Origin of the sequence: Hymenobacter psychrotolerans DSM 18569 (assembly GCF_900142395.1) — a bacterium.
Lineage (GTDB): Bacteria > Bacteroidota > Bacteroidia > Cytophagales > Hymenobacteraceae > Hymenobacter > Hymenobacter psychrotolerans.
In genome coordinates this window covers 1-57671 of sequence record NZ_FRAS01000019.1, presented here as the reverse complement: position 1 = coordinate 57671, position 57671 = coordinate 1, and the positions used below count along the sequence as shown (strand labels likewise).

General features: G+C 60.7%; 47 protein-coding genes (1 of these 47 running past the window's edge). 26 read left to right on the top strand and 21 right to left on the bottom strand.

The features are described 5' to 3' along the window. Positions 1-432, bottom strand: partial view of a sugar transferase gene (locus tag BUE15_RS16020; protein WP_073287367.1) — the 5' portion only. The gene continues 219 nt to the left of window position 1, outside the view; 432 of the gene's 651 nt are visible here — the first part of the coding sequence; its start codon is at positions 430-432; the stop codon falls past the left edge of the window. Positions 433-591: 159 nt separating this feature from the next. Here BUE15_RS16020 and ispE point away from each other — a divergent pair, with 159 nt between their 5' ends. Beyond that, a complete protein-coding gene (ispE, locus tag BUE15_RS16015; protein WP_073287364.1) occupies positions 592-1410 on the top strand; it encodes a 4-(cytidine 5'-diphospho)-2-C-methyl-D-erythritol kinase in 819 nt (272 codons plus the stop codon). Here ispE and BUE15_RS16010 read toward each other — a convergent pair whose 3' ends face one another. The 3 genes from BUE15_RS16010 to tgt all read right to left on the bottom strand — a co-directional run bounded on the left by BUE15_RS16010 (position 1411) and on the right by tgt (position 4830). Beyond that, positions 1411-2385 carry a DMT family transporter gene (locus BUE15_RS16010; RefSeq protein ID WP_073287362.1) on the bottom strand — a complete coding sequence of 325 codons (975 nt, stop codon included), beginning with the start codon at positions 2383-2385 and terminating at the stop codon, positions 1411-1413. It lies immediately after the preceding gene. Between the two features lie 87 nt (positions 2386-2472). Then, complete coding sequence (locus BUE15_RS16005) at positions 2473-3552, bottom strand: LptF/LptG family permease (RefSeq protein WP_073287359.1); 1080 nt, start codon at positions 3550-3552, stop codon at positions 2473-2475. A gap of 147 nt (positions 3553-3699) precedes the next feature. Further along, a complete protein-coding gene (gene tgt / locus BUE15_RS16000; RefSeq protein ID WP_073287356.1) occupies positions 3700-4830 on the bottom strand; it encodes a tRNA guanosine(34) transglycosylase Tgt in 1131 nt (376 codons plus the stop codon). A gap of 162 nt (positions 4831-4992) precedes the next feature. Here tgt and BUE15_RS15995 point away from each other — a divergent pair, with 162 nt between their 5' ends. The 4 genes from BUE15_RS15995 (at position 4993) to BUE15_RS15980 (ending at position 8417) form a co-directional block, all read left to right on the top strand. Then, the gene (locus BUE15_RS15995; RefSeq protein ID WP_084549118.1) at positions 4993-6117 is read left to right on the top strand and encodes a glycosyltransferase; all 1125 of its coding nucleotides are present in this window, start codon (positions 4993-4995) and stop codon (positions 6115-6117) included. Then, the gene (locus tag BUE15_RS15990; protein ID WP_073287353.1) at positions 6108-6725 is read left to right on the top strand and encodes an RNA polymerase sigma factor; all 618 of its coding nucleotides are present in this window, start codon (positions 6108-6110) and stop codon (positions 6723-6725) included. Before BUE15_RS15995 ends, BUE15_RS15990 begins: the two co-directional genes overlap by 10 nt. 193 nt (positions 6726-6918) lie before the next feature. Beyond that, positions 6919-7551 (top strand): 16S rRNA (guanine(527)-N(7))-methyltransferase RsmG, encoded by a 633-nt coding sequence (gene rsmG / locus BUE15_RS15985; protein WP_073287349.1) that lies wholly within the window; start codon positions 6919-6921, stop codon positions 7549-7551. A 218-nt stretch (positions 7552-7769) separates the two neighbouring features. Continuing rightward, positions 7770-8417, top strand: coding sequence for an SMI1/KNR4 family protein (locus BUE15_RS15980; protein WP_073287346.1), 648 nt, complete (start codon positions 7770-7772; stop codon positions 8415-8417). Between the two features lie 116 nt (positions 8418-8533). Here BUE15_RS15980 and BUE15_RS15975 read toward each other — a convergent pair whose 3' ends face one another. Continuing rightward, positions 8534-9517, bottom strand: coding sequence for a YheT family hydrolase (locus BUE15_RS15975; RefSeq protein ID WP_073287343.1), 984 nt, complete (start codon positions 9515-9517; stop codon positions 8534-8536). A 267-nt stretch (positions 9518-9784) separates the two neighbouring features. On the opposite strand from BUE15_RS15975, the gene rpsT reads away from it, so the two are divergent. After that, entirely contained in the window at positions 9785-10042 is a 258-nt protein-coding gene (rpsT, locus tag BUE15_RS15970; RefSeq protein ID WP_073287339.1) for a 30S ribosomal protein S20, read from the top strand. Positions 10043-10180: 138 nt separating this feature from the next. Beyond that, positions 10181-11692, top strand: coding sequence for a T9SS type A sorting domain-containing protein (locus BUE15_RS15965; RefSeq protein ID WP_073287337.1), 1512 nt, complete (start codon positions 10181-10183; stop codon positions 11690-11692). Between the two features lie 76 nt (positions 11693-11768). Here the strand turns inward: BUE15_RS15965 and pyk are convergent, their stop codons facing one another. Then, complete coding sequence (gene pyk, locus BUE15_RS15960; RefSeq protein WP_073287334.1) at positions 11769-13208, bottom strand: pyruvate kinase; 1440 nt, start codon at positions 13206-13208, stop codon at positions 11769-11771. A 149-nt stretch (positions 13209-13357) separates the two neighbouring features. Further along, the gene (locus tag BUE15_RS15955; RefSeq protein ID WP_073287331.1) at positions 13358-13786 is read right to left on the bottom strand and encodes an IPExxxVDY family protein; all 429 of its coding nucleotides are present in this window, start codon (positions 13784-13786) and stop codon (positions 13358-13360) included. A gap of 162 nt (positions 13787-13948) precedes the next feature. On the opposite strand from BUE15_RS15955, the gene BUE15_RS15950 reads away from it, so the two are divergent. The 6 genes from BUE15_RS15950 (at position 13949) to lgt (ending at position 20663) form a co-directional block, all read left to right on the top strand. Next, positions 13949-14185 carry an acyl carrier protein gene (locus BUE15_RS15950; RefSeq protein ID WP_019948606.1) on the top strand — a complete coding sequence of 79 codons (237 nt, stop codon included), beginning with the start codon at positions 13949-13951 and terminating at the stop codon, positions 14183-14185. Between the two features lie 92 nt (positions 14186-14277). Further along, positions 14278-15528, top strand: coding sequence for a beta-ketoacyl-ACP synthase II (gene fabF, locus BUE15_RS15945; RefSeq protein ID WP_073287329.1), 1251 nt, complete (start codon positions 14278-14280; stop codon positions 15526-15528). Between the two features lie 5 nt (positions 15529-15533). Continuing rightward, entirely contained in the window at positions 15534-16274 is a 741-nt protein-coding gene (gene rnc / locus BUE15_RS15940; protein ID WP_073287326.1) for a ribonuclease III, read from the top strand. Between the two features lie 120 nt (positions 16275-16394). Then, entirely contained in the window at positions 16395-17546 is a 1152-nt protein-coding gene (locus tag BUE15_RS15935) for a metallophosphoesterase (protein WP_170865288.1), read from the top strand. 123 nt (positions 17547-17669) lie between these two features. Then, positions 17670-19604, top strand: a complete 1935-nt coding sequence (nadE, locus tag BUE15_RS15930; protein WP_073287321.1) for an NAD(+) synthase — start codon at positions 17670-17672, stop codon at positions 19602-19604. Between the two features lie 60 nt (positions 19605-19664). Further along, positions 19665-20663, top strand: a complete 999-nt coding sequence (gene lgt / locus BUE15_RS15925) for a prolipoprotein diacylglyceryl transferase (protein WP_073287318.1) — start codon at positions 19665-19667, stop codon at positions 20661-20663. 79 nt (positions 20664-20742) lie between these two features. Here lgt and BUE15_RS15920 read toward each other — a convergent pair whose 3' ends face one another. Then, a complete protein-coding gene (locus BUE15_RS15920; RefSeq protein ID WP_139252346.1) occupies positions 20743-21645 on the bottom strand; it encodes an SdiA-regulated/phytase-like domain-containing protein in 903 nt (300 codons plus the stop codon). 102 nt (positions 21646-21747) lie between these two features. After that, entirely contained in the window at positions 21748-21969 is a 222-nt protein-coding gene (gene yidD, locus BUE15_RS15915) for a membrane protein insertion efficiency factor YidD (protein ID WP_073287312.1), read from the bottom strand. A 153-nt stretch (positions 21970-22122) separates the two neighbouring features. Between yidD and BUE15_RS15910 the strand changes: the two genes are divergently transcribed. The 3 genes from BUE15_RS15910 to BUE15_RS15900 all read left to right on the top strand — a co-directional run bounded on the left by BUE15_RS15910 (position 22123) and on the right by BUE15_RS15900 (position 27740). Further along, the gene (locus tag BUE15_RS15910) at positions 22123-24429 is read left to right on the top strand and encodes a S46 family peptidase (RefSeq protein WP_073287309.1); all 2307 of its coding nucleotides are present in this window, start codon (positions 22123-22125) and stop codon (positions 24427-24429) included. Between the two features lie 282 nt (positions 24430-24711). After that, positions 24712-25566, top strand: coding sequence for a PorV/PorQ family protein (locus tag BUE15_RS15905; RefSeq protein WP_170865287.1), 855 nt, complete (start codon positions 24712-24714; stop codon positions 25564-25566). After that, positions 25563-27740, top strand: a complete 2178-nt coding sequence (locus BUE15_RS15900) for a helix-hairpin-helix domain-containing protein (protein ID WP_084549116.1) — start codon at positions 25563-25565, stop codon at positions 27738-27740. Before BUE15_RS15905 ends, BUE15_RS15900 begins: the two co-directional genes overlap by 4 nt. A gap of 150 nt (positions 27741-27890) precedes the next feature. Here BUE15_RS15900 and BUE15_RS15895 read toward each other — a convergent pair whose 3' ends face one another. From BUE15_RS15895 to BUE15_RS15875, 5 genes are all read right to left on the bottom strand, one after another. Further along, positions 27891-31460 carry a reprolysin-like metallopeptidase gene (locus tag BUE15_RS15895; RefSeq protein ID WP_084549115.1) on the bottom strand — a complete coding sequence of 1190 codons (3570 nt, stop codon included), beginning with the start codon at positions 31458-31460 and terminating at the stop codon, positions 27891-27893. Positions 31461-31750: 290 nt separating this feature from the next. Beyond that, positions 31751-33709: a DUF3857 domain-containing protein gene (locus tag BUE15_RS15890; protein ID WP_084549114.1), complete on the bottom strand. Its 1959-nt coding sequence runs from the start codon at positions 33707-33709 to the stop codon at positions 31751-31753. A gap of 4 nt (positions 33710-33713) precedes the next feature. After that, positions 33714-35771, bottom strand: coding sequence for a transglutaminase family protein (locus tag BUE15_RS15885; RefSeq protein WP_073287301.1), 2058 nt, complete (start codon positions 35769-35771; stop codon positions 33714-33716). Between the two features lie 176 nt (positions 35772-35947). Continuing rightward, the gene (locus BUE15_RS15880) at positions 35948-37972 is read right to left on the bottom strand and encodes a DUF3857 domain-containing protein (RefSeq protein WP_084549113.1); all 2025 of its coding nucleotides are present in this window, start codon (positions 37970-37972) and stop codon (positions 35948-35950) included. A 146-nt stretch (positions 37973-38118) separates the two neighbouring features. Then, on the bottom strand, positions 38119-39312 hold the full coding sequence (locus BUE15_RS15875) for an MFS transporter (RefSeq protein ID WP_084549112.1): 1194 nt from the start codon (positions 39310-39312) through the stop codon (positions 38119-38121). Positions 39313-39513: 201 nt separating this feature from the next. Here BUE15_RS15875 and BUE15_RS15870 point away from each other — a divergent pair, with 201 nt between their 5' ends. The 7 genes from BUE15_RS15870 to BUE15_RS15840 all read left to right on the top strand — a co-directional run bounded on the left by BUE15_RS15870 (position 39514) and on the right by BUE15_RS15840 (position 46289). Beyond that, entirely contained in the window at positions 39514-41193 is a 1680-nt protein-coding gene (locus BUE15_RS15870) for a catalase (protein ID WP_073287295.1), read from the top strand. A 167-nt stretch (positions 41194-41360) separates the two neighbouring features. Then, positions 41361-41621 (top strand): hypothetical protein, encoded by a 261-nt coding sequence (locus BUE15_RS15865; RefSeq protein ID WP_073287292.1) that lies wholly within the window; start codon positions 41361-41363, stop codon positions 41619-41621. Positions 41622-41936: 315 nt separating this feature from the next. Next, entirely contained in the window at positions 41937-43820 is a 1884-nt protein-coding gene (locus BUE15_RS15860) for an ABC transporter ATP-binding protein (RefSeq protein ID WP_084549111.1), read from the top strand. A gap of 48 nt (positions 43821-43868) precedes the next feature. Next, a complete protein-coding gene (locus BUE15_RS15855) occupies positions 43869-44333 on the top strand; it encodes a GNAT family N-acetyltransferase (RefSeq protein ID WP_073287289.1) in 465 nt (154 codons plus the stop codon). 60 nt (positions 44334-44393) lie between these two features. Beyond that, positions 44394-44960 (top strand): hypothetical protein, encoded by a 567-nt coding sequence (locus BUE15_RS15850; RefSeq protein WP_139252345.1) that lies wholly within the window; start codon positions 44394-44396, stop codon positions 44958-44960. Between the two features lie 41 nt (positions 44961-45001). Next, on the top strand, positions 45002-45583 hold the full coding sequence (locus BUE15_RS15845) for a hypothetical protein (RefSeq protein WP_139252344.1): 582 nt from the start codon (positions 45002-45004) through the stop codon (positions 45581-45583). Positions 45584-45692: 109 nt separating this feature from the next. Further along, a complete protein-coding gene (locus tag BUE15_RS15840) occupies positions 45693-46289 on the top strand; it encodes a DUF4136 domain-containing protein (RefSeq protein WP_170865286.1) in 597 nt (198 codons plus the stop codon). A gap of 102 nt (positions 46290-46391) precedes the next feature. On the opposite strand, the gene BUE15_RS15835 is transcribed toward BUE15_RS15840, so the two are convergent. The 4 genes from BUE15_RS15835 to BUE15_RS15820 form a co-directional block, all read right to left on the bottom strand. Then, the gene (locus BUE15_RS15835; RefSeq protein ID WP_244535962.1) at positions 46392-47408 is read right to left on the bottom strand and encodes an XdhC family protein; all 1017 of its coding nucleotides are present in this window, start codon (positions 47406-47408) and stop codon (positions 46392-46394) included. Positions 47409-47505: 97 nt separating this feature from the next. After that, on the bottom strand, positions 47506-48000 hold the full coding sequence (locus tag BUE15_RS15830) for a hypothetical protein (RefSeq protein WP_073287275.1): 495 nt from the start codon (positions 47998-48000) through the stop codon (positions 47506-47508). Then, complete coding sequence (locus tag BUE15_RS15825; protein WP_073287272.1) at positions 47949-50273, bottom strand: xanthine dehydrogenase molybdopterin binding subunit; 2325 nt, start codon at positions 50271-50273, stop codon at positions 47949-47951. Before BUE15_RS15825 ends, BUE15_RS15830 begins: the two co-directional genes overlap by 52 nt. A 73-nt stretch (positions 50274-50346) precedes the next feature. Next, positions 50347-51843, bottom strand: coding sequence for an FAD binding domain-containing protein (locus BUE15_RS15820; RefSeq protein WP_073287269.1), 1497 nt, complete (start codon positions 51841-51843; stop codon positions 50347-50349). Between the two features lie 156 nt (positions 51844-51999). On the opposite strand from BUE15_RS15820, the gene BUE15_RS15815 reads away from it, so the two are divergent. Beyond that, positions 52000-52755, top strand: a complete 756-nt coding sequence (locus BUE15_RS15815; RefSeq protein ID WP_073287266.1) for a DUF475 domain-containing protein — start codon at positions 52000-52002, stop codon at positions 52753-52755. Between the two features lie 40 nt (positions 52756-52795). Here BUE15_RS15815 and BUE15_RS15810 read toward each other — a convergent pair whose 3' ends face one another. Beyond that, entirely contained in the window at positions 52796-53713 is a 918-nt protein-coding gene (locus tag BUE15_RS15810; RefSeq protein WP_073287263.1) for a hypothetical protein, read from the bottom strand. A gap of 186 nt (positions 53714-53899) precedes the next feature. Between BUE15_RS15810 and BUE15_RS15805 the strand changes: the two genes are divergently transcribed. Continuing rightward, the gene (locus BUE15_RS15805; protein WP_073287261.1) at positions 53900-54958 is read left to right on the top strand and encodes an MJ1255/VC2487 family glycosyltransferase; all 1059 of its coding nucleotides are present in this window, start codon (positions 53900-53902) and stop codon (positions 54956-54958) included. A 63-nt stretch (positions 54959-55021) separates the two neighbouring features. On the opposite strand, the gene BUE15_RS15800 is transcribed toward BUE15_RS15805, so the two are convergent. Continuing rightward, positions 55022-56443: an FAD-binding oxidoreductase gene (locus tag BUE15_RS15800; RefSeq protein ID WP_073287258.1), complete on the bottom strand. Its 1422-nt coding sequence runs from the start codon at positions 56441-56443 to the stop codon at positions 55022-55024. A gap of 99 nt (positions 56444-56542) precedes the next feature. Between BUE15_RS15800 and BUE15_RS15795 the strand changes: the two genes are divergently transcribed. Next, positions 56543-57157: a C40 family peptidase gene (locus BUE15_RS15795; RefSeq protein ID WP_139252350.1), complete on the top strand. Its 615-nt coding sequence runs from the start codon at positions 56543-56545 to the stop codon at positions 57155-57157. A 259-nt stretch (positions 57158-57416) separates the two neighbouring features. Here the strand turns inward: BUE15_RS15795 and BUE15_RS15790 are convergent. Continuing rightward, a partial coding sequence (locus BUE15_RS15790) for a transposase (protein ID WP_139252343.1) occupies positions 57417-57671 on the bottom strand: 255 nt, incomplete at its 5' end.

Below are 57671 nucleotides of genomic sequence, written 5' to 3'. Positions count from 1 at the left end.
GATGCCGGGCCGCACCGCGTGGCGGCGGGCCTGCTCCGGCGAGTACAGCGGCAGGTATTCGGGCAGCAGCGGCCGGGGGCCAACCAGGCTGATGTCGCCGCGCAGCACGTTCCAGAGCTGCGGCAGCTCATCGAGGGAAGTGGCCCGCAGCCAGCGGCCCAGGCGCGGCAAACGCTGCGCATCGGGCAGCAGCTGGCCGTGCTGGTCGCGGGCAGAAGTCATGGTCTGGAGCTTATAGAGCGGAAAAAGGCGCTCGTGCAGGCCCGGCCGCAACTGCCGGAACAGCCAGGGCCCACCGTTCTGCACAGCCAGCGCCAGCGCCGCCGGGAGCAGCAGCGGCAGCGCCAGTAGCAGCAATGGAGCAGCCAGCAGCACATCCAGGGTGCGCTTGCCCCAGCGACGGTACCAGCCGGCAGATTCAGCAACGGACATAGGGGCAGTTAAGCAAACAGGGCGGGTGAAGGCCAAAAATAGAAGGAAATGCGGCCGTGGCGCGAGTTTCACTTCTTCGCTTTAGCTTGCGCCTTCCGGTGGCCCGGCCCACACAGATAGAAAGCAAGACCAGCGGCCGGCCCAAAAAGCTTCTATTGCATGCTCGTTTTCCCGAACGCCAAACTCAACCTCGGCCTCTACGTCACGGCGGTGCGCCCCGACGGTTTTCGCAACCTCGAATCGGTGTTTGTGCCGCTGCCGTGGGCTGATGCGCTGGAAGTGCTGCCGGCCGCCGGCCCCGAAACTACGCTCAGCCTCACCGGCATTCCGGTGCCCGGCGACCCGGCCACCAACCTGTGCCGCCGCGCCTACGAGCTATTGCGCGCCGATTTTGAGCTGCCGCCCGTGCAGATGCACCTGCACAAAGTAGTGCCCATCGGGGCGGGGCTGGGTGGTGGCTCCGCCGATGCGGCGTTTGCGCTGAAGGCGCTGAACGACCTGTTTGCCCTGCATCTGCCGGCGGAAACCCTGGAAGGCTACGCCCGCCGGCTGGGTTCCGACTGCGCCTTTTTCATCCAGAACAAGCCGGTTTTTGCATACGAAAAAGGCGACGTATTCGAAAATATCAGCCTTGATCTGACCGGTACCGCCTGCAAAGTGGTGTACCCGGGGCTGCACATCAGCACGGCGGAGGCCTACAGCCGCGTGACGCCCCGTGCGCCGCGCCACGAGTTACGGCAGGCGCTGGCCCAACCCCTCGAAACCTGGCGCGACACCGTCAGCAACGATTTTGAAGATGCCCTGACACCTTTCTACCCCATGCTAGGCGAAATCAAGCAGGCATTGTACGCCGCCGGGGCCACCTACGCCAGCCTTTCCGGCTCCGGCTCGGCCGTGTACGGCCTGTTCCCGGGCCAGGAGCAACCGCCGCAACTAGAGTTGCCGAAGGAATACTTGGTTTGGGACGGACGCCTGTAGCTATACTATAGCCTCGGCGGCTTCTGCTTTGTGTTGGCGGCGCTTGTTCCACTGGTCGAGCACCGGATGGATGAGTACGCTGAGCAGAATGACCAGCGTACCGATGTAGAAGCCCGTGGAAAGCCGTTCCTGCCCGAAACCCGGCACCCGGAGCGTGTACATGCCCACGGCCAGCAAGATGCCATACACCGGCTCCAGATTGATGGTCAGGTTCACGACAAAGGCCGAAATCCGCTTCATCAACTCGACGGAGGAAGAGAAGGCGTACACCGTGCAGGCGCCGGCCAGTAGAAACATCCACAGCCAGTCGTAGCCGCTCAGGGCCAGCTGCAGGCCGCGGCCTTCCGTGAAATAGTGGCTGTAGACGGGCATAAACAGCACAATACTCAGGCAGGCGCCGGCCATTTCATAGAGCGTCAGGCGCATGGGCGTGTGGCGCTTCACCAGCGTGGAGTTCAGCACGCTGAACAGCGCCGACAGGCCCGCCGAAATAACCGCCACGCCCAGCCCCAGCAGCTGCCCGTGTTCCGGAACCGCGCAGTCCGCAGCCGGCGTGGGGTGGCTGTACACGGCCTGCGTCACAATGTACAGGCCGACCATCGTGAGCAGGCCCAGCCCCACCTCGTAGAACCGCACCCGCCGCCACAGGAGCAGCGGCTCCAGCAACGACGTCCAGAGGGCCAGCGTGGCCATACCGGCCAGACACACACTCACCGACGAGAGGCGCGCGGCCAGAAAAAACGTAATCCAGTGAGCTGCCACCAGCGCGCCCACGCCCAATAGACGCAGCGCCTCGCCGGCCGGCATCCGCCACGGCTGCCGGCGCACGGCCAGCAGGCCCAACAGTCCGGCGGCTGCCAGCAGCGTCCGCCAAAACACCAGCTCCACCGGCGGCACCGAAATCAGCTTGCCCAGTATGGCCGTGAAGCCCCAGAGCAGGACAATAAAATGCAGGCGCAGGTAGTCTTTTAGCATTGAGTGAATGGGTAAATGAGAGAATGAGTGAATAACCAGGTGAGGAAGCTTCCGCCATTCACTCATTCACTCATTCACTCAATGAAGCTACCGGGGGACGATACGGTAGAGCACCAGCCCGATGCCGGTGAAAACGATGCTGGGAATCCAGGCGGCCAGCAGCGGCGAAAGGGAGCCGACCTGCGCGAAGTTGCGGCTCAGAATCACGAAGATGATGAACACAAAAGCCAGCACGAAGCCCAGCGCAATCTGCCCGCCCACGCCCGCCCGGCTTTTGCGCGCACTCATAATCACGCCGATGATGGTGAGGATGAAAATGGCGTACGGATAGGCGTACCGCTCGTATTTCTCGCTCAGGTAAATCTGCGTGTCCGAGGCGCCCCGATCTATTTTCTGCTGAATGAAGGCGTTGAGCTCGGGCAGCGTCAGGGTTTCGCTGAGGCGGTAGGTGCTGGCAAAATCCTTGGGATACAAGTTGAGCGTAGTGTCGCGGGCGGGCAGTGCCAGCAGCGTTTCCTGCTGCCCCCGGAAGGTGCGCACCAGCTGCGGCGTCAGGCGCCAGGCCCGCTTCGTAGAGTCCCAGGTGATGGCCTCGGCCGTCATGCGGCGCTTGAGCAGCGTGCCCTCAATGGTTTCGAGCGCAAACTTGTAGCCTACGTTGTTCACGTTGTCGTAGCTTTCCATAAAGGCGTAGCTCGTCGGCCCCACCTTGATGTGCACGTTGCGGCCACTGAAGCGGTAGGGGTTTTTGATGTAGCGGCGCTCAAATTCCACCCGCGTTTTGTTGGCGTTCGGAATAATCCAGCCCGTCAGGGCCACCGTAACCACGGCCAGTACCAAGCTGCCCATCATGTAAGGCACCAGCAGCCGCTTAAAGCTCACGCCGGAAGCCAGAATGGCCACAATTTCGGTGCGCGCCGCCAGCTGGGCCGTCACGAATACCACCGCTATAAACACCGTGATAGGGGAGAGCAGGTTGGCGTAGTACGGAAACAGGTTCACGTAATACTCCGTGATAATCTTCCACGCGCCCAGGTTGTGCTGGATAAAGTCGTCGTTCTTCTCCGTGAAGTCAATCACGCAAATCACCATCACCAGCACCACCACCGTGAAGAAGAAGGCCGTGAGGAATTTCTTGAGAATGTATTTGTCGAGAATCCGAAGCATAGCGGATGAACAAACTATCTGAACGGTATGCGGCGCCTGCCGAAGCATCGGGCGCGCCGACGTAGGGGTACAATGTAAGTCGCCATACCAGCAAGGTGCTTCGATTTCGCGGGCACCAGACCAGGCAGGACGAGTTGGGTTTACTCCTTACAGCCGCGTCATCACCTGCTTCACCATCTTCTCCTTCCACTCGCGGAACGTGCCGGCCAGAATCTGCTGGCGGGCCTGCTTCACGAGCCACAGGTAGAAGGTCAGGTTGTGGATGGAGGCAATCTGCGGGCCCAGCATTTCCTTGCTCTGAAACAGGTGCCGCACGTAGCTGCGCGAGTAAAACGTGCTGACGTAGCCACCCAGTTCGGCATCAATCGGCTCGAAGTCGGTTTCCCACTTCTTGTTGGTCACGTTCATGATGCCCTGCGTGGTGAACAGCATGCCGTTGCGGGCGTTGCGGGTCGGCATCACGCAGTCGAACATATCCACGCCCAACGCAATATTTTCCAGGATATTGGCCGGCGTGCCCACGCCCATCAGGTAGCGCGGCTTGTCCTGAGGCAGAATGTCGCAGACCAGCTCGGTCATTTCGTACATCATGTCGGCCGGCTCGCCCACGCTCAGGCCGCCAATGGCGTTGCCCTCCCGGCCTTGCTCGGCAATAAACTCCGCCGACTTGATGCGCAGATCCCTGAACGTGGAGCCCTGTACAATCGGGAACAGCGTCTGCTGGTAGCCATAGTGGCCCTCGGTACTGTCGAAGCGCTGAATGCAGCGTTTGAGCCAGCGGTGCGTCATGTCGAGGGAGCGGGCGGCGTAGTCGTACTCGCAGGGCCAAGGCGTGCACTCATCAAAGGCCATGATGATGTCGGCCCCGATGGTGCGCTGAATGTCCATCACGCCTTCCGGCGAAAACAGGTGCTGCGAGCCATCAATGTGGGAGCGAAACTTCACGCCCTCCTCCTTGATTTTGCGCGTGCCGCTGAGCGAGTACACCTGGTAGCCGCCCGAGTCGGTGAGAATAGGCCGGTCCCAGCCGTTGAACCTGTGCAGGCCGCCGGCTTTTTGCAGCACGTCCAGGCCGGGGCGCAGGTAGAGGTGGTAGGTGTTGCCGAGGATAATCTGGGCCTGCACGTCGTCTTTCAGGTCGCGCTGCTGCACGGCCTTCACGGTGCCGGCCGTCCCGACGGGCATGAAAATGGGGGTTTCTATGGCGCCGTGGGCCGTGTGCACCACGCCGGCGCGGGCTTTGGTGTGCGGGTCGTTGGCTACGAGGTCGAAGGTCATGCGAAGGAGTGAGTTGTCGGGGCGGGCAGCAGGCAGGTAGTTGGTCGTCCGGAATGCAACACGCTGCAAACAGGTGGGCTGCCGCCGCTAACTAAGCCCGCTGCAAAGGTACTCCACCCGCCCCGAATGCCTACTTTTGCGGGCTAATTCACTGTTCGCGTTTTGTTGTTCGATTTTTCCCCGGCCATCTGGCTGCTGCTGGCCTGCGTGCTGGTGCAGCTGTACTACGCCGCCTACTACTTCCTACCCTTCGCCAACCGTCCGCCCGAGCCGGAGCCCGATGAGGCCGCCGCGCAGCCGGTATCGGTGCTGGTGTGTGCCCACAATGAGCTCGAAAACCTGCGCCGCCTGCTGCCGCTGCTGCTCCAGCAGGAGTACCCGGCCGGCTTCGAAATCGTGCTCATCGACGACCGTTCCAGCGACGACACGTTTCTGTATGTGCAGCAGCTGGTGCAGTATTACCCCAACGTGCGCCTCGTGACCATAGACCGCACGCCCGCCGGCCTGGCGCCCAAAAAATACGCCCTCACGCTGGGCATCAAAACGGCGCGCTATCCGCAGCTGCTCTTCACCGACGCCGACTGCATTCCGGCTACCAATCACTGGCTCAGCCGGATGCAGCACGGTTTTCGGCAGCCTGCTGATATGGTGCTGGGCTACTCGGCGTATGCCCCGGAAGAAGGGTTTCTAAATAAATTAATCCGGTTTGAAACCCTGCTCACCGGCGGACAGTATCTGTCTTTCGCGTGGCGGGGCAAGCCCTACATGGGCGTGGGCCGCAACCTGGCCTACACCCGGCAGGTCTTCACTTCCACCAAGGGCTTTGCCTCCCATATCCGCAGCCTCTCCGGCGACGACGACCTGCTGGTGCAGGACGCCGTGGCCCGGGGCGCGCGGGTGGCGGTGGTGGCCGAGCCAGGCGCTCATACCCTCTCCGAACCGTCCCAAACCTGGACGGCCTGGTGGCGGCAAAAGCGGCGGCATTTGTCGGCGGGCCGGCGCTACCGGCTTTCCGACAGGTTGCGGCTGGGAAACTTTATAGGGAGCAATCTGCTTTTCTATGGGGTCAGCGCTGCGGCGCTGTTTTCCCGGCCCGATTGGATACCTTTGGCCGGGCTGTGGGTGGTGCGTACTGCAATGGTCTGCTTCACCTATCAGCGCCTCAGCCGGCGCCTCGACGACCCGTTGCCGGTGGCGTTGCTGCCCGTGCTGGACGTTGTCTACTTTTTTTATTATTTCGCTCTGGGAATGTCGCTGTTCCTCTACCGCACCCTCCGATGGAAGTAAACAATCAGGAAAAACAGTTCTCCGCTAAAGCCAAGCACGATTTCAAGCTGATTCGGGCGGCCGTGGAGAATAGTGATGAGAAGGCCTACGCCGAGCTGATGCAGATCTATAAGAAGCCGGTGTACCACGTAGTGCTGAAGATGGTGCGCAACCCCGATGATGCCGAGGACCTCACCATCGAAGCCTTCGCCAAAGCCTTCCGCAACCTGCACAAGTTCAACCCCGAGTTTGCCTTCAGCACCTGGCTGTTCCGCATTGCTACCAACAACTGCATCGACTTTATTCGGAAGAATAAAATCAAGACGATGTCGATTGACTCGGCCATCAAAATCGACAACGGCGACGAAATTACCATCGACTTCCGCGACCAGAACCTGAACCCGCAGGAGACGACCATCAAGAACCAGAAAATCGAAATCATGCAGCACGTGGTGTCGCGGCTGCCCGACAAGTACCAGCGCCTCGTAACGTTGCGCTACTTCGATGAGTTGAGCTACGAGGAAATAGCGCAGGAGCTGAAAGCCCCGCTCGGCACCGTGAAAGCCCAGCTGCACCGCGCCCGCGAGCTGCTCTATGACATGGTGAAGAACAAAAAAGAAATTATATAAGTGAAAAGCCCCGGCGCAGGTCGGGGCTTTTTTTATGCTTACTTTTTCTTGCCTGTCATCCCGAGCGGAGCGAAGGATCTTGTCATGTTAGCAAGAGTCGTTGTTACAACGGATGTTCACAATGTGGTAAGGTCCTTCGCTCCGCTCAGGATGACAGATGAGGAATGACGGACGTGTTTACCTTTGCCGCACCATGCACATCATCAACCACTACTTCCCGCACCTCACCGACCACCAGCGCAAGCTGTTCAGCCAGCTCGATACCGAGTTTCGCGGCTGGAACGAGCGGCTCAACCTAGTGGCCCGCACTGATGTGGACAACCTCGCGGAGCGCCACTTTCTGCACTCGCTGGGCATTGCCAAGGTGATTGAGTTTCCGGCCGGCAGCTCGGTGCTGGATGTAGGCACGGGTGGTGGTCTGCCGGGCCTGCCGCTGGCTATTCTGTTCCCGGAAGTGAAGTTTCACCTCGTCGACAGCATTGGCAAAAAGATACACGCGGTACAGGAAATGGCCCGCGACCTGAACCTCACCAACGTCACGGCTGAGCAGATCCGGGCCGAGCAGCTGCGCACCAAGTACGACTACGTGGTGAGCCGCGCCGTGGCCCGCCTCGCCACCTTCCACACCTGGATTGCGCACCGCTACAAGCCCAACGGCGACGCCACCAGCGGCCTCTACTACCTCAAAGGCGGCGACCTGACCGAGGAAATCGAAGAATCCGGCCTCAAAGCCACAGTGTACAACCTGAGCGACTTTTATACTGAAGAATTCTTCGAGACGAAGAAGGTGGTGTTTGTGCCTACTAACTCGGTGAGGCCAGAATAGGAGGGGCTCGTGAAGGCACTCAACCCGTAGCTGGAGCAGGAAGCACGACGCTAGGTGGCTTAGTAGCACATACAGCAAGCCGGGCAGCAGTATAGCCGCAGTAGTGGAATAGGTAGGCCTTTTACAAGTTATAACCGTCGTTATCAACACATAAAAGGCCTGCTGCGCTTCTGCATCATACTACCTTAGGCCCACGCTCACCAGTAGCCTTATACACGATGAATTATAATACTGCTTTCAGCGAGTTTATGACTTTGTTTAAAGCTCAGAGCGAAAAGCATTTTGCTGAACTAGAACTAGATAGGGAAGCATATGGGCTGCAACATCAAAAAGGAACAAAATGGCGGCCCGGTTTGACAAAGCAAGAGCTGCTTGACTTTCAGCGGGAAGTAGGATTCGAGTTCCCTGAAGAGTTGATTGCTTTTTATCGAGTGATGAATGGTACTGATTTGCCAGGCGTAAATATTTATGGAGAGGAAGGCTTGCCCTATTCCTATGCCCCCATCTACTTCTCTTACCCGGAGCACCTTACTCAAATAAAGCAGGCTATAGAGGAGAGATTAGTTATTAAAGGGTTAACCATAAGCAAGATAAAGGAGGAAGGAATTCCCTTTGTCTTTCCAATTAATGATTTCTACTTTATGATAGTTGACAACCATACTAATCCGGTATACTTCCTTACACCAGTTTATTATAAGAACAAAGATATCAACCAAGCTTATGTCTACGGCTCGCTGTGGGCAGATACATTACAAAGCTGGTTGATTAAGGATATTTTCCACCAAACAGACCATATCAGTGATTTGGAAGAGTTTCCGGCCAAAAAGAGAATACCTAACTATTGGACAACTGAAGATGATGGGTAGTATCAAGCAGAAGTGCTATACCAGCAACAAAAATTAGGCAAGGACGAAAATCGCCACTTTTCCAAGGCCGCGCTTATAACTCACATTGCGTTAAGCAAGAATTCTTACTACCACTACTACCCTGGCACTTCCGCCGTCAGAAACTCCACGGCGCGGCGTTCCGAGTAATACTCACCATCGGGCGTGCCTTCGCCAAAACCGACGTGGCCGCCGTCGGAAGGCGTTTCCAGGAACACGAACTCGCTGTGCGCTGCAGCGTCGCGGGGGAAGCAGGTGGGCGGCAGAAACGGGTCGTTCTGAGCGTTGACGAGCAGCGTCGGGATGCGGATGCCGCTCAGGTAGCGCCCGGAGCTGGCGTGTTCGTAGTACTCCTCCGCCGATTTGAAGCCGTGCATAGGCGCCGTAAACCGGTCGTCGAACTGTGGGAAATCCTGGAGCAGGTCGAGGTCGGTGAGGTCTACCTGGTCGGGGAGAAGGGCGGCTTTCTGGCGCATCTTTTCGCGTAGCGTTTTCAGGAAACGCTTCAGATAGACTCGGTTTTCGAACCGGGCAATGTGGTAGGAGCTGGCCTTTAGGTCAGTTGGGACGGAGAAAACGGCGGCGCGTTCCACTTCGCGCGGCACCCGCTCCGGCTGCTCGCCTAAGTACTTCAGCGTTACGTTGCCGCCGGCCGAAAAGCCGGTCAGGAATACGCGACGGTAGCGCAGCTTGCTCAGGGCGTGGCGCACCACAAAATCCAGGTCGTTGGTGTCGCCGAGGTGGTAGGAGCGGAGCAGGCGGTTCATTTCGCCGCTGCAGCTGCGGTAGTTCCAGGCCAGCGCGTCAAAGCCGGCCCGGTTTAGGGCGCGCACCATGCCCCGTACGTACGGCCTCCCCGCGTCGCCTTCCAGCCCATGCGACACAATACAGAGCGTATCCGCTATCTGGTCGGTCAGCCGCGACCAGTCGAGGTCCAGAAAGTCACCGTCGTTGGTTTCTACCCGTTCGCGCTGATAGCGCACGTCGGGCACTTCCCGCCACAGGCTGGGTACAATGGTCTGTAAGTGGCCATTGAACAGGTAAAAGGGTGGCTGATAGCGGGATTCGGTAACGAGAGGCATGGGGCAGGGTGGCAGCGCCGCGTAAAAGATGAGGCTGGAATTGCCGGGTGGTGCAGGTGTAGAATTTAGGGTTTTAGGCTCATTTTTCAACCCATTTTGATTAAAAAAGTTCGGCATGCCTACTTTCAACAGCGGCAGAAACCGGAGTGGCTTGCACAAACCACCCAGTGAAATTCGGGCCCGACAGTTTGCACTTTCCATTCAAAGCCTTACCTTTGCCCACCCAATCCGAATTGAAACCGAGCAGAACGTTCATTTCTCCTACTCATGGCAAATCACAAGTCAGCCCTCAAGCGCATCCGTTCCAACGAAGCTAAGCGCGTGCTGAACCGTTACCAGGCTAAATCTACCCGCACAGCTATCAAGAAGCTGCGTGGCACCACCGACGCTACGGCCGCTCAGGAGCTGCTGAAGAAAGTATCGTCGATGCTGGACCGTCTGGCCAAAAAGAACATCATCCACAAGAACAAAGCCGCCAACAACAAGTCGAAGCTGGCTAAGTTCGTGAAGTCGCTGGCCGCCTAAGCAGCACCAGTAACTTTCTGCTCTTTTTATAGAGAAGGCCCCGTGCGCAAGTGCGGGGCCTTCTCGCGTTTTATTTGTATCGAATATTCTCTATCTTTTCGGCTTATCCTTTTTTCTGTACCTGTAAGCTCATTCTCCGTGAAAAAACTCTACCTCTTACTGATTCTGTGTGCCTGCCTGTGCGGTTTGCAGGCCACGGCCCAGAACTGGCGCCCCTTCCGGCCGAACGGCGACGTGCACGCCTTCCGGGGCGCCTCCGCCGACACCATTCTAACGCTGCGCCTCGACTCCGCAGGCGTGAGCGGCGCCGACTCGGTGTATTACTTCAACCGTATCATGCGGCGCGCCACCAGCTTTTCGTGGCAGAAGTCACCTAACAACCAGTTCGGGCAGCAAATGCGCTACAACGTGGCGCAACGAACTTATGTACTGCTTTGGAACGGAGGAACCTCGGGGCCGTTTGTGCTGGACAGATGGATAGTTCTGAAGCCATTCGCTCCGGTAGGTACGACCTGGACAAGCTTGGATATTGACATTGGTATGACTACCACTCTCGTATCGCGCGGCACCGCTCTCATTGATGGCGTGCCGGATTCTATTGTAACGTTCAGGGTGGGGAACCCCAGCGGGCTTAATGTGGTGCTGAGCAAGAACTATGGCCTCGTGTCGGCTCCCAGAAATCTGCTGGTGTACTCTCCCCGCGCTTCGATGCTCACGTTGGCCCGCCGCCCCGCGCCGGCCGGCCTAAGCTACTACAACCCGCTCATGCTGCTGGATCTGCAGCCCGGCGATGAGTTGGGTTACGAGCAGGAGCCTATCATGATGAGTTCTTTTCCCTGCTACCAAGGGTGGCTGCTGCGCAAAGTGCTGGCCCGACAAGTAACGAACGACAGCATCATCTACACATTCCGGCAGCAGAGCAAGATGGCGTACAGCAATGCGCCTGGCTGCCCGGGGTTGGGCACCACTGTTTCGCCGGTTACTACGGTGCGGCTAGCAGCCTCCCGGCGTACGGGGCGTTGGGCTGGCAACTTGCAGGCTGCCTACCAGGTGCTGCCCATTAATACGGACCTGCTGGCGTATGAGTACAGGCCGCAACAGCCCGGCACAAATTCCATGATGATGGGGCATCCGGTGGTGCCCACCCGGGCGGGCGGCAGCTGCGGCGGTCCGGCACTGTTGCAGCAGGAAATGCTATACGGAAACCCTGCCAGTGGCCAATACACGTATGTGCCCGGTATTGATGCCGCTGGCTGGAAACAACTGGTAGCCGAAGGAGTAGGGCCGGTAGCGCAGTATGAACACACCCTCACCTATTCCCGCCGCACCATCAACGGCGTGGTCCAAACCTGTGGTGTCCGCACTGATTTTGCTACGCTGCTGCCGGTCAAAGCTGCCCGCGCGGCGGCCACGTTCCAGCTGTATCCGAACCCGGCCGCCGAAACCGCTACGCTCACACTGCCGGCTCCGGCGCGGGCAAGCACCGCCATCCGGGTGCTCGACAACCTGGGGCGTGCGGTCCTGCGCCAGCAGCTTGCCATCGGGCAAAGCACCGCTACACTTGCGCTTCAGCGCTTGCCCGGCGGCCTGTATATAGTGGAAGTGCAGGCTGCCGGAGAAGCGCCGCAGCAACTGCGTCTGCAGCACTAGGCAACCGCACTATACTCATAGAAAAGGCCCGTCTGATCCATCAGACGGGCCTTTTCTATAGCTGCAAGATGAGCCGTTAGGCTACGCTCACCTTCACCATATTGGTTTTGCCCTTCTCGTTGATGGGCATGGAAGCCGTGTTGATGAACACGTCCCCTTTGTTGAGGTGGCCGGTGGTAGTCAGCACGTATTTGATGTCAGAGACGGAGCTGTCGGTGCTCACCATCCGGTCGTAGTAGAAGCCGCGCACGCCCCAGATCAGGCTTAGCGTCGTGAGCAAAGAGCGGTTGTCGGTGAAGATGAAGATGTTGGCTTTGGGACGATACTTCGCAATCTGGAAGGCGGTGTAGCCGCGGTGCGTCATGCCGGTAATGGCCTTGGCGCCCGTATTTTTGGCCAGGTGGCAGGCCGCCGACAGCACGCTGTCGACCATGAACGACGGCGAAGTCGGGTCGATGGGGAACCAGTGGTGGTAGAGTGATTCGCGGCGCGTTTCCACACTCATAATCGTGCCTACCATCGAGCGGATTACCTCGGCCGGATAAGCGCCCACGGCAGTTTCCGCCGACAGCATCACGGCATCGGCGCCATCCAGCACGGCATTGGCCACGTCGCTGGTTTCGGCGCGGGTGGGGCGAGGGGCCGTAATCATGCTTTCCATCATCTGCGTGGCCACAATCACGGGCTTGCCGGCCTTGTTGCACTTCTCAATGATGAGCTTCTGCGCCATCGGTACTTCCTCCATCTTCACTTCCACGCCCAGGTCGCCGCGGGCCACCATCACGGCGTCCGTAATGGCAATGATTTCGTCGAGGTTTTTGAGGCCTTCCGGCGTTTCGATCTTGGCAATGACACGGGCCGTTTTGCCGCTCTCCGCAATCAGGGTTTTAATGAAGCGGATGTCCTCGGCGCGGCGCGCAAACGACAGCGCCACCCAGTCCACATCGTTTTCGAGGCCAAATTTCAGGTCTTCAATGTCCTTTTCGGTCATGCTCGGCGCCGATACTTCCGAGTCGGGCAGGTTGATGCCTTTGCGGGGCTTCACGAGGCCGCCGTAAATCACCTCTACATCTACCTCCTGCTCCCGGTCGGTGGCCAGCACGCGCAGCTCAATCTTGCCATCGTCGATGAGAATCATGTCGCCGGCCTTCACGTCGCGGGCCAGACCCAGATAAATCGTGCTCAGGCGCGTAGCCGTGCTGATTTCCTTCTCGCCGCACACCAGCTTGATCTTGTCGCCGGCCTTTATTTCCACGCCACCGCCCTCTACTTCGCCGAGGCGGATTTTGGGGCCCTGCAGGTCCTGCAACAACCCCACGTTCATGCGCATATCCTTGTTGAGGCGGCGCACCGTGTTGATAACGGCAAGGTGGTCTTCGTGGGAGCCGTGCGAGAAGTTGAGGCGGAATACATCTACACCTTCGCGCATGAGCATGCCCAGCTTTTCGTAGGTGTTGGACGCGGGGCCAACGGTGGCAACAATTTTTGTTTTATTGAAATGGGGCCGGGTTTCCATGCAGTAAAATGACAGGTGACAAGTGAAAAGCAGCCCGCAAAACGGGCCTCGAAGGCAGCGCGAAGCTCCCGTTTCGCGCATCGGGCGGGCCATATTCGGGGCCGCTTTATTCGATGTACGAAACGGGAGCTTCGCGCTTCATCCGGAATTCAAAAGAGCAAATTTTCTTTAAACTTCAACGAATCCGGGTCAAATTGGCAGGCGTACTGCACCACCGGCAGCGCCGTAAGCCGGGCCAGTAGCGCCTCGCCGGCCAACTCGCCGTTGCCGTTGGTTACCTGAATCAGGTAATCGTATTCCTTGATGTCGGGCGCCAGAAACGGCTTTTTGAGCACCGAGGGGTCGATGGAGCGGTTCCGCAGCAGGCGCAGCGTGAAGTGTTCCGTGGCGTGCAGGTAGTTGCTGATAACGAGCCGGCCCTGGCTGAGCAGGTCATAAATCAGGTCCTGCTGCTTCACGAGGCGCAGGTGCAGCGCTTGGTTGAGCTGCCACGCCAGCATATGCTCCCGGCTCGACGAAACCACCCCGAACAGGTCGAAGTCGCACTCGTATTCTACGTCCAGCGTGAAGGTTTTCATAAACAGGCCCAGAAGCAGTGGCCCGCAAAAGTACACACGTCCCAACCCGAAACGAACCACCCCCGCCAGAATCTTGTACCGGCAAGAATCGGAGGACGATGTTTGAAAATGTTAGGGAAGATGGTGTTATTTGTGGCGAGTTTTCTCTAAACCCCCACGGAAATGTCTGAAATTGCAGAAAAAGTAAAAGCCATCATCATCGACAAACTAGGCGTAGAAGCATCGGAAGTTACTCCGGAGGCTTCGTTCACCAACGACCTGGGTGCCGACTCGCTCGACACGGTGGAGCTGATCATGGAGTTTGAAAAAGAATTCAACGTATCTATCCCAGACGATCAGGCCGAAAACATCGGCACCGTGGGTCAGGCTATCAGCTACCTCGAGGAGCACGCTAAATAGTATAGCCGCACCTTTCTACGGTTTTTGCGCATTCCGGCCGGCCTGCCGCCGGCCGTTTTGCTTTTCTGCCTTTTTGTAATCTCTGCCCGCCTATGGCTTTTCGAAGAGTTGTCGTTACCGGCCTGGGCGCCATCACGCCGCTAGGCAGCACCGTCCCGGCTTACTGGGAAGGCCTGCACCAGGGTGTAAGCGGCGCCGCGCCCATCACCCGCTTCGACGCCAGCAAGTTCAAGACCCGCTTCGCCTGCGAAGTGAAAAACTACAACCCGGACGATTATTTCGACCGCAAGGAAGGTCGGAAAATGGACCTGTTCACGCAGTTCGCCGTCATTGCCAGCGACGAGGCCATCAAGGACGCCGGCCTGCTGGAAGGCGTCAACAAGGATCGGGTAGGGGTCATCTGGGGTTCGGGTATCGGGGGGCTGAAAACCTTCCAGGAGGAGTGCTTCAACTTCGCCAAAGGCGATGGTACTCCGCGCTACAACCCGTTCTTCATTCCGAAGATGATTGCCGACAGCTCGTCGGGGAACATCTCCATTAAGAATGGCTTCCGGGGGCCCAACTTCGTGACTACTTCCGCCTGCGCTTCTTCGTCAGACGCTATTGTGGCTGCCTACAACTATATCCGCCTCGGCATGGCCGACGTGGTGGTGACGGGTGGCTCCGAAGCGGCTATTACGGAAGCCGGGGTAGGAGGCTTTAATGCGCTGAAGGCCATGAGCGAGCGGAACGATGATGCGTTGTCGGCTTCTCGCCCTTACGACAAGGACCGTGACGGTTTCGTGTTGGGGGAAGGCGCCGGCGCGTTGATTCTGGAAGCGTATGAGCATGCTCAGGCTCGTGGTGCCAAGATCTACGCCGAAATTATCGGCGGCGGCTTGTCGTCGGATGCGTACCACATCACGGCGCCGGACCCCACCGGTGAAGGCGTGGTACTGGTAATGCAGAACGCCCTGCGCGATGCTGGTATTCAGCCGGAAGAGGTAGACTACATCAACACGCACGGCACCAGCACGCCGCTCGGCGATGGAGCTGAGGTGAAAGCCATCCAGAAAGTGTTTGGCGAGCACGCCTACAAGCTCAACATCAGCTCTACCAAGAGCATGACTGGCCACCTGCTGGGCGGTGCGGGCGGTATTGAGGCCGTAGCCAGCATTCTGGCTATTCAGCACGGCATTGTGCCTCCCACCATCAACCATTTCACCGACGACCCCGAACTGGACCCCAAGCTGAACTTTACGTTCAATGAGGCCCAGAAGCGGGAGGTACGTGTGGCGATGAGCAACACGTTCGGGTTTGGCGGCCACAACACCTCGGTGGTGTTCCGCAAGTTTCAGGAATAACTGCAATGAGCCGCTTGCCCTTATTCGGGTTTTTTCGGCGGATGCTGGGCCAGGATAAGGCCTTCCGCCAGGCTATTGCTACGGTAACCGGCCGCACGCCTCAAAACGTGCGGCTTTACCATTTAGCCTTCACCCACTCTTCGGTGGTGAAGCAGCAGGCCACGGAGGCCGGGCGCAACCAAAGCAACGAGCGACTGGAATTTCTGGGCGATGCCGTGCTGGGCACGGTCGTAGCCGAATATCTATTTCGCAAGTTTCCGTACGAGCAGGAAGGCTTCCTGACCGAGATGCGCAGCCGCATCGTGAACCGGGAAAGCCTGAACGGCCTGGCGCTGAAACTTGGCCTCGACAAGCTGGTGCAGCTGGACCCCGGCCAGGGCCGCGCCGCCCGCTCGCGCTCCGTCAACGGCAACGCGCTGGAAGCGCTGGTGGGCGCCGTATACCTCGACCAAGGCTACAAAGCGGCCCGCAAATTCGTGCTCAGCCGCCTCGTAAAGCCGTTCGTGGATGTGAAATCTCTCACCGAAACCACGGCCAACTTCAAAAGTAAGCTCATTGAGTGGGCGCAGCGCAACGGCAAAGCCATCCGCTACGACCTCAACGGCGAAGCCCGCCCCGGCGGCGTGATGGAGTTTTCGGCCACCGTTTTGCTGGATGGGGAAGCCGTGGCTACGGGCATGGGCCTCTCTAAGAAGCAAGCCGAGCAATTGGCCGCCGAACGGGCGCTGGCCGCGCTCGGCGTGTAGCAGGCCGCGCGCCGGCTGGGGTTGGGAAAGTTGTTTTCGACTCGATCAATGGTTAGTACATAGTGTTGTTATAAAGAATAAACGATACCGTCAGTGGTCAAAAAGCTACTCTTAGGGATTGTGCTGCTGGTTATATTGTATGTGGGCGGCGGCATCGGGCTGATTGCGCTGGGTGTCATCGACAAGTTTTATTTCCTGCCGGGCTGGTCGATTAAGGGGCCCAATGCTACCAAAGACCGTTCGGGTTTCGCCGCCGATGGGCCGGTGGTTTATTACCAGGGCGCTACCCTCATCAGCTGGCAGATTGCGCCGCGTAACGGGAAGCTGCAACTGCTTACGGATACACTGAAGGCCGACGCGGTGCTGACGTGTTTTGTATCCGAAACGAACCGGCAGTTCCGCGTGCCGCTGCGCCCAACCCCAGCCCAACCAGAAGTGGCAGAATACGCGGCGGTGCCGAAGCTGCTGGCACTTTCCGATATCGAAGGCAACTTCAAAGGATTTGAACAGCTGCTGCGCGGAGCCGGCGTGGTAGACCAGAACCTGAACTGGCAGTACGGGCAAGGCCACCTAGTGCTGGTCGGCGACTTTTTCGATAGGGGCCTGAACGTGACGGAGTGCCTGTGGCTGATGTATAAGCTGGAGCAGGAAGCCGTGCAGGCCGGCGGCAAGGTGCACTTCATCGTGGGCAACCACGAACGGATGAACCTGACGGGCCACTACAAATACCTGCGCCGCAAATACCGCGCAAACGCCGACACACTGGGCTTGCCCTACGAAAAGTGGTACGGCAGCCATAGCCTGTTGGGCCGCTGGCTGCGCACCAAAAACGTGGTCGAGCGAATTGGAACCACACTGTTTGCGCATGGCGGCATCAGCCCAGAGCTGGCAGCACAAAACTTGCCGCTGACTCGTCTGAACGACCTGGCCCGTTACAGCCTCGACGTGCCGGTGGCTCACCTGACGCCGCAGGAAAAGCAAGCAACCCAGCCGCCCACCAGCCCCGATTGGTACCGCGGGCTGGCCCAGGAAAAGCCCGCAGAAGTGCAGGTAGACCAAGTGCTCAAAACCTATGGGGCCACCACGATGGTAATTGGGCACACGCCCGTGGAGGCTATCAAGCCGCTATACCACGGCAAAATCATTGCCATTGATTTGCCGCATCAGGAGAGGTGTGATGCCGGGCAACCTCTGCAGGCGCTGCTAATAGAAAACGGCAAGCTGAGTGTGGTCGACAGCCAGGGCAAACGCCAGGCACTGGCCGCGGAGTAGCGGGAGCAGGAGAGGGGGTGAGCATCGAATTCTGGTCGAGGCAATTCACCGCACCGGCTGCGGTGGGCAACCCGAGCCAAACATTTGGAGTTATTTGCATACTCAACCTTATTCCCTTATTCCATGCGTATTGCCGGCGCCGCCCTCAACCAGATACCGTTTGACTGGACCCACAACCTGCGCACCATCCGCGAAGCTATAGAGCAGGCCAAAGCCGCCGGCGTGCAGCTGCTGTGCCTGCCGGAGCTTTGCCTGACGGGCTACAACTGCGAAGACCTGTTTCTGAGCGACTGGCTGCCGGAGTCGGCGCTGGCGCACCTGCAGCAGGTGCGGCCCTGGACCGAGGGCATCTGCGTGGTAGTAGGCCTGCCCGTCCGGCTCAACCACCGCACCTACAACACGGCCGCCGTGCTCCGCGACGGGCAGATTCTGGGCTTTGCGGCCAAGCAGTTTCTGGCCAACGACGGGGTGCACTACGAGCCGCGCTTCTTTCAGCCCTGGCCGGCCGGCGAAACGACAACGGTGCGCTGGGAAGGAGAGGAGTGGACGCTCGGCGACCTGATTTTCGAGCATCAGGGCGTGAAGTTCGGGTTTGAGATTTGCGAGGATGCGTGGCGGCCCGACGATGTGCGGCCCGCCTGCCGCCTGATGGGCCGCGTAGACCTGATTGTGAATCCGTCGGCGAGCCACTTTGCCATGAGCAAGACCGACGTGCGCTACCAGCTGGTGACCAAGGCCTCGCGCACCTTCAACTGCACCTACCTCTACGCCAACCTGCTCGGCAATGAGGCGGGCCGCACCGTGTACGACGGCGAAATTCTGGTGGCCCGCAACGGCCATCTGCTGCTGCGCAACCAGCTCATGAGCTTCAAGGAAGTGGACATGGAATGCGTAGACGTGGATTTCGACGCAGAGCAGGTGCGGGCCGAAGAAATCCAGCCGCTGCCCACGCCCGATGAGTACCGCGAGCTGAACCAGGCGCTGAGCCTGGCCCTGTTCGATTACCTGCGCAAGGCCCGCAGCCGTGGCTTTGTGCTGAGTCTGAGCGGCGGTGCCGACTCCTGCATGTGCGCGGTGGCTGTAGCCGAAATGGTACGACTGGGCGCGGCCGAGCTGGGCACCGCCGAATTTATGCGCCGCTCCGGCTGCTTCACCACCGAGGAAATCGAGCAGATAGCCGGCCCCGCCGTGCCTGTAGCCGACCAGGACGCGCCCGGCCCGAAAGATGCCTCCCTGTCGGCGCCCGACCATGAGCAGGCAACGGCCAACCAGCGCATCACGCAGCGCCTGCTCACCTGCGCCTACCAGGGCACCGTCAATTCCTCCGACGACACCTTCAACTCCGCTAAAGAGCTGGCTGATTCGCTGGGCGCGGTGTTTTACAACTGGGAAATTGACCAGGAAGTAAACGGCTACGTAGGCAAAATCGAGCAGGCCCTGCACCGCGAGCTGACCTGGAAAACCGACGACCTGGCGTTGCAGAACATTCAGGCGCGGGTGCGGGCTCCGGCTATCTGGCTGCTGGCCAACGTGCAGAACTGCCTGCTCATCACCACGTCCAACCGCTCGGAAGCCAGTGTGGGCTACTGCACCATGGACGGCGACACGGCCGGCAGCATCTCGCCCATTGCCGGCGTCGATAAGGACTTCGTGAAGAAGTGGCTGCGCTGGGCCGAAACCGAGCTGAACTACCCCGCGTTGCGCCACGTGAATGGCCTGCAACCCACCGCCGAGCTGCGCCCCCTCGAAGAAAAGCAGACCGATGAGCGGGACCTGATGCCCTACGTGCTGCTCAACCGCATCGAGCGGCTGGCTTTCTACGACCGGCTTAGCCCGCAGCAGGTGCTGGCTACGTTGGTGCAGGAGGACCCGGCCCCCGACCCCGAGCAGCTCAAGACCTACGTGAAGCGGTTCTACAGCCTCTGGAGCCGCAACCAGTGGAAGCGCGAGCGGTACGCCCCCAGCTTCCACCTCGACGACTACAATGTAGACCCGCGCTCCTGGCTGCGTTTCCCCATCCTGAGCGGCGGCTACACCGAAGAACTGAACGCGCTGTAGCCCTGCCTTCGTGCTTTCCGCACAACTCCTACCTTTGCGCTCTACCCCGAGCCACCTCGTATGTATTCGTTTCTCTCTTTTATTACCTGGAACCCCAGCCCCATTCTGGCCGAAATAGGCCCGCTGACGCTGCGTTGGTATGGGCTGCTGTTCATGTCGGGGTTCGTGTTCGGCACGTTTATCCTGTCGCACATCTATAAGTCGGAGAAGGTGTCGCCGCGCTGGGTTGATGTCATCACCATCTATGTGCTGGTGGGTACCGTGCTGGGCGCGCGGCTGGGCCACGTGCTCTTCTACGACCCCGGCTACTACCTCACGGCGGAGCACTTCTGGGACATCTTCAAAATCTGGGAAGGCGGCCTGGCCAGCCACGGCGCTACGCTGGGCATCCTGCTGGCTACCTGGCTGTTTGCCCGCAATAATAAGTTCGATTACCTCTGGGTCCTCGACCGGATTGTGATTGTAGTAGCCCTCGGCGGCGCCATGATCCGGCTGGGCAACCTGATGAATTCCGAGATAGTAGGGGAGCCTACCGATAAGCCGTGGGCGTTTGTGTTCGTGCGCGACACGGAGCACCTGCTGCCCGCCACCCAGCCATTGCCGGCCGGTGCTGTGCAAATTGCCCCCGGCATAGCCCCGGATGGCAGCCGCACTTATACCATGCTGCCGGAGGGCGCGCCGGTAGCACCCAACACGCTGATGGCCGTGCCGCGCCACCCCACCCAGATTTACGAAGCCGCTTTCTGCATCGGGCTGCTCCTGCTGCTCTACGCCATGTGGAACCGCACCAAAGAGCGTACGCCTCGGGGGCAGTTATTCGGGCTGTTTGTGGTGCTGCTCTTCACGCAGCGTTTTCTCGGCGAGTTCCTGAAGGAAAATCAGGTGGCTTTTGAAAACGGAATGCCCCTGAACATGGGCCAGATCCTGAGTTTACCGCTGATTCTGGTAGGTATCTGGGTGCTGCTGCGCGCCGGCAAAGACCCCAACAACCCTCACGGCTACGCGCCCCGCGACCTAGAAGAGCAGGAAGCCAACGACAAGAAAACCATCAAAGCCTAGCCACTGCTTCGCTCAGTAAAAAAGGCCACCTGTTGTGAAACGGGTGGCCTTTTTTACTGACAGCAACACCAAACGGCGGCTACAGCTTATAGCGGTAGAGCGCGCCCTGTTCGGTGCTGATGAGCAGCGTGCCGTTGTCGAGGAACAGCACGCCTTCGGTTTGGCCGGCGCCTTTCAGCGAAATGCTTTTTGGGGTGGCTTGCAGGGCGCTGCTCAGGTCAGTGCCTTCCAGCAGAAACAGCTGCTCCCGGCCCAGCAGCGCCAGGTGGCGGCCATCGGGGCTGAGGTCGGCGCCCGTTACCTCGCCGGAAATAGAGAGCTTGGTGAGCAGCTCGGCGGTGTGGGAGCCGGGCTGGTCGGGCACGGTATACACCTTGCTGGTGCTTTGGTTGGCGCGGTCCTTCGTGAACAGATACACCTTACCCGCGTGCCAGAGCGAAGCCTCACAGTCGAAGTTGCGCTCCTCTTTCGGGGGGGGGAAAGCCGACTGGTCGGGGTAGCGGAAGCTAATTTTGCCCACTTTGTCCGGCTGCTGTGGATTGACGCGGTAGATGGTCAGGTCGCGGCGGGAGTTGTTGTTGTTGCCGGCATCCGTCACGAAAACCGTGCCCTGGCCGTCGTCGGCGAGGCTTTCCCAGTCAACGTTGCTGACCGGCAACTCCCGCTCACCAAGCTTTTCGCCTTTCTCGTTGATGAGGTAAAGAATTGGTTTGGTGCCCGCGTCGCCGTGCGTGTAGAACGTACCGGCCCGGCCGCCGTGGGCCAGCCCGGAGCTTTCCGGAATGCCGCCCTGCAGCTCGCCTACCGATTCCAGCGCCGCCACCGGCCCGCTGTTCGACTTATCTTTCTTGCCTTTCTTACCCTTCTTCTTCTCTGATTTCGGCGCGTCGTTCGACTCTTTGGCTGTGTCGCTCTGGGCCTGCGAGCAGGACGCGTTAAGCATCGTTAGCAGGCCAAGGCTGAGCAGGAATATTCTGGACATCTGGAAGGAAGCAGTGATGAAAAAAAGCTGCCCGACTACAAGCCGGCGCAGTAACGGAACAGGCCTTATACGGGAGAGCCGCCAAAAAAGTAAGAGCCAGCGCTACGGTACCGGGTCGTGGCCGTGGCCGCCCCAGGGGTGGCAGCTGGCAATGCGGCGCAGCGCCAGCCGGCCGCCGCGCCAGGGGCCATACTTTTCAATGGCCTGCACCGCGTAGGCCGAGCAGGTGGGCGTGTAGCGGCAGCTGGCCGGCGTGAGCGGCGAAATCAGGTGCCGGTACACCCACAGCAACCCCAGAAAAAGCTGACGAAAAACAGTTGACATACAGGCAAAGAACCGGAACTGGCGCGGAATAGATTCCGATGGGCCCCGGCTCGGCTTGTTCGGCGGGCAGTTGCACAGCCTTTTCGTAGCTTTGGAGGTCGGTTGGCCTCGTGTGGCAGCCGGTTTTTCTTTCCCAATTTCCCACTACGTTTTATGCGCAAGAACCACTGGGCCAAAGCCCTGCTGCTGACGTTGCTGCTGCCCTTCACGGCCCGCGCCGACGAAGGCATGTGGCTGCCTCTCTTCGTGAAACGGCTCAACCAGGCCGACATGCAGAAAAAAGGCCTCAAGCTGACGGCCGAAGAAATCTACGACATCAACAATGCCAGCCTCAAAGATGCCGTAGTGCAGCTCGGCGGTTTCTGCACCGGCGAGTTCGTGAGCAGCCAGGGCCTGCTCCTCACCAACCACCACTGCGGCTACGACGCCATTCAGAGCCACAGCACGCCCCAGAACAACATCCTGCAGAACGGCTTCTACGCTGCAACCAAAGCCGAAGAAAAGACCAACCCCGGCCTGTTCGTGGATATTCTGGTGCGTATGGAAGACGTGACCGGCAAGGTGCTGGAAGGCATTTCGCCGGCTACTCCCGAAGCGGAGCGCGTAGCTACCGTGCAGAAGCGCCAGCGCGAAATGGCCGACGCCGCCAAGGAAAACGGCCAGTACGTAGCCTACGTGCGCGACATGTTCGGCGGCAATGAGTACTACCTGTTCGTGTATCAGCGCTTCGGCGACGTGCGCCTGGTAGGTGCGCCGCCGGAAGCTGTGGGCAAGTTCGGTGGCGACGCCGACAACTGGATGTGGCCCCGCCACACCGGCGACTTCTCGATGTTCCGCGTGTATGCCTCCAAGGACAACAAGCCCACCGCCGGCTTTGCGGCCGACAACATTCCGTACGTGCCCAAAAAGCACCTGCCCGTGAGCCTGCAGGGCGTCAGCGAGGGCGACTTCGCCATGGTGTTCGGCTTCCCCGGCCGCACCCAGCGCTTCCTGCCCGCCGCCGGCCTGCAGATGACGCTCGACCAGAGCAACCCCGTCCGCATCAAGCTGCGCGACACGCGCCTGAAGCTGTGGAAAGAGGACATGGACCAGGATGCCGCCCTGCGCCTGAAGTACGCTTCGAAATACGCCAACATCGCCAACTACTGGAAGTACTTCATCGGCCAGAATGAAGGCATGAAGCGCCTGAAAACGGTGGACCAGAAGAAAGCCGAAGAAGCTTCGCTGGTGCAGTGGATCGGGCAGGACCCGGCCCGCAGCCAGCAGTACGGCGAAGCCCTGACCACCATCAACCAGGCCTATGCTGGTCTACGCCAGTACAACCTGAGCAGCCAGTACGTGAATGAAGCCGCTTTCGGCACCGAAATCATCACGCTGTCCTCGCGCATGATGCCGCTCTACATGGTCCTCAAAGCCACGCCCCAGGACAAGGCCGCCATCAGCAAAGCCACCGCCGACCTGAAAGAGCCGGTAGCCGAATACTTCAAGGACTACAGCGTTTCTACCGACAAAAAGGTGTTTGCTGCGCTGATGGGCCTGTATATGAAAGACGTGCCCGCCGAGCAGCAGCCCGATGTGTTCCAGACGGTGAAAAAGCAGTACGGCGGCTCTATGCAGAAGTACGCCGACTACGTGTATGCCAATTCCTTCCTGACTTCGGAAGCCAAGGTAAACGCCTTTCTGGCCGCGCCTTCGCTGGCCAAGCTGGAGGCCGACCCCGGCTTCAAGACGTTCAACTCGGTATACACGAACTACACCCAGAACATTCTGCCCAAAATGCAGGGTCTGCAGGCTGGCCTCACGCGGGCTAACCGCCTCTACGTAGCTGCGCTACGCGAGAAAAACAGCCAGAAAGTGTATTCGCCGGATGCCAACTCCACTATCCGCCTGAGCTACGGCAGCGTGCGTCCCTATAAAGGCCGCGACGCCGTGAGCTATGACTTCAAAACCACGGCCCAGGGCATTCTGGAGAAGGAAGATGCTACCAACCCCGAGTTTGTGGTGCCCCAGAAAGAGCTGGAGCTGCTGAAAATGAAGGATTATGGCCGCTACGCCGATAAAAACGGCGCTCTGCCCGTGGGCTTCATCACCGACAACGACATTACGGGCGGCAACTCCGGCTCTCCCGTTATCAACGGCCGTGGTGAGCTGATCGGCCTGGCCTTCGATGGCAACTGGGAAGCCATGACCGGCGACCTGGCCTACGACCCCGAGCTGAAGCGCTGCATCAACGTGGACATTCGCTACGTGCTCTGGTGCATCGAGAAGCTGGGCGGTGCCAAGCACATCGTGGACGAAATGACGGTAGTAAACAACGGCCCGAACCCCGGCGTGGGTGCCGCCACGGCTTCGGCCGCCGGCCTGAGCGACGTGGAGAAAATGAAGGTGAAAACCGAAGACGGTCAGAAAACCAAAGTCAAGAAGAAGAAGGGCAAGGAAGGCGCCGCAGCCGGTATGTAAGCTGCTGGTTACCGACCAACGCCTGTGCCTGAAACGCCCCGGTATCGAAAGATGCCGGGGCGTTTTTCGTCCTGAATCCTGAAGGCGGCTCGTGCTAAAGTCGGGGCTGTAGCCACAGGCTGAACCAAGTTGGGCCGGGCAGTATCAGGCTGTTTTCCGGCGGCAGCGTACGGCCGCTGCCAGCTTCAGCATAAAGACGAAAAAAAGATACTTCGGCGGCTGCTTTTGCTTTGGAGGTCAGCGTTTTTCCGCTACTTTTCATGAGTCTTATTCTATATATACATGCGAAAGAATTACGTGTATTGTGGTTGCTTGCTATTGCTGACTGTATCAGGCTATGCCCAGGGCAACGGACCCGGCACAAGAGGCGCACGAGCGGCTGCACTGGGCAATGCGTCCGTCACCCTCTCCGATGTATGGGCCATCGGCAACAACGTGGCCGGGCTGGGCCAGCTGAGCGCTCCGGCCGTGGGCGTCTACGCTGAAAACCGCTACTTGCTCTCGGCGCTGAACACGGTGGCGCTGGCGGCAGCGGTGCCGCTGGGCAAGGTGGAAAATGCTACGGCCAGCCGCGGCGTAGTAGGGTTTGAAGCGGAGCGGTTCGGCGGCAAGCTCTACAGCGAGCAGCGCGTGGGAGCCGGCTATGGCTACCGCGGGGGCCCGGTCAGCATTGGGGCGCGCGTGGATATGCTGCAGGTAAGCATTGAGGGGCTGGGCAGCAAGCGGGCCGTGGCGGTGTCGTTGGGCGGGCAGGCCGAGCTGGTGCCCAAGCGGCTGGTGTTCGGGGCCTACCTCTACAACCTCAACCAGGCCAAGCTGGCCGAGTACCAGCAGGAACGGGTGCCTACGGTGCTGAAAGCCGGCCTGTCATATCGGCCCACAGCCAAGGTGATGCTCAATGTCGAAACCGAAAAGGAAGTGGAGCAGTCCGCCGACTTTAAGGCCGGGCTCGAATACCGCGTAATAAATGCACTGGCGCTACGAGCCGGGCTGCGTACGCTCACGCAGGAAACCACCGGCGGCGTAGGGTTCCGGGCCGGCGCTTTGCAGATCGACTACGCCGCAGCCTGGCACGCCGCCCTCGGCCTGAGCCAGCACCTGGGCATCAGTCTGGCTTTCAATGGCAAGCAGCCATGAGGTCCGCCGAAGCCGCACCCGAAACCGTTGCGCCAGTGCCGGGCGCACTGCTGACTCATCCCCAAACTGTCCGGCCGAAGCGGCGGCTGGTACTCCTGCTGGCGCTGCTGTTGCCGCTGGCTGCGCAGGCCCAGGAGTACGTGCGCCCCGCCGCCGACCTCGACCGGCTGACACAGGAGCTGTTTGCCGAAATCCAGAGTGACCAGGTGCCCTACGAGGACCTCTACGAAACGCTGCTGCAGTACTACCAGACGCCGCTCAGCCTGAACACGGCCACCCGTGAGGAGCTGCGCGGCCTGCTGCTGCTTTCCGAAAGCCAGATCAGCCGGCTGCTGGAGTACCGCCAGCAGCGCGGGCCGTTGCTTAGCCTCTACGAGCTGCAGGCCGTGCCGGGCTTTGATCTGCGCAGCATCTATCGGGTGGCGCCCTTCGTGACGGTGCAGGCTGGCGGTGCCAACGCCCTTCGCGGCCCGCTCTGGCAGCGGGTGTTCAAGGAAGACAACAACGCGCTGTTTCTGCGCTACGAGCGGGTGCTGCAAACCCGCAAAGGCTACACCACTGCCCCCACCGACAGCCTGGGCCAGGGCCCCACGCGCTACCTGGGCTCCCCGGACAAGCTGCTGCTGCGCTACCGGGTCAGCCACGCTAAGGATTTCAGTCTGGGAGTTACGGCCGAGAAAGACGCCGGTGAGCAGTTGCGCTGGAGCCCGGGCGCCCGCCAGTATGGGGCCGATTTTCTGTCGGCGCACTTTCTGCTGCAGGAGCGGGGCAAGCTGCGCACCCTGGCCGTTGGTGACTACCAGCTGCAGTTTGGGCAGGGGCTGCTACTCTCGTCGGGGCTGCAGGTGGGCAAAGGAGCTGAAACCATTACCACGCTGCGCCGCAGCTCGGTGGGGGTGCGGCCCTATTCGTCTATTCTGGAAAGCACGTTTTTCCGGGGCGCTGCTGCCACCGTGAGCCTTACGCCCACAGTGCGGGCCACGGCGTTTGTATCGCGCAAGCGGGTAGATGCCAACGTGCAGCAGGCGGCCGACTCGCTGGCCGAGTTTGACGAGTTTTCGTCGGGCTTTCTGCTGACTGGCTTCCACCGAACCCCCAGCGAGCTGGCCAACCGCCAGACCCTGCGCGAAACCGTAGCGGGCGGCAACCTAGGCTACACCAGCCGCAGCGGCCACCTGTCGGCCGGCCTCACCGCCGTCGATACGCATCTCGACAAGCCTATCCAGCGCCGCCCGGAACTCTACAATCAGTATGAGTTTCGGGGGACGCACAACCTGGCCCTGGGGGCGCACTATAGCTATGTGCGCGGCAACGTGCTGGTGTTTGGTGAAACGGCCCGCAGCAGCAGCGGCGGCTGGGGCACCGTCAACGGTGTGCTGGCCAGCCTGGCGCCTACCATCGACGTATCGGTGCTGATGCGGCACTACACCCGCGACTTTCACACGCTCTACGGCAACGCGCTCAGCGAAAACACTCGTAATATCAACGAAAGCGGCCTGTATCTGGGGCTGAAACTCCGTCCCGTGGCCCGCTGGGAGCTGTCGGCCTACTACGACCAGTTTCGGTTTCCGTGGCTGAAGTATGGGGTAGGAGCGCCCTCTCAGGGCCACGACTGGCTGGTGCGTGTATCGTATGCGCCCACCAAAACCAGCCTGCTCTACGCGCAGCTCCGCAGCCGCGTGAAAGAGTACGATGCCAGTTCCGACCGGCCTGTGCCAATGCCCGTGCCCACCACGCGCCACAGTCTGCTGCTCTATTACGATGCCAGCCCGCTGCCCATTCTAGGCCTGCGCACGCGGGTGCAGGCCAGCCGCTACCGCGAAGATGAGGCGGTCTGGCAGCGTGGCTACGTACTGGCGCAGGATGCCTCCGTGGCGGTAGGCCGCCGCCTGCGCCTCACGGCCCGCTACGCCATCTTCGACACCGACAGCTACGATACCCGACAATACGTGTTCGAGCAGGACGTACTCTACGCGTTTTCCGTACCGGCGCTTTCCGGGCAGGGTACGCGCATCTATGGCATTGCGGAGGTTAACTGCGGCCGCCACCTCACGCTATGGCTGCGGCTGGCCGAAACGCACTACCGCAACCAGCGCACGGTGGGCTCGGGGCTGGAGGAAATACAAGGCCCCCGCCGCACGGAGTTCAAGGCCCAGGCCCGCTACCGCTTCTAGTCTGATATTCGGCTGCGGCTCAGAGTCGAAACGCGCCGTTATGCTGAGCATGGGGAGCACACACTTAGCCAGCAATTGTAGAGCACATAAAAAAGGCGGCTCCCCAACAGGAGAGCCGCCTTTTTTATGTGCTCTGGACTAGTCCGATGCTTACTGCTTGAGCAGTTTCACTACGGCTGTGCCTTCCGGCATGTCCAGGTGCAGCTGGTACACGCCGTTGCTGAGCTTGCTCAGGTCCAGTGCGTGCCGGAGCGGAGCGCCAGCCTTGTTCAGGGTGGTGCTGCTCACGGTGCGGCCCAGCGCATCCGTCACGCGCAGCGTAACAGAGCCCCGCTGGGCGTTGTCCATTTTCACCTGGTACAGGCCCGTGCTCGGGTTCGGATATACTTCCACGCCGCGCAGTAGTGCCTCGTTCTGAGTGCCCAGTGTCGTGATGCTCACGCAGGCTGAGTTAGAATAAGCCGAGTTGCCGGCCGTGCCTACGGCCCGCACGCGGTAGCAGTAGTTGCCATTGGCTGCGCCGATCTGGTCGGCGTAGTAAGTGGTGTTGGCCGGAACGGTTGCCACCAGCGTGTAAGTGGAGTTATCGGCACCCGTGCGCTCAATTTCGTAGCCGGTTTCGTTGGCCGCGTTATCCAGCCAGATAAGGTCTACGTTTGCGCGGTTGTTGGTCACGCCGTTTAGCTGAGCCGTCATAGAAGTCGGGGCAGCGGGCGTCTCACTCAGGGTGCACAGCTCCAGGCTCCAGCCGGTCAGCTGGCCGCCGTTGCCGCCACTCTTGGCCACGGTCAGAGTCCAGTTGCCGTTAGCGGGGTCGTTGAGCAGGCTGGCCAGCGAATTCACGGGGCGGTAGGTAGCACCCGCGTTGATGGGGCAGGTGATGGCCGCCGTAGCGTCGTCGCTCAGGCTCACATCCACGTTGGAAGTGCCGAGGCAGCTGTTCGAGAGCAGCACCACCGTGCGGCCGGCTGGGTTCGTCAGCGAAACCGTCAGCTCACCGGCATTCGGGTAAGTGATGGCCAGGTTGCGAATCCGGATGTTGCCGACCCGCTCCGTGCTCTGCACATTGATAACTGAAGTAACCGAAGAAGCGGCGCCAATCGTCAGCGTCAAGGGTACCTGCGTGGCGGCTACGGTGTTGCAAGCGAGGGTGCCAACTACAAACGAAGAAGCTACTGAGTAGGGAGCGGCGCTGCAGGGGCTGGTGCCACGCACGCGCCAGTAGTAGGTAGTGCCCGCCACCAGGGTCGGGTTTTCTATCGTGTAGCTGGTGCCGGTTACGTTGGTCTGCGTGAACAGAACGGTGCTGAAGTTTGCGTCAGCAGCTACCTGTACTTCATAGCCGGTGGCGTTCGGTACGGCATTCCAGGTCAGACGCGGACGCGGACCTACGCGCTGGGCCGACACCGGGCTAACCGGCACGGCGGCGGCAGTAGCGCCGGGCAAAACCGTAAACGTGTACTGCTGCGCCTGGGTGGTGCTGCCGCTGGTACCGGTGAGGGAGATGGTGTACGTGCCGGCAGCCGTGCCGGCCGCTACTGCCACGTTTGCCTGCACAGTAGTGCCGGCAGCAGTAGTCGCGCTGCTATACGTAACCGTTACGCCCGTAGGCAGGTTAGTTGCCGACAGAGCAACCTGGCCCGTGAAGGACTGGATCTGGCCTACGTTCACGTCGAAAGTCAGCGCGGCATTAGGGCAAACAGACAAGATTCCGGTAGAAGCTACCGGCGACAGGAAGAACGTCGGAGCACCGGAGTTGGTGATGGAGAAGTTCTGGTTCGAGAGGTCGAAGAAGATGTTGCCGGACGCCTTGATCTTGATCCGGGCGCTGCTCGTGGCCGCTACCGTAGTAGGCACCGTTACGTTGGCGTAGCCGTCGTTGGGTGTGTTAGCCAGCAGCACCGTCGGGAACGTCTGGCCGCCATCGGTGGAGAGCAGAATGTCTACGTTGGCGGCGTTGATGGGCGCAGCCGTCGTGTTGGCTACGTTCCATGTCACCTGCTGCGGAGCGCCCGCCTGCCACGAAGCCGAAGACGTATTCGGCAGCGTAACCTGGAAGGGGCCACCTACTGCCGATACTACCACGTTCATCGAGTCATAGTCGCTGCCACCACCACCGGCGCGGTTGTCGCGGGCCACCAGGCGGAACACCATACGGCGGGCATACGTCGGCAGAATCTCGCCCAGCGAAGTCGTGTTGGCCAGCAGGTTAGAAAGGCGTGGGAACGTACGGGTAGGAGTCGTAACGGGAGCAAACACGCGGAACAGCGGCGCGTTGCCAACCGGAGCCGTGGGGGCACCGGTCGGGCCCAGGTCAAACTGCTCCCAGTTGTAGGTGAGGGCGTCGCCGTCGGGGTCCGTGGCCGAGCCGGTCAATTCAAACGGGGTGCCCGTCGGAATTACGTAGTTGCTGCCGGCATTCACTACCGGAGCTTGGTTGCCGGTGGGCGTGTTTACGCTGCAGTTGCCCGCGCCAGCTGCGTACGTCAGAATCTGGTCGTAGCTGTGCGAATGGAAATACGGGTCGCTGTTGTTCTGGACGTTCTGGGGCGAGCAGATACCCGCGTACGCCATGATGGTGGTACCGCTGCCGGGCTCGTAGGCCGAGTTAGCCGTGCGGTTGCCGCCGGCGCAGTTGCCAGTGCTGCCATTGAAGGTGTGCGCACCGCCGAACTGGTGGCCGATTTCGTGGGCTACGAAGTCGATGTCGAAAGCGTCGCCGGTGGGGTTGGCCAGGCCAGTAGTGCCCCGGGCCTTATTGCCGGCGCGGCAAACTACGCCCAGGCCAGCTACGCCACCGCCATCGGTATTGAACACGTGGCCGATGTCGTAGTTGGCAGACCCGATACGCTGGTCGGTTACGGTCTGGTTGGTGTTGAGCGTCGCCCCGTTGCTGATGTTGGTGTACGGGTCGGTGGCGGCGTTCAGGAAGATGAGCGTATCGGTTTTAGGAACCAGCACCAGCCGGATGGCCAGTTCTTTCTCATATACACCGCTCACCCGGTTCACGGAGGCCACAAAGCCGGCCAGAGCGCCGGCTACGGTGCCACCTTTGGTGGCTGCGTACTCGCCGGTGCAGGCCATAGCCAGGCGGTAGGTGCGCAGGCTGGTACCGTTCGGGAAGCGGCCGGCCGTGGGGGCTGGCAGCACCGGAGCGGTATCAGTGGTCAGGCAGAAGCCGCCCTGCGCCGAAGCGTTCATGCTGCTTTTGTTGAAGACCAAATGAGTAGCGCTGCCATCCACAGCCGGGTCAATGAATACCGTCTGGCCGGGGGCCTGAATCATGGCATGGAAACCGGCCGGCGTTACGTCCAGACGAGCCGTAGCGGCCGGGTTATCGATGCCCTGCGCCTGGTACGTACGAATCTGGGGGTAGCGAGCAGCCAGGTCGGGGTGCATCACGGGCACCAGCGACACGCGGAACCGCTGCGAAGTGCCATCGGGCAGGGGCAGGCTGATAACCGTGCCCGACGTGCGCAGGCCTGCTTCGGCCGGAGCCGTAGCCAGGGCGTCGCGCATAGCCGGCAGCTGCACACGTACGCTGCGGTATTGGGTCAGAGCCTGGGTGGTTGCCCGGGCAGCTGTAGGCAATGCCTCCGTGGCATCAACCCACAACACGCGCTGGGCCGCCGCGGTAAGCGGCAACCCGGCCGCCAGCAGCAGGCCGCCCAACAGGGCCGGCCGCCACGTACGCCGCGATGGAGTAATTGTTTGCAACATAAATGGGGGTTGGAGAATGAAAAATTCTAGGAAAACTAGGAAGGCCTAAGGTAGTGCTTTTTACCATTGGCTTAGCGCTTGCGAAGGGCCGATTTTAAAATATGCAGCGCCAGCCGGCCTTCGTTGCTGCAGAATAAACCTATAGATATATTGAGTTCTACTGACTGACTTTTAGCGTATTGCGGTTCAGGTTGAGTGCCGATTACTGCCTGCTGGTGCGGCTTCTGGCAACAAAAAGGCCCACCGAAACTACGTCCGGCGGGCCCGTCTGCTATTGGATAAAAAGGACCCTAGGCGTCGGTTTTCAGTAGCACTATCTGGGCTTTATCGGCCGCGCTGATACGGCGTCTAAAGTCCTGGTACGCCGGATATTCGGTACGGGGAAAGCGGGTACGCGGCATCAGCAGGCGTCGGACATAGAGCAGTGTTCCGTCGGCCTGAGCCTGCACCTGGCTGGAGTATGTTCCAAATGCGGTGCTGAGCTGTACGGGAGCGGGCAGGTTTTCGGGTTTGAAGCCAGCCGGCACATGAATACGGACCGTATCGGCGTAGCTGAAGGCATTTTCGAGCCAGATAGGCGTGCGCCGCTCTCCCACAGTAGCGGGCAGCGCGTGCCAGCGGCTGAGCAGATTGGGCGTGACAAACGCTCTGCGACCCGACACCGAAGCCCAGCCCGGCAGCGTGAGCCCCAGCGTTTCAGTGATTACCGGCACTGCGGCTCGGCGGTCCTGGGTATAGCTCAGCTTGCTGATGCTGAAGTTGGCCAGGGGCAGGTGTTCGGCCAGCGCCTTTTTCTGGTCGGCCAGGTTCCGGGAGCCAGCCATTCCCTCGTAGTCGTCCTGCTCCAGGCCGCTGCGCCGGGTCCGGATGGTGGCGGTGGCGCTGCCCTGCGCATCCAGGTACACATCGGCCAGCCGCTCGCGGCGGTTGTCAGCGGCCGTGTATTGCGGCGTGCGCACCATGCGGCCACCCTGCGGCGTAACAAGCAGCGCGTGCCGGTTGCCGGTGAAGCTGCTCATGTAGCCGAACGGGTTGGTTTGGTTCGTGCATTCCAGCCACACAGTGTCCGGCTTGGCAGATTTCTGCAGCGGCACACACAGCACTACGTGGTTGAATTGCTGGCTCGGAAATTCCGTGCGGATATCTTCCTTGTTGGCTCGCACCAAGGCGCTGTAGCCCGTAATACCGGCCGTCTTGAGCAAGGCCTGGCAGTAGTTGGTCAGGGCTTTGCAGTCGCCGTAGCCGGTGGCCGCCACGCTGGTAGCCGGGTACGTCTGCCAGCCGCCAATGCCCAACTGCACCGAAATGTAGCGGGTATTCGCCTGCAGCCACTCATATACCTTCCGGATCCGTGCCCGCTCATCGGTTTCGCCCTGCACCAGCGCCCGGATTTTCTCCTGCACGGCCGGTGGCAGCTCGTCGCGGCCTGCGTTAAGCTGGTAGTTCCATAGCCCCAGCGCCTGCCACGTAGTGAACGTGCCCACGTGGCCCTGCACCTCAAACTGGGTGGGAGCGGTGAATACAACCGGTGTTGTCTCGCCCACCGGGGGGCCGTCGGGCTCTTGCTCTACTGCGGCCAGGTTGCGCACTTGCCACTCGTAGCGTTGCAGCGCCGCCGAAACGGAAGTGCGCGCGGCAGCGGTACCGGCCGGCAGGTCGCGCTCCTGATACCGCAGGGGCAGCTCAGTGGGCGTGAGTACCCGGAAAGTGGCCTGCTCTACGGACAGCTGTTCCTGCGCCTGTGGCTGCCAGGTAGAGTAGAAGAGGGTATTAGTGGAGTTGACTTCGTACTCGAATTCTACTGTGTACGGGTACACGGGCTGGCGCAGGTCGGCCACCCGGCCGCGGCCGTCACTGGCCAGGCTGAAGCCATCGGAAAGCGAAATGTCCCCGATTTCGGAGGCTTTCAGGGTGCGCAGCAGGCGGCCGTCGGCCGCGTAAGCGCTGCCGCGCAGGTAGCTCACCGAGCTCAGCTGATCATAATACACCAGCTCCTGAGCGTGATGTGCACCGGCTTCATCCAGAATAGTGATGGCGCGGCGCACGGTCTCGATGGTGCGTCCCGCCGATTTCACCAGCAGGGTTTCATCCGAGAGACGCACCACGGCATGCGCGTTTTCGCGCAAAGAGCCCGGAATATCGGCCACCGGGTATTTGGGGGGCGGGCCGCCTGCCAGCGCGTGGCTGCCCGCCAGCAGGCCCAGCGCCAGCAGGGCGGCGTGGCAGGTGTGCTTCAGGTAGAAAACCACAGATTTAGGATTTCTTTTTCAACACAATCTGCTCGGCCTGTTTGGCTACCACCAGGCGGTAGAATTCGCGCAGGTTGGCGTATTCTTCGGCCGAGTACACCGCCCGGCTCAGGCTCAGGCGGCTCACCAGCTGCAGAGTGCCGTTGGCAGCGGGTTGCACCTGATACATGAAGCGGCCACCATTGTCGGGCAGCGTAACGGCAGCGGCTTTAGGCAGCTCTTCCACTTCGTAGCCGGCGGGCAGCGTCAGGGTCATCATCAGGGTTTCGTCCACGGGGCAGCCGAAGTCTACCGGAAACTGACGGTTCTCATGCACGAAGGGGTTTTTGCTGTTCCCGAAATGCTGCAGCGGGCGCAGATACAACAGGCCGGCCTGGGCGTCGCCGGCGGTCATGCTCATTTCGTAGTCGAAGGACAAGGGCTTATCGAGGGCGTCGCGCTGGGCAAACTGGTATTTGCTCACGTTCCAGCCTTCGCGGCCGTGCAGCATTTCCTCTACAAACTTCTTCTCGCCTTTTTCGCGCAGCAGGTCGCGCTGGGCCAGGCCTGCGTAGCCACCGTGCTCCGAGTGGATTTTGCCGGTGTAGCCGCCTTTATCGTCCAGCGTGAGATGAATCTGCTGGTACTCCGTGAGGCGCTGCTGCGGGGCCAGGCTAATCCAGCGCGAATCGGCGGCGGCTGGCATGATGAGGCGCCCGATGGAGTTGAGGCAGCGCGTGGGCAGCATGCCGCACGGCACCAGCTCCTCGGTGGCATCCAGCAGCATTTCCTTGCCTTCGGGCAGCGACACGTGGGCTACCACGTAATTGAAGCGTGAGAGCAGGGGCATCAGGTCAGGATTCACAAGACCATGGTCGCGGGTGCTGAGCAGCACCGGATTGGCCTGAAAGCCGGCTTCGCGCAGAGCGGCAATCAGCAGCAGGTTTACGTCGGCGGCGTTGCCGCGGTGCTGGTCGTAGGCTTTGCGCAGCGAGGCGGTGCTGTAGTACAGGTCGCGCCCATTGTACTTCACCGATTTGCGCACCAGGTCGTGCACGGCGGCTACGCGGGCAGCCGGGTCAGTGATTTTGGCCAGCAGCGGCGTCAGCTGTTCTTTCAGAAAGCCACCGCGCTTGAGCTGCATGCCGAAATTCTCATCGGCCAGCAGATCGTTATTAATCTTATCCCAGGTGTCAGCCACAGCCCGGTAGGGCTGGCCTTCCCAATGCACGCCGGCCAGCTCGAAGTCGATGCGCGACACATAGTCGCGCACAGAAGTCATAAACGGCTCGGTCCGGAAAGCGGGTACGTCTTTGGCAGCCCAGCGGTGGGTTTTCACCGGTATTACTGCCGTTGATGCCGATCCGGAAACGCGCTGCGTATCAAAGCCGCCGCCCGTGTAGCCACCCGACTGCCGCACGGTGGCCTGCATAGAGCCTTCGCCATGCTCGGACACAGCCAGCGGAACGTAGCCCTGCATCATGATTTTGTAGTCGAAATACGTGGGCATGGAGGTCCGGTACTCACTCCAGCGCACCGGAATAGATTCCTGAAACTGCCAGTCCTGGAAGTTGAAGGTGAAGTCCGACATCACCGTGTAGGCGTACTCGATTACGGCGCCTTCGCGCACGTTGGGCAACGTAAACTTGCGCAAGGTTACGTTGCTGTTGGCTTCTTCCTTGAAAACGCCAGCATCGTCGAATTTCTCCTTGGCAATCTGGTTGTTGACCAGATTGTAGGTGTAGCCGCGCAGGTTGACGAGCTTTTCCTCGCGCCCGGCGCTATGGTAGAGCGGCACCTTCACAGTGGCCCAGTCGTAGCCCGACTTCTTAAGAATTTTGATGCGGGTAATCCGGTCAAACACGACGCGGAAGTCTCCCTCAATATACTCGAAGCGGGAGCGGCCATAGTCGCAGAGCACCACCGCTTCGGCCGTGCTGTCGGCCACGAAGTTTTTGGCCTCGAAGTCCTTCATTTCCGGCTTGCCGAATTTGATAGGATCAGTTTGGGCAAGGGCCGTAGTGGCACCAGAGCCCGCCAACACCGCTAGCAGCGCCAGCGGGCGGAGTAAAGCTGTTGTCATAAAAAAGAAGTGAAAAAGTCAGCTGAAGAGCGACTTGTCCCTGCCAGAAGCCGGGAAAAGAAGATAGCAGGATAGTAAAATGTGCCGGATACAGCACTGGCAGAGTTACGGAAGTATAAAGGTCAGCACTTTTCCTATATCGACCAGCGTAAGTATGAAGAAAAAGTGAAGAAAGGCTATTTTCGGCTTAGCACCAGCATTTCGGCGCACTTGGCTGCGGCCCGCTGATGCAGCTCACGCAGAGCCGCATACTCAGCCGGGCTATATTCGGCTTTGTTGAGTTGCATCCGGGCCATCATCTGCACAGTTTCAGGAGTAGGCTGCGAAACAGAGTATTGAAAACGGCCGCTACCTTCGGGCAGCATCAGCGACAGGCTGGCGGGCATTTCCTGCACTGTGGTTCCCTTCGGCAGCGTGAGTGTAACCAGCGAAACGTACTCGTGGGGCATACCCAGGTTGACGGGATAAGAGCGGACTTCAGGACGGAACGTATATGGAATAGTCCCCAGCGAACTAAGTAGTGCCAGATAAAGCTGGCTGGCCTGCGTAGTGCTGCTGGGCATATGAAGCGCCAGCTCAACTGCCACTGGGTGCTGTATGGAGTCGGGTAGGAGCAAGTGGGGCTTGGAAGCGTCCCAGTCAGGCCATTGCCGCTGCAGACCAGCAAGATAGTCGCTGCTGGAGCCCTGCCGTATCTGACGGCGGGCGGCCAGACCCGCGTAGCCGGCGTACTCCAGTTTCAAGCTCCCCTCCAGACTGCCGTGCTCCGTAAGGCGCAGCCGGGCCGTGCGTAGCTCGGTATGGCGCGCCGCGGGCCTGATTGTCAGCCAGCGTCCCGCCGCATCTGCCAGTAGCGCCTGCCCGTTCAGGCAACGCTCCGGGAGCATTCCGGCAGGCAGTTCTGGTTCGGTGGCATCCAGCAGCAAATCGGTGTTGTCGGGCAGCAGTATGTGGGCCGCTACATAGTTGAATTGCGAAATAGCGGGCACCAGCGTCTGCATCTGGCCGTGGCTGCGGGTGCTGAGCAGCAAAGGCGTGGCCGGCAGACCGGCTGCACGCAGCGTCTGTACCAGCAGTAGGTTGATGTCGGCGGCATTGCCGAGCCGCCGCTCCACCGTGCGGCGCAGAGGCTGTGAGGCAAACAGGGCGGCGTGGTTATTGTACTGCGCGGCGCTTTGCACCAGCGCCAGCACGGCCGCCGCCCGGGCTTTCTGTTCCGGATATTTCAGGCGCAAGGCAGCGGCCTCGGCTGCCAGCGGAGCGGGGCTGGAAAGGGCTTTGCCGAACTCATTGTCTTCCTCCAGCATTTTCCAGAGGGTAGGCCATTTGCCGGTAAGATCCTCGTAGTTGCGGCCACTGAAGTTGGTACCAGCCAGCTCAAAGTGCACACTGCGCATATAGTCGTGCGGCGTCGTCAGGAACGGTTCGGCGCGGAAGGCCGGCACATCCTTCATAGCCCAGCGCAACTGCAGCGCCAGCGCTGATATCCGCTCTTGCTGTGGCGTGGCATAAGCACCCGTGGAAGCCGACACCATAGTGCTGTAGGGCACAGTCAGCTCTTCTTTCACGGCAAAAGGCAGATGGCCGCGGATGATGGTTTTGTAGGCGTAGAACTGAGGCAGAGTTACCCGGTATTCGCTCCAGCGCACCGGTATGCTATGCTCAAACTGCCAGTCCTGAAGATTAAAGATAAAGTCCGACGTAATGGTGTACGTGAATTCCAGGATGGAGCCTTCCCGTACGTCCGGCATCGTAAACGAAACCTGAATGTGGTCTTTGTCAAGCTGTTCCCGATACAAATCTTCGGAGTTGAGTTTTGCCTGTGAAATACGGCCGTCCTGTAAGTTATACGTGTAGCCCTTCAGGTTGCTGAACCGCTCATATCGGCCGTTGCTGGTGTAGAGCGGAACTTTCACGGTAGCATACCGGTAGCCAGCCTTGCGGTGAATCCGGAGCCGGGTAGTACGCTCGAATACCGCCTGAAACTGGGCACTGCCACCTACAATTTTGGTGGTGCCATAGTCACACAGGTACTCGGCCACGGAGGCTGCCGTATCAGTGGCAGTCGGCATCCCAAAGAAATCAGCGGGTACCACGGAGCCAAACCGGATGGGCAATGCCGGTGCCTTCTGCGCCAGGGCTGCACAGGCCAACAGCAGACAGAGGCCCAGCAACGATAGTTGTAGACGAATTCCTTTCATAATACACCGGTTGAATATGTCGCAGCCCTGGTCGGACCGGCTTTACTATATAGTGGCAAGCCTAAAGTTGGGGCAAAGCAGCGGGGCGGCCAAATCTGCCGGGCAGTATTCTGACTAACTATACGCTGAGGTATGCTGCCGCGTAGCTAGGCTACCGGCTGCTTTGCCCGCACGCCTACCAGCAGATACACCAGCGCCACCAGCGTAAGGGCCATGCTCAGGCCGTGCACGTAGGGCAGGCGCGCCACCTGGTTGCTGAAAAGCCAGCCGCCCAGCAATGCCCCCAGCCCAATGCCGGCTTCCAGCGCTATGTACATGGTGGCCACGGCTCGCCCGCGCCGCTCGGGGTGGCTCAGGTCGATGGTCCAGGCGTAGAGGGTGGGGGAGTTGAGGCCCGTTGCCAGCCCGAACAGCACCGCTGACCCCAAGAACAGCGGCACCGAGTTGTCGGCCAGCATCAGAATGGCTAGCGCCACCACCATCAGGGCCGTAGACCAGCGCAGCACCGGCACGCGCCCGTAGGTGTCGGAGGCGCGGCCGGCCAGCAGGCGCACCACCAGCGAGGCCAGCGTGTAGCAGGTGTAGAACAGGCCTTTGCTGTGGTCGGCCAGGCCCAGGGCCTCGCTCTGGTCGGGCACCACGGTCAGGATGGCGCCAAACGGAAACAGGCACAGCAGCGTCACGAGGGCCGGGGCCATTACCTGCGGCTCCAGAATTTCGCCCCAGTTGAGGCGCAGCAGGCTCCAGCTGAACTTCTGGCGTTGCGCCTGGGGCAGGGTTTCGGTCATGGTACCCTGCACTGCCAGGCTCAGCAGCGCCAGCCCCGATGAGCAGTAAAACAACGTGTTGAGCGACGTAGCAGCCGTAATAAGCGGCCCCACGGCCGGCCCGGCAGCCATACCCAGCGAACCGGCAACCCCGAGCAGCCCCATCGCCTCGCCGCGGCGCTCCAGCGGAATGATGTCGGCAATGAAGGCGGCCGTGCCGGTAGGCTTGAAGCCGGTGCTGAAGCCGTGTAGCAGCCGTAGCGCCAGAAAGCCCGCCACGGTGGTAGTCCAGGGGTAGAAAAAGCCGCAGATAAAACACACCAACGACCCGAATACCATCACCGGAATCCGCCCGACGGTATCGGCCAGCTTGCCGCTGAAGGGCCGCGAAATGCCCGCCGTGAGAGTAAACAGCGCAATAATAAAGCCCTTGTATTCGCCGCCGCCCAGCCGCGTGAGGTACGCGGGCAGCTCGGGCAGCAGCATGTTGAAGCTCATGAAAAAGAAGAACGACGACAGGCACATCAGCCAGAAGCCGGCGCTGTAGGTACGGGGAGCAGAGGTAGCGGGCATGGACCGCAAAGGTACACCATCAGGGAGGTTGTGGCCTTCGAAAACTGAGCGCAAACTTGGCTGTAGAACTGCAGGGCCGGGCGGAATGCCAGGATTTTTTTGAGGCGGCAGGCTCTTTCTTTCGGAGAATTATTCTTATCTAGCCAAACATCAGCACTACTCGGCTGTATTATACTCATCACGCTTTTTTAACTCACTGCCATGACTCCAACTCCGGATTCTCCCCAACATGCTGCTGGCCAGACTGGTGGCAACGGCACCGGTACGGCCGTAACCGGCGCCGGCACTTCGCACGACCAGCGCACTGCTGACGGCGAAAACGCCCAGACCCTGACTACCCGCCAGGGCCACCCGCTCACCAACAACCAGAATCTGCGCACCGTAGGCAACCGCGGACCAGCAACGCTGGAGAACTATCAGTTTCTGGAAAAAATCAGCCACTTCGACCGGGAGCGGGTGCCGGAGCGTGTGGTACACGCCCGGGGTGCCGGCGCACATGGCGTATTCGAAGCTTACGGCAAAGTAGGCGACGAGCCAATTGAGAAATACACCCGTGCCAAGCTGTTTAACACGGCCGGTAAGCAGACGCCGGTATTCGTGCGCTTCAGCACGGTGGGCCACGGCGGCCACTCGCCCGAAACCCTGCGCGACCCGCGCGGCTTCGCGGTAAAATTCTACACCGAAGACGGCAACTGGGACCTGGTAGGCAACAACCTGAAGGTGTTCTTTATCCGGGATGCCATGAAGTTCCCGGACCTGATTCACTCGCAGAAGCCTGATCCGGTGCACAACCGCCAGACCGGGGAGCGGATTTTCGACTTCATCTCGAACACGCCGGAAGCCATGCATATGGTGAGCTTCCTGTTTTCGCCCTGGGGCATTCCGGCCAACTACCGCCAGATGCAGGGCTCAGGCGTGAACACCTACAAATGGGTGAATGCTAAAGGCGAAGCCGTGCTGGTGAAATACCACTGGGAGCCGCTGCAGGGAATTAAAAACCTGACCGCGCAGGAAGCCGAAGCCATTCAGGCCAAAAACTTCAACCACGCCACCCAAGACCTGTTTGAGCACATCGAAAAGGGCGACTTCCCGCAGTGGGAGCTGTGCGTGCAGATTATGAGCGACGACGAGCATCCTGAGCTCGACTTCGACCCGCTCGATGACACCAAGATCTGGCCCGAAGACCAGTTCCCGTTCCTGCCCGTGGGCAAAATGACGCTCAACAAAAACCCCGAAAACTACTTTGCTGAGGTAGAGCAGGCTGCTTTCGGGACGGGTGTATTGGTAGATGGCCTCGACTTCTCCGACGACAAGATGCTGCAGGGCCGCACCTTCTCGTATTCCGACACGCAGCGCTACCGCGTAGGTACCAACTATTTGCAGCTGCCCATCAACGCACCTAAAAAGCACGTAGCCACCAACCAGCGCGACGGCCAGATGGCCTACCACGTAGACACGGCGCCCGGCCAGAACAACCACGTCAACTACGAGCCCAGCAGCCTCAACGGCCTGAAAGAAGCACCCCGCTCGGCCCCCGACCACATGCCGGAGTACACGGGCCGCCTGATCCGCCAGACCATTGACCGCGAAAACAACTTCAAGCAGGCCGGTGAGCGGTACCGCCTGCACGAAGACTGGGAGCGTGACGACCTCATCAACAACATGGTAGGCGCCCTCACGGATGCTAACCACAAGGTGAGCGACAAAATGGTGGAGCTCTGCACCAACTGCGACCCGGACTGGGGCCGCCGCCTGGAAGAGGGCCTGAAAGCCGCTCGCGCCGGCAAGAAGACCGAAGGAGGCAACCAGTACAACGAAGGCAAAGCCGCCGAAGCGGTAGAGCAGGCCGAAGCCACTGCGCACGACGCCCGCCCATACTAGCGCCACTTCAGACCCGTATACACAACGGCCCCGACTCAGCTGAGTCGGGGCCGTTGTGCTTTTTGCAGGACATACAAACCGCGGGACACATGCCCTGTAGGCAAAGCACAGCCATATCCTGAGGCGAAAAAGCACCGTACGCCTGCCTACATCAAGCCTGTACTCCTATGCCGCTCCACCCCGAACTAGACAAGAAGCTGAGCAAACTGTATGAGCCCTCGGCCCGCATCGACGACGTGTTCAAAGGCTACGACATCACCTTCCTGACCAACAAGCAGGGCGAGCCAGTGACGCTGTTCTTTGGTCGCCGCCGCCCGGATGGCGCTATTTCGGGGGAGCGGTTCACACGGACCATCAAGCGCGAGGCCGACGGCGTGCAGGTGCGGTCCAGCCACTGGGACAACCAGGGCAAGATTATGAACCGCTGAGCCGGCCGCTTCGCCACAAAAAAGCCGGGTGGCCTGTGCGTCTGCTGCAACAGGCGCAAGTGCTACCCGACTTCTTTGGCCCGCAGGCTTACAGTGGCGCCAGCTAAGCGGCCAGCCGCGTACAGCTGTTGTAGGCTGGCGGAATGAGCGTTGCTGGACGAGAGTCGGCAGAGTATAAAACACCAGCGAGCAGCAGCTGATGAACTTATAGTAGTAAGAGCATCAGATAGATGGAGATGGTTGCATGGGTGAGAAGCGAACTGCCAAAACGGCCGCCTGCGCACTCCGGCCCGAAGTGTGCCGTACAGCTGCTCTATGTCCTGGTTTTCTTCGCTTTTTGCTTCTGTTTCGGCCAAACGGCCTCGTCCGGAAGGCAAACCCGCCCTCACGGTGCGGGAACGGTTTTCGGCCCTCAAAAATCTACCGGAGTTTCTGCGCCTGATCTGGCAGACCAGCCCGGCTCTCACGCTCGGCAACGTAGCGCTGCGTCTGCTGCGGGCCGCCCTGCCGGTGGCCATGCTGTATGTGGCCCAGCTGATTCTCGATGCCGTGGTGCAGCTTAGCCGCCTGCCCGCTGCCGAACGGGTCCTGACGCCGGTCCTGACGCTGGTGGCGCTGGAGTTTGGCCTCGCCGTGCTGTCTGATGCGCTGGGGCGCGGCGTGGCGCTGCTGGACTCGCTCCTGGGCGACTTATTCGCCAACCAGACGTCGGTGCGCCTGATGCAGCACGCCGCCGAACTGGACCTCGACCAGTTCGAGGACAGCGCCTTCTACGACAAGCTGGAGCGGGCCCGCCGCCAGACCCTTTCGCGCACCGTGCTCATGGCCCAGGTGCTCAGCCAGGCTCAGGACATCATCACGATGGGGTTTCTGGCCGTGGGGCTGGTGGCCTTCAATCCGTGGCTGCTGGGGCTGCTGCTGCTGGCCGTGGTGCCGGCTTTCCTGGGCGAGTCGCACTTCAATGAGCGCAGCTACTCGCTGGTGCACGGCTGGACGCCCGAGCGGCGCGAGCTGGACTACCTGCGCCAGACCGGCGCCTCCGACGAAACGGCCAAGGAAGTCAAGATTTTCGGCCTCAGCAGCTTCCTGATTGACCGGTTCAGGCTGCTCTCCGACGACTTCTACCAGAAAAACAAGAGCCTCGTGATTCGGCGGGCCGGCTGGGGTGCATTTTTCGCGGCGGTAGGGGCGGCCGGCTACTACGCGGCCTATGTCTACATCATCAGCCAGGCCGTGTACGGGCGCGTCAGCATCGGTCAGCTTACGTTTCTGGCCGGCTCATTTGCGCGCATGCGGGGGTTGCTCGAAGGCATTCTGAGCCGCTTCAGCACCGTGGCCGAAGGCGCGCTGTATCTGCAGGACTTCTTCGACTTCTTCCATTTGAAGCCGCGCATTGTGCGCCAGGAGCTTACGGGCGAAAGACCCATCCCTTTCCCCCGGCCCATTCGGCAAGGGTTTCAGTTTGAAAACGTGGGCTTCAAGTACCGCAACGCCGAAAAATGGGCGCTGCGCAACCTCAGCTTCACGCTGCGGGCCGGCGAAAAGCTGGCACTGGTAGGGGAAAACGGAGCCGGCAAAACCACCCTCGTCAAGCTGCTGGCCCGCCTCTACGACCCCACCGAAGGCCGCATTCTGCTCGATGGCTACGACCTGCGTGAGTACGACCCGGCCGAGCTGCGCCAGGAAATCGGGGTGATTTTTCAGGATTTTGTGCGCTTCCAGCTCCCGGCGGGCCAGAACCTGGCTGTGGGCCGTATCGAAGAAAAGGACAACCGCCCGCGCATTGAGCAGGCCGCCAACCTCAGCCTCGCCGACTCAGTTATTGCCAAGCTTCCCGGCGGCTACGAGCAGATGATTGGCCGCCGCTTCAACGGGGGCGTAGACCTGAGCGGCGGCGAGTGGCAGAAAATAGCCCTGGGCCGCGCCTACATGCGCGACGCCCAGCTGCTCATCCTCGACGAGCCCACCGCCGCCCTCGATGCCCGCGCCGAATACGAGGTGTTTCAGCGCTTCAAGGACCTCACGCAGGGCAAAACCGCCATCCTCATCAGCCACCGCTTCAGCACCGTGCGCATGGCCGACCGGATTCTGGTAATTGAGCACGGGCAGTTTGTGGAAATCGGGAGTCACGAGGAACTGCTGGCTCGTGGCGGCCGCTATGCCGAGCTATTCCAGCTGCAGGCAGCCGGCTATCGGTAGGGAAGTGTGCTGGCACGATGATAATTAGGTCCACTTATCTTGCTACACATGAGCCCAATTTTCCGCTTCCTGCCAAACCTCGCTGCCGAAGCCGACCAACAACTTCTGACCGAGTTGCTGCATCGGATATTCTCCGACACTCCGGCCGCAGAGTGGCACACCGACCTACACTACCAGCAGCAGCACCAGCCGGTGCAGGCGTGGCTGGCTTTCGATGGGGAGGGACTGATAGGCTGCAAGCTAGGCTACGAGCGGAAACCGGGCCACTACTACAGTTGGCTGGGCGGCGTGCATCCTGACCATAGGGGGCAGGGTATTGCGGCGGAGCTGATGCGCCGGCAGCATGCGTGGTGCCAGGAGCAGGGCTACTACCGCATCCGTACCCAGACCTACAACCGCTGGCGCGCTATGCTGCTGCTCAACCTGCGCCACGGCTTCGACATCATCGGGACGGTGCAGGGCGCGCGCGGGCTGACGATTGTGCTGGAAAAAGAATTGTCAGCCAAGAATTGAGCAGGTTGCAACCCAGCGGGTCTGAAGACTATCCTATACACAGCAAATCAGTGGGTAACGATGAAGAAACTACTACTAGCGCTACTGATCAGTGTCGGGTTGCCGGCCTGCGAAACCTGCGGCCCATTCAAGCAAGAGTACTACGATATTGTGGGGCTACAGGCTTTGCTGATGCGCCAGACAGCCGCCGCCGTGCAGGTCCTGACTACCGGCCAGCGAGTGTCGGCGGCCGACCTGCAGCTGCAGCTCCGGCTCGACACCCAGCTGTATAGCGCCCAGCCAGCTCCTACAGGCGGCTTTGCGGCCATGGCCTGCGACTATCCATCTCCTTCCTACACTGAATCCATCGACTCACTAACTGTAACCAGCCGCTACGACTACGACGCCCAGCATCCGGCAGGCTCGTCGCTCAACGACCTGGTGCAATTGGAAGATGAGTACGGCCAGCAGATTTCGCTCCGTGAGTGGCTGGTGGTGCCCAGGCAAATCGGGAGTTTCCCGAATATGGTGTTTCGGTTCCGGCAAGCACCCGCTGGTTCCCTGGTGCAGCAGTTTCGGGTGCGCCAACATCAGACCAACGGCGAGGTGTACACTGCCGAAACAGTAGCCATCGAAATCCAGCCCTGAGCTGCGGCTGCACAAATCGTATAGAAACTTCCCGCTACATCATGACCAGGAAACTTCTGCTCGGCATACTGTTGGTGGCACTGCCGGCCGGCTCGGTGGTGCTGAGCTGCACCAAAGACGACGAGTGTAGCATAGGAGATGTGGCGCGCTACTACACCGTCACGGGCCTGACGCTGGCCGCCAACCGCCAGACCACGGGCGCCCCGCCCGGCCCCAATGAGCCGGTGCCGGCCACCGACCTGCTGCTGGCTGTGCAGCTACAAACCACTTGCTATGGCTTCCAGCCTGTGCCTTCCGACGGGTGGCTGCCGGCGGCCTATGCCTGTCCGCCCACCCCGGCGCCCGGCTACATGGGCACGAAGCAGCCTCTCGATTCGGTGGTGATACGCAGCCGCTTTGCCTACGATGCCGGACATCCGGCCGGAGCCTCACTCAACGATTTGCTGCTGGATATCGAAACCGGCCAGGAGTTCTCGCCCCGTGGCAACCAGACATACGCTCCCCGGCTGCGCTTCAAGACTTCGCCAGCCCAAGCCGGGGCACAGCAGTTTCGGGTCCGTTACCGGCTTGGCACCGGAGAAGTATATACTGCGGAAAGCTCCGTGCTGCAGCTGACCCGGTAGTGCTTAGGCTCAACCGTAAATTTTAATCGGGTTTCCTTCTGATAATCAGTTCCTAAGACGCCCGCAGTTTCGTAACTTGATGGTGTGTCACCCACCATTGCTGCTACGCATGAAATTGTCTATACCCCTTTGTTCCGGACTGGCCCTGGCTTTGTCCGGGTGCTTTGCCGCCCGCGAGGCCCGAATTGAATCAGATTACAGCTATTCGGGCAATTTCCGCCGCTACCGTACCTATGAATTCGTGACCGGCGACGGGCTGGCCTCCGACACCAGCAAGCTGGGCGAGGCCGTGCGCGACGCCATCCGGCTGCGCCTGAAAGTGCAGGGCTACAAAACCAACAAACGCCGCCCCGACCTGCTGGTGAACTTCCGCGTGTATGAAGGCGACATGCGCTTCCGGGGCTACGTGCAGGAAGACCTGAGCCGCTGGGTGAAGCAGGAAAAGGTCGAAGACGAGGAAACGCCCGACGATTACCGCCAGGGCTACCAGGCGCAGCGCATGCTACTGGCTGAAGGCACGCTACTCATCACCCTCATCGACAACCGCACCAACCGTGCCGTCTGGAACGGGTATGCTTCCGGCGTTACGGTGCCCAGCGGCCCGCAGGCCGAAGTTGTGCTGCGCCGCTCTGTCCGCTCCATCTTCGACCAGTACCGCGTCTTCACCGAAGGCTACCTCGACGGCAACCACATGACGGAGAATTAGTGAGGTGATGGGGTGAATGGTGATGAGGTGATGAGGTGACAGGTAAATCGTGACAGGCAGCGGGCCATTCATATTCACCTGTCACGATTCACGATTCACCATTTACCATTTACCATTCACCTTATCACCCGCCACTCCATTCCGTACCCGAATCAGCTCGGCAGCTATGCTGATGGCTATTTCCTCCGGAGTGCGGCTATGAATGGGCAGCCCGATGGGGGCGTGCACGCGGCCCAGGGCGGCTTCGTCGGTGCCGGCAGCCTGCAGTTCCTGCAGCAGGTGGCTGATTTTGCTGGAGCTGCCCAGTACTCCCAGATAGCGCACCTGATGGTGCAGCAGCTGGCGTAGTGCTATGGCATCGGTGCGGTAGCCTACCGTCATGATAACTACGTACTGATACGGTCCCTGCGGCACTTCCTGAGCCAGTTGGTCGTAGCTGACGATGCGCTTGTGGTGGGCGTAGGGGTTGAGCAGGTGCGTGTTAAGAGCCGGCCGGTCGTCGAACACCGTAATTTCGAAGTCCAGCGTGCTGAGCACCCGCGACAAAGCCAAGCCCACATGGCCGCCGCCCACAATGGTCAGATGGTCGCGGAAGCCCATTTTCTCCTCATACAGCCAGTTTTCGCCTGGTTGGTAGCGGCTGAGCGGTGCCCCGGCATCGGTGTCGGCCACCACGCGCGGGCCGTCGGCGGCCGTCACCACCCAGCGGAAGCCGCCCGATTGACGCAGGGCCCGTTTGCAGGCCTCCACGCTGGGCAGATGCTCCGGGCGAAGCGGCAGCAGCAGAATTTCCTGCTCACCGGAGCAGATCATGCCCGACCGGTCAGTGCGGGCGTGGGCGCGGTGCACCTGCCGGCGGATTTCGGGCGTGTAGTTGCTTTCGCGCAGCCACGCCCGCGCCAGCTCTACCAGCTTATGCTCCATAATGCCGCCGCCGATAGAACCCGCCAGCCCGGTGGCCGTCACGCTCATCTTGAAGCCCTGGCGGCCCGGACTGGAGCCTTCACTGCGCACCACGCACAGCAGCGCCACCGGAATGCCGGCCCGCAGGCTGGCCGCGGCGTGCTTCCACACCAGCATGTCGCGGGGGCGCGAGGGGGAAGCGGATAGAACGTCCACGACGGGGGCTGGTGGCGAAGAATTAGTGTACTTCAATATACTAAAGAAAGCAGAGAAACGGTCCAGGTTGAGCTCATAATCCGACGGGCAACAGCTTCTATTTCAGCCACGTGGCGCTCAGCGCATAGTACACCGCCATCAGGCCCGAAAACAGGGCGCTGGCCAGAAACCGCCGCCGTGGCGCCACGTGGTTTTGGATAAGGTAGTTGGCGGTGAACGAAACCGGCACATTCAGCAGAAAAGAGCGCAAGGCTACTGCCAGCAGCGCGGTAGAAATCTGGTCGGCGTGGCCCGAAAACAGCTGAATGAACAGCATGTGCCGCGCTATCCAGAGCGGGTTGAAGTAGAGCAGCGACAGGGCCGCCCGCACCAGCCGCCGCGCTAGGCCCGGAGCGGGCGGCACCCGCCGGTCTATCCAGCTGAAATACGCCGGCACCTCCAGCGAGTAGAGCAGTCCGCCTACCAGCGCCATGCCCGCCAGCCGGCCCGCGGAAAATTGATGCAGTAAAAGCGCTGCGGCCGTGTCGCCGGCCGCATAAATCAGGAGGCCGCGGAGGTGGTTGCGGGGATGGAAGTGGAAACGGAGGGCCAAGCAGCAGCGGAACGGGCAGAAACAGGAGAATACAGGTTGAGCAGCACCTTTTCGGGAGTGAAAGGCGCCGAGAAGGTGGGCTGATGGCCGGAGCGGAAGGCCCTCACCGCGTCGCGGATAGCGAAATAGGCCCCGATGCCGTACATCAGCGGCGGCTCACCTACGGCCTTGGAGCGGAAAATAGCTCTGGGGTGGCCCGGCGTATCCAGAAAATGCACGTCCAGCACCTTGGGCGCGGCGTACAGGTCCGGGATTTTGTAGGAGTTGAGCGAGTTGCTGAGCAGGCGGCCTTCCTCGTTGTAAATCAGCTCTTCCATCGTCATCCAGCCGATGCCCTGCACCGCGCCGCCCTCAATCTGACCCCGGTCTACGGCCGGGTTCATGCTCTGCCCGAAGTCGTGGGCAATATGCACGGCGTCCAGCTCGTAGGTGCCGCGCAGGCAGTCCACCGTCACAACCGTGAGGGCCGTGCCGTAGACGTGGTAGGCAAACGGGTAACCCTGCTCGATAGCCGCATCGAAATGGATGTCGGGCGTGGCGTAGTGGGCGTTTTCGGTCAGGCTCACGCGCCGCCAATACGCCGACGATACCAGCTTCTCCCAAGTAGTTTCGGCGGGCACACCGGCCGCCAGGACCTGTTCGTTCCGAATTTCGAGGCCTTCGTAGTTGAGCGTGTACTCGGTGCTGGCGTGGCGCAGCAGCCGCTCGCGCAGAGCCAGGCAGGCCAGCTCGGTGGCTTTGCCGTTGAGGTCGGCGGTGGCGCTGGCGGCGCTGGGCGAAGTGTTAGCTACACGGGTGGTATTGGTGCTTTCCACCTTCACCCGGTCAAGGGAAATACCGAGCGTCTGAGCTGCTACCTGCGCAATTTTGGTGTTTACGCCCTGGCCCATTTCCACTGCGCCGGTGCTCACGCCCACCGTGCCGTCGGTGTAGATGTGCACGAGCGCGCGCGACTGGTTCATGGGCGTTTTGGTGAAGCTGATGCCGAAGCAGATAGGCATCACCGACACACCCTTTTTCAGGCGCGTGTTCTGCTGGTTGAATTCGGCCACTTCCTCCCGCAGGCGGGGCAGGTTGTAGAGGTCGGCGGCGGTGTCCCAGGCCTGCTCTGCGTGGCACATTTCGGCGGGCTGGCGGTACGGCAGCAGGTCGTTTTCGCGCAGCAGGTTGCGCCGCTGAATCTCGCTGGCGGGCACGCCCAGCTCCTCGGCAGCCTTGGCAATGGCCGACTCTATCACGAACATTCCCTGCGGCCCCCCGAAGCCCCGGAAAGCCGTGTTGGGCGGTAGGTTGGTGCGGCAGCTATAGGCCGTGGCCGTCACGTTCGGGATGAAATACGAGTTGGTGCAGTGGAACAGCGTGCGTTCCAGCACCGCCGGCGACAGGTCGGCGGCGGCTCCGGCGTTCTGGTAGAACGTGACTTCGTAGGCCACGATTTTCAGGTTCTCATCCAGTCCGATCCGGAAATCGGAGGAGTAGGGGTGGCGCTTGCCGGTCATGCGCATGTCGGCCATGCGGTCCAGTACCAGCTTCACGGGGCGGCGCGTCAGGAAAGCGCCCAGCGCGGCCAGTACGCCCCAGGGCGTAGCCTGGTCTTCCTTACCTCCAAAACCACCGCCCAGCCGCGTTACGTCCACTTCCACCTGGTGCATCCCGATGCCGAGCACGTGCGCCGTGTGGCGCTGCACCGCTGTCGGGCCCTGCGTAGAAGACACGATGCGTACCCCGCCCATTTCCGTCGGGAAGGCATAGGCACCCTGCGTTTCGATGTACAGATGCTCCTGCCCGCCGCTTTCCGCCACGCCCTCAAACACGTGCGTGCAGTCGGCCCAGGTGGCGCGCGAGTCGCCGAGGCGGAAGGTGCGGGGCGGCACAATCAGCTCGTTGTGCGCGGCTGCCACCCGCGGGTCGGTGATGATGGGCAGGGGCTCGATATCAGCTTTGATGAGGTGCAGCGCGGCCTGCGCTTGCCGCTCGGTGTGGGCCAGCACCAGCGCTATGGGCTGGCCCCGAAAATGCACGGTGCCCTCCGCCAGCACCGGCTCATCGGGCACGATGCCGCCAATCTGGTTTTCGCCGGGTACATCGTGGGCCGTCAGGATGCGCACTACGCCGGGAGCGGTGCGGGCCGCCGCCAGGTCCAGGCCCCGCAGCCGCCCGTGTGCTACTGCCGCCTCAAACACGGCCGCGTAGAGCGTGCCCTGCTGCACGGGAATGTCGTCGAGGTAGGAAGATTCGCCGCGCACGTGGCGCACCGGGTCAAGATGGTTCATGGGAAATGGGTGAGAAGCAGCACGAAAAGTGCCGGAACTGAGGGAAAGGCGGCTTAACTGTCAGCGCAGAATCTTAGTTGGCGGCCAGCAGCTCCTGCATAGCCAGCCGCTCGGGGAAAAACTGCAGGAAATGCGCGAACAGCAGCTGGCGCAACAGCAGGCGCTTGTACTCGGCCGAGCCGCGGGCGTCGCTGATAGGGTGAATTTCCTGCTGGGCTACCTGGTTGGCAGCCTGCAGCGTTTCGATGTTGACTTCGCGCCCTTCCAGGAACGCGGCCGTGCGGTGAAGGCGCAGGGGTATCGGACCCACACCGCCCGCCGAGATGCGCGCCGCCTGAATGATACCGTCCTTGGCTTGCAGCCAGGCTGCCGAGTTTACGCTGGCAATATCGAGGTGGGTGCGCTTCGAAACCTTCTCAAAGTGGAAAAACTCGCCGGGACGGGGCGCACGGAAACTAATAGCCGTTACCTGCTCTTCGGGAAATTTCGCCAGCTGTTTGTAGCCCTGGTACAACTCGTGCAGCGGCAGCACGCGGGCGTCCTGGGTGGGGCCAACCAAGGTTACTTCAGCATCGAGGGCCAGGAAGAAGATGGTCAGGTCGCCGATGGGAGAGGCATTGATAAAATTGCCGGCCACCGTGCCCATGTTGCGGATGGGTGTGCTCGATACCAGCTTGAGATACTCCGGCAGCCGCGGAAACAGCTGATTCATCATCTCGGAAGCCCGCAGCTGCTCGGCGGTGGTAGCGGCGCCCAGCGTCACGCGGCCCCGCTCATCTACGGGCGAAATACCACGCAGCTCGGCCAGATCATACACGAGGCGCACAGGCGTTTCGCGCATCTGCTCCAGGCGCTGCACCAGCAAATCGGTGCCGCCGCCCAGCACCTGCCGGGCTGCCGCTGCAAATCCGTTGGGCCCATTCACGAAAGAGCCGTTGGTGATGCCGCCTACACCCGTGGCGTGCGTAGTAGGCTCCTGCAATTCGGCCTGCAAAGCCGCCAGCCGCGTGGGCATAGCCTTGAAATAGGCCGGCACAAACTGCTGCTCCGCCAGCCAGCTCAGGGCCTCGGTGGCCGGGCGCTCCTGCAGCTGCCCGGTGAGGGCGGCCGTGGCGCGCTCCAGACTTTTGTAGCCGGTGCAGCGGCAAATATTACCGTCGATGGCGGCCAGGGCGGTTTCCGGGGTGGCGGGCTTGCTGCTGAGGCTGTGCCCGGTGAGCGACATTACGAAGCCCACGGTGCAGAAGCCGCACTGCGAGCCGCCTTCCTGCACAATGGCCTGCTGCACCGGCGTAAGCTGCCCGCCGGCCGCATTGATGCCTTCCACCGTCACGATGTGCTTGCCGTGGGCGTTGCCGAGCGGCGTCAGGCAGGAAGTCATGGATTGGTAGCGGATGGTGCCGTTAGCGTCCAGCTCGCCCACCAGCACGGTGCAGGCGCCACAGTCGCCTTCGCGGCAGCCTATTTTAGTGCCCTTCAGGTGTTGCTGATAACGGATAAAATCGAGCAGCGCGCTGCCGGCCGGCTCGGCCGTGCTGATGCGGTGGTCGTTGAGATAAAAGTGAAGCATGGTGGGGGAATTTTCCAGAGCAGGAAAGGCAAGTTACGGAGTTTCGGGGGAAGCAGAATACGCCGGCGCTACCATCTTTGCCGGGCCCGGACGTAGCCGGCGCGCACCCGGCCGGGCTTCGGCAGACTCTCAAAAGGACGTACTTTCGCCCTCGGCATGAACATTCATCTGGAGCAAATTCTCGACAACCCCCTGGCCGCGCTGGCCATTGTGGGCAATCTGGTCATCATCGAAAGTCTGCTTTCCGTGGATAACGCGGCCGTGCTGGCGACCATGGTCAGCGACCTGCCCAAGCACCAGCAGCAGAAAGCCCTGCGCTACGGCATTGTGGGGGCCTATGTGTTTCGGGGGTTGTGCCTGCTGTTCGCCTCGTTCCTGATTGAGTTCTGGTTTCTCAAGCCGCTGGGTGGGCTCTACCTTCTCTACCTGGTGTATGCGCAGTTCAAGGCCAAAACCAAGGAGGAAGATGATCAGCCAGACAAGCAGCAAAGCTGGCTATACCGCAGCACACTGGGTCTGCTGGGCCCATTCTGGGCTACCGTGGCCCTGATTGAGCTGATGGATCTGGCTTTCTCCATCGACAACGTGTTTGCCGTGGTGGCCTTCACCGACAACATGATTCTGGTATGCGTCGGGGTCTTTATCGGGATTCTGGCCATGCGGCTGGTGGCGCAGGCGTTTGTGCTGCTGATGGCCAAGTACCCGTTTCTGGAAACGGCCGCCTTCGTCGTTATCGGGTTGCTGGGGCTGAAGCTGCTGCTGTCGTTGGTGGAGCACTACTTCCCGGCGCACCCGTTCAGCCGGTTTCTGGGCAGCGAAACCGCCGACGCCGGCCTGACCATGCTCACCGTCGCCATTTTTGGTGTGCCGCTGCTGGCTGCCTGGTTTAAGGGCCGCCGCGTAAGCGAATAGCCTGGAGGAACGGTTACAAGCTGGCTGGTTTTGGCGCGAATTACCGTCGGCTGGAAGGCACCCGGAACTGCAGCCCAACGCTGGGCACCACGGTGAGGCCGCTAAGCTTGCCGCTGGCATTGTTGAGCAGCTGGTAGGTGCCGTAGTTCTGGTAATAAATGCTCAACGACGGAATGAAGTACACGTAACGGTAGCCGATTTTGGCGTTGGCAAAGGCCCCGAAGGCGCCGTAGTTCACTTTTTGCAGCGGCAGATACGGAATCTGGGAGTTGCCCTGGAACACACGCGTCGGCTCGAAGCCATAGCGCATGAAGGAGCGGGAATACACCACGCCGTAGGAAACCGCCCCGATTTCCTCTTCCGGCCCAAATGAGTGGCTGAATACGAGCGGGATGATGAGGTCTTTGCGGGTAGCGCGGAAGCCAAGTACGTCGGCCACATCGGACAGAAACGGCACGCTGGGCAGCTTGGCGCGCTGCGTGGCAAACTGCAGCCCAATACTGCCGTACATGGCCCCCGCTGGTCCGCCGGGCCGCTCCGGGGTGCCGGTAGGGCCCATAAACTGGAACATGGCATCGAAAACGTGGGAGCCAAAGGCGTACTTATAGCCCACGTCAATCCGCTCGACCACGCCATAGCGCAGGTACAAATCGGGGGTGGCGCGTACCGGGTCGAGCACGTAGGCCAGGGCCGCCAGCTGCAGCTTCTCGATGGTGCCGGAATAGCCGACCGTGTCTTTGCTGGCGGCCTCAGAAGCAGCAGAAACCAGCGCAGAACCCGTCTTGCTGATGGTTTCGGTGGCTATGTTAAACGAGAGGTTGCCACCACCCCGGAACTCGCCGCGCGGCGTGACTTTGCCGGAGCTGGTGATGGCACGCGGGGCCGAACAGCCTGTGGCCAGCAGCAAAGTGGCAACAGCCAGCCCCAGGGCCGGACGAAGGGGAGTAGAGCGGTTCATACGCAGCAGGCAGAAGCAGAGAGAAAAGCAGTCGAAAAGGCGCGTACGCCAAAATCAGGCCGAAAGTAGCCACTTTTCTGCCAGCCCGTTCTGCCGACTGGCGCTGGTGAGCCCGCAGGTGCAGCGTTTCGGGGCTGGCCGCGCCCGGTTTTCGCCAAGCCGATTTTTAGGTTTTATTTCGCCCCGATGAACATACTATATGGAGTGCCCGGCGAAGGAATGGGCCACGCTACCCGCAGCAAAGTCGTGATTCAATACCTGCTGGAACAGGGGCACGAGGTGTGCGTGGTGAGCAGCGCCCGCGCCTTTCAGCTGCTGGACCGTACGTTTGCGGGCCGCGTGCACGAAATTCGGGGCTACCATCTGGCCTACAAAAACCTCAGCGTAAGCCGCTCCCGCACGGCCGTGCTCACGTTGCGCACGGCGCCGGAGAATCTGCTCGTCAACTTCCGCAAGTACCGGGAGCTGCTGTGCGGCGTGGAGTTCGACGTGGTGATTTCCGATTTCGAGTCGTTCAGCTACCTGTTCGCCAAGTGGAAGCGCCTGCCCGTCATCAGCATCGACAACATGCAGATTATCAGTCGGGCCCGGCTGGACGTGGCGGTGCCGCCGCCGGAGCGCGACAACCTGGCGCTGGCGCGGGCCATTGTGCGGGCCAAACTGCCGCGCAGCCGGCACTATTTCGTCAGCACATTTTTCCCGCTGCCGGTTATTAAGCCCAACACCACGCTGGTGCCGCCCATCATCCGGCCCGAAATTCTGGCGGCCCGGCCCAGCACCGGCCAGCACGTGCTGCTGTACCAGTCGGCCACCAACCAGAAAGACCTGGTGCCGCTGCTGCAGACCATGCCCGAGCAGGAATTCCGGGTGTATGGCTTTAATAAGGAGGAAAGCCATGGCAACGTGCAGCTGAAAGCATTCAGCGAGCAGGGCTTTATCGAGGATCTGGCTTCGGCCCGGGCCGTCGTCACGAATGGCGGCTTCTCGCTGATCAGTGAGGCCGTGTACCTGCGCAAACCCATCTGCGCCGTACCCATTCCGGCTCAGTTCGAGCAGTTTCTCAATGCTGCCGAAGTCGAGAAGCTCGGCTATGGCCGCCACTTCGATACCCTTACTGCCGACCATCTCAAGGCCTTTCTCTACGACATAGCCAGCTTCGCACAGGCGCTGAGTCAGTACCAGCAGACCGGCAACACGGAGCTGTTCCGGCAGCTGGATAAAGCCCTGAAAGAGCTGTCTGCCTGAACTAGCAAGGCCCGCCGGAATAATTCCGGCGGGCCTTGCTGATTCAACAAAGTGCTGTAGAACCTAGAAAATCTTGCCCGGATTCAGGATGCCGTTCGGGTCGAATACGCGCTTGATGCCGCGCATGAGCTCCAGATTCGTGTCGGGCAGGGCAATGCCGATGTAGCCTTTCTGCACCAGCCCGATGCCATGCTCGCCGGAAATGGTGCCGCCCAGCTTCACGCACAACTCGAAGATTTCGGTGATAGGCTGGCGCAGGCCCACATTCCACATGTCGTCGTCCAGGTCGCCGCGGATGATGTTGACGTGCAGGTTACCGTCGCCGGCGTGGCCGTAGCACACGCTCTTGAAGCCATAGCGCGCCCCGATTTCCTTCACGCCTTTGAGCAGCGTGGGCAGCTCGGCGCGCGGCACCACCGTATCCTCTTCCTTGTACACCGAGTTGTAGCGCACCGAGTTGCCGATGTTGCGCCGGATTTTCCACAGCTCATCTTTCTGCGTGGCGTTGTCGGCGAGCAGGATTTCGCCCACGTCGTAGTGCTCCAGCACGCCGTATACCTGTTCGGCTTCCTTGTAGAGCTCGTCCAGGTCCTGGCCGTCCAACTCAATCAGCAGGTGGGCGCGGATATCCTCAGGCAGCGTGAGCGGAATCTTGAGGTAGTCGGAAGACCACGCAATGGCTTCGCGTTCCATAAACTCCATGCCCGACGGAATGATGCCCGCCCGGAACACGGCCGATACAGCCTCAGCGGCCTGCTCTTCCTGCCGGAAAGGCACCAGCATCAGAATGTTCTGCTTGGGGTAGGGCAGGAGCCGGAACACCACTTTCGTGATGATGCCCAGCGTGCCTTCCGAGCCTACCATGAGCTGCGTAAGGTTGTAGCCGGTGGAGTTTTTGAGCGTGTTGGCGGCCGTCCAGATGATGTCGCCGGTGGGCAGCACTACCTGCAGGTTGAGCACATAGTCGCGGGTGGTACCGTATTTCACGGCTTTGGGGCCGCCGCTGCTGTGCGCGAGGTTGCCCCCCAGAAAGCAGCTGCCCTTGCTCGCCGGGTCGGGCGGATAAAATAGCCCCACTGCCTGCACCGCCTGCTGAAACGCCTCGTTCACTACGCCCGGCTCCACGGTGGCCTGCAGGTTGCGCTCATCTATCTGAATGATTTTGTTGAGCCGCTCCGTGCTCAGCACCACGCCATGATGAATGGGCAGGGCCCCGCCCGACAAGCCCGTTCCGGCGCCGCGCGGCGTCACCGGAATGCGGTGCTCGTGGCAGAGGCGCACAATCTGGCTGATTTGTTCGGCGTTAGCGGGGCGCAACACTACATCAGGAGCGAAATGCAGGTCCTCGGTATGGTCGCGGCCGTAGTCGGCGTAGGTATCGGCGGTGGCGGTGGCTTCGGCGCGCCGGGCCGTCAGCACATGCTCCGGCCCAACAATGGTTTCGAAGGCGACAACCAACTCGGGAGTCAGGGAGTTGAAATTCATATATAGAGGCGCCAAATGGCTGTTTTGCCTATCTTTGACCCGATGCGGGAACACACGACGAAGGTACATCATTCGACGCAGAGGCGTGTTTGGTGGCCAATGCTACTGCTGCTGTTGCTGGGCTGGCTGGCCAGCTGCAGCGGCTCGAAGAAAGTGAACTACCGAAACGGCCGGTATCATTCGGCTCGCGACATGGCGCGCATAAAGGCGGAAGAACGCCGGCGCGGTGTTCGCCGGCCCGTGGCCAAGGCCAAGACCAAAGCCGCTACTCCTGCTGGCAAAGCAAAGATTGTGACCAAGCGGCGCAGTACGCCCGCCAACGCCAGCCGCGAAATCGTGACGGTGATAGAAACCGCGCGCTCCTATCAGGGCACCCCTTATAAGTATGGCGGCACATCCCGGCTGGGTATGGATTGCTCGGGGCTGCTCTACAATTCTTTTGCCGCCATTAATGTGGCAATTCCGCGCTCCAGCAATGAGCAGGCCTTGTGGGGCGAACCAGTGAAACCGCAGGATCTGAAGGTGGGGGATTTGGTATTTTTCGGTGCTTCCCCCGGCAGCGGTACCATCACGCACGTGGGCCTGGTAACGGAGGCAACACCTGAGGGCGTGCAGTTTATCCATTCTTCCAGCTCTTTGGGAGTGGTGGAAAACAGCTTCGAAACTGATTATTATTTAAGCCGCTATATCAAGGCCGTACGGCCCAGATTGTAGAATTTCCCCCTTACCTTTGTCTTGGATTTAGGCCCTGCTGTGCCATGCCAATCATAACGATTCGGTAATGCGCCATGGTAAATTGGAATGTAATTTTGCGCCGCTTTTCACCAAGCTCCCCTCTTTTCTCACCAATACCCCCTTTTATGAAACACCTACGTTTACGCCATCTCCTTGTGCTGTTGCTGACGCTGCTGTCAGCGCACGCCGGTTGGAGCCAGGGCACCACTACGTCGGCCACAGGGCTTACGCATCAAATTTAGGGAGCCGTTGCCCGGCCGTTTTGGCGGGCGCAGGTTAGAAGTTGGGTCATATAGGTATCGTTCCAGCCCGCGTTTCGTCGTCGGGCCCGCAGGCTTCCAGGTTGGTGTTTTCCTTGCTGCAGGAGGTTGAAAGCCAGCTTGCGTAAAACAGCAAAGTTGCGGGTCGCTACCTGGTCGCGACTGCGGGCCTCATCCTCGCGAAAGACGACATCCAGCACCCAATGCAGGCTGTTTTCGATGGCCCAGTGGCG

Excerpts from the sequence above, each read along its gene's own strand:
- rpsT (WP_073287339.1), top strand. The coding sequence starts at position 9,785 with ATGGCAAATCACAAGTCAGCCCTCAAGCGCATCCGTTCCAACGAAGCT.
- BUE15_RS15895 (WP_084549115.1), bottom strand. The coding sequence starts at position 31,460 with ATGTTGCAAACAATTACTCCATCGCGGCGTACGTGGCGGCCGGCCCTG.
- BUE15_RS15885 (WP_073287301.1), bottom strand. The coding sequence starts at position 35,771 with ATGACAACAGCTTTACTCCGCCCGCTGGCGCTGCTAGCGGTGTTGGCG.
- BUE15_RS15870 (WP_073287295.1), top strand. The coding sequence starts at position 39,514 with ATGACTCCAACTCCGGATTCTCCCCAACATGCTGCTGGCCAGACTGGT.
- BUE15_RS15860 (WP_084549111.1), top strand. The coding sequence starts at position 41,937 with ATGTCCTGGTTTTCTTCGCTTTTTGCTTCTGTTTCGGCCAAACGGCCT.
- BUE15_RS15990 (WP_073287353.1), top strand. The coding sequence starts at position 6,108 with ATGGAAGTAAACAATCAGGAAAAACAGTTCTCCGCTAAAGCCAAGCAC.
- BUE15_RS15795 (WP_139252350.1), top strand. The coding sequence starts at position 56,543 with ATGCTACTGCTGCTGTTGCTGGGCTGGCTGGCCAGCTGCAGCGGCTCG.
- rsmG (WP_073287349.1), top strand. The coding sequence starts at position 6,919 with ATGCACATCATCAACCACTACTTCCCGCACCTCACCGACCACCAGCGC.
- BUE15_RS15825 (WP_073287272.1), bottom strand. The coding sequence starts at position 50,273 with ATGAACCATCTTGACCCGGTGCGCCACGTGCGCGGCGAATCTTCCTAC.
- ispE (WP_073287364.1), top strand. The coding sequence starts at position 592 with ATGCTCGTTTTCCCGAACGCCAAACTCAACCTCGGCCTCTACGTCACG.
- BUE15_RS15855 (WP_073287289.1), top strand. The coding sequence starts at position 43,869 with ATGAGCCCAATTTTCCGCTTCCTGCCAAACCTCGCTGCCGAAGCCGAC.
- BUE15_RS15910 (WP_073287309.1), top strand. The coding sequence starts at position 22,123 with ATGCGCAAGAACCACTGGGCCAAAGCCCTGCTGCTGACGTTGCTGCTG.
- BUE15_RS15800 (WP_073287258.1), bottom strand. The coding sequence starts at position 56,443 with ATGAATTTCAACTCCCTGACTCCCGAGTTGGTTGTCGCCTTCGAAACC.
- BUE15_RS15810 (WP_073287263.1), bottom strand. The coding sequence starts at position 53,713 with ATGAACCGCTCTACTCCCCTTCGTCCGGCCCTGGGGCTGGCTGTTGCC.
- BUE15_RS15845 (WP_139252344.1), top strand. The coding sequence starts at position 45,002 with ATGACCAGGAAACTTCTGCTCGGCATACTGTTGGTGGCACTGCCGGCC.
- BUE15_RS15805 (WP_073287261.1), top strand. The coding sequence starts at position 53,900 with ATGAACATACTATATGGAGTGCCCGGCGAAGGAATGGGCCACGCTACC.
- lgt (WP_073287318.1), top strand. The coding sequence starts at position 19,665 with ATGTATTCGTTTCTCTCTTTTATTACCTGGAACCCCAGCCCCATTCTG.
- BUE15_RS15900 (WP_084549116.1), top strand. The coding sequence starts at position 25,563 with ATGAGGTCCGCCGAAGCCGCACCCGAAACCGTTGCGCCAGTGCCGGGC.
- rnc (WP_073287326.1), top strand. The coding sequence starts at position 15,534 with ATGAGCCGCTTGCCCTTATTCGGGTTTTTTCGGCGGATGCTGGGCCAG.
- BUE15_RS15975 (WP_073287343.1), bottom strand. The coding sequence starts at position 9,517 with ATGCCTCTCGTTACCGAATCCCGCTATCAGCCACCCTTTTACCTGTTC.
- tgt (WP_073287356.1), bottom strand. The coding sequence starts at position 4,830 with ATGACCTTCGACCTCGTAGCCAACGACCCGCACACCAAAGCCCGCGCC.
- BUE15_RS15815 (WP_073287266.1), top strand. The coding sequence starts at position 52,000 with ATGAACATTCATCTGGAGCAAATTCTCGACAACCCCCTGGCCGCGCTG.
- BUE15_RS15920 (WP_139252346.1), bottom strand. The coding sequence starts at position 21,645 with ATGTCCAGAATATTCCTGCTCAGCCTTGGCCTGCTAACGATGCTTAAC.
- BUE15_RS15840 (WP_170865286.1), top strand. The coding sequence starts at position 45,693 with ATGAAATTGTCTATACCCCTTTGTTCCGGACTGGCCCTGGCTTTGTCC.
- BUE15_RS15980 (WP_073287346.1), top strand. The coding sequence starts at position 7,770 with ATGAATTATAATACTGCTTTCAGCGAGTTTATGACTTTGTTTAAAGCT.
- pyk (WP_073287334.1), bottom strand. The coding sequence starts at position 13,208 with ATGGAAACCCGGCCCCATTTCAATAAAACAAAAATTGTTGCCACCGTT.
- fabF (WP_073287329.1), top strand. The coding sequence starts at position 14,278 with ATGGCTTTTCGAAGAGTTGTCGTTACCGGCCTGGGCGCCATCACGCCG.
- BUE15_RS16010 (WP_073287362.1), bottom strand. The coding sequence starts at position 2,385 with ATGCTAAAAGACTACCTGCGCCTGCATTTTATTGTCCTGCTCTGGGGC.
- nadE (WP_073287321.1), top strand. The coding sequence starts at position 17,670 with ATGCGTATTGCCGGCGCCGCCCTCAACCAGATACCGTTTGACTGGACC.
- yidD (WP_073287312.1), bottom strand. The coding sequence starts at position 21,969 with ATGTCAACTGTTTTTCGTCAGCTTTTTCTGGGGTTGCTGTGGGTGTAC.
- BUE15_RS15820 (WP_073287269.1), bottom strand. The coding sequence starts at position 51,843 with ATGCTTCACTTTTATCTCAACGACCACCGCATCAGCACGGCCGAGCCG.
- BUE15_RS15950 (WP_019948606.1), top strand. The coding sequence starts at position 13,949 with ATGTCTGAAATTGCAGAAAAAGTAAAAGCCATCATCATCGACAAACTA.
- BUE15_RS15875 (WP_084549112.1), bottom strand. The coding sequence starts at position 39,312 with ATGCCCGCTACCTCTGCTCCCCGTACCTACAGCGCCGGCTTCTGGCTG.
- BUE15_RS15880 (WP_084549113.1), bottom strand. The coding sequence starts at position 37,972 with ATGAAAGGAATTCGTCTACAACTATCGTTGCTGGGCCTCTGTCTGCTG.
- BUE15_RS15955 (WP_073287331.1), bottom strand. The coding sequence starts at position 13,786 with ATGAAAACCTTCACGCTGGACGTAGAATACGAGTGCGACTTCGACCTG.
- BUE15_RS15905 (WP_170865287.1), top strand. The coding sequence starts at position 24,712 with ATGCGAAAGAATTACGTGTATTGTGGTTGCTTGCTATTGCTGACTGTA.
- BUE15_RS15865 (WP_073287292.1), top strand. The coding sequence starts at position 41,361 with ATGCCGCTCCACCCCGAACTAGACAAGAAGCTGAGCAAACTGTATGAG.
- BUE15_RS16005 (WP_073287359.1), bottom strand. The coding sequence starts at position 3,552 with ATGCTTCGGATTCTCGACAAATACATTCTCAAGAAATTCCTCACGGCC.
- BUE15_RS15850 (WP_139252345.1), top strand. The coding sequence starts at position 44,394 with ATGAAGAAACTACTACTAGCGCTACTGATCAGTGTCGGGTTGCCGGCC.